This is a genomic window from Acinetobacter uliginosus (assembly GCF_044130295.1).
In the GTDB taxonomy this organism is placed as follows: domain Bacteria; phylum Pseudomonadota; class Gammaproteobacteria; order Pseudomonadales; family Moraxellaceae; genus Acinetobacter.
On the sequence record NZ_JBIQOC010000042.1, the window covers coordinates 1 to 47355 of the forward strand.

A 47355-nucleotide genomic window follows, 5' to 3' on the forward strand; every position below is an offset into this window, starting at 1 on the left:
GCTTGAACCCGCCGGATTGGTTTCACGAATCCATTTATCCAATGTTGAATAACCAACACCTAATTTCTGGGCGATTGCAGCTACAGATTCGTGTGAGTTTGAAAGAGCATAATCAATTGCTTGCTGTTTAAATTCAGGACTTGAGCAGCACTGCTGCGCAAGATAGCCTGACTGAAAATTGAATCGACACAACCTTCTTACCTTAAAATATTTAAACAACTGTTTTCTGAATTGCTGTTTTTTAAGTGAAAATTACAAGTCTTCACCATGTCACTATGCTTTTATACATAACTAATCAGTAAATATGGTTAATATAAATACATGGAATGAGATAAAAAAAGGGGAAAAAACATGACACATGATTTTAATAAACCGCCTCATGTTACGAGTGAAGAAGAAAGATCTCAGAAAAAACGTTTGCCAGTGTATATCCTCCTTCTTGTGGGTGTATTCTTCATTGCCGTACTGGTTTACATGTTTGCCTATACTAAACCGTAATCATCTAATGCTCCTCCAGGACATCCTGACCCTAGTGCCCAACCTGCCACACCAAATAATACCGCCACTACCGGTACTGCAACGGCAACAGATGAAGCAGTCGCTACAGATGCCGATACTGTAACAGAACCGGGTGAAAAAAGTGCAATAGGTGAGGCTGCCGATAATGTGGGGACAGGCATTAGTAACAAAAATCAGTAGGGATTCAAATCATTCATTTAAAGCTCTAATTTGAAAGGATTGGAGCTTTTTGCAATCTAATGTGCGCTTTTGTTGTATTTATGCTGGTTTGTATTGAAGAAAAAATAATCGAATTCTAATGTGTTCTTAACGTCATCATTTTAGGTTGAGCTGAGCCAACATAACCCAGTTATTCATCTGTAGAAATTCAATAAGTAATAACAAGAGGACATGACAATATGAATGAGTATTTTTCTGGAGGCCCTAGAGGGGGTGAATTTGATGCGATGTACTATTGGAATCAGTTTCATCCTATTCTCGCTGCCATCGCCATTTTAATCATAGGTTGGATTGTTGCCCTTATTATTGCGGCAGGAATTAAAAAAGTTTTACAAAAGCTTGGAACAAATCAAAGACTTTCTGGAGCGACAGGACATCGCTCAAATGTTGAAAATATCATTTCGCGTATCATCTTCTGGATTGTAATGATCATTGCCGTCATAGGCGCGTTGAATGTGCTGAATCTCACCAGCGTGAGCGGGCCATTCAGCAATATGATCCAGCAATTCCTGTTGTTTATTCCTCAACTTTTAGCAGCTATTGCGGTCGGTTTTATTGGCTGGATTGTTGCGAATCTGGTCAAAATGGGACTGCAAAAACTGCTGGACCGAACTGAGCTGGATGAAAAGTTAAGTGCTGATGTGGGTGTCAGCCCAATTAGCCAGAACATTAGTGACATTGTTTATTGGCTGATTTTGTTATTATTCTTGCCAATTGTACTGTCTATCTTGGGCTTAACCGGATTGCTGGCTCCAGTACAGAACATGGTGAATGAAGTTGTCTCATTCTTGCCGAATATCTTTATTGCCGCTGTGATTGTATTTGTCGGTTATATTCTGGCAAAAATTGTACGCGGTATTGTCGAAGGTCTGGTAGGTAGTTTAAATCTACAGCAGCATGCCCAGAAAATCGGGATGTTTAAAAATTCCAATCTGCCCCAGGTACTCGGCTCATTTGTCTTTGCGATTATTATCATTACTGCCCTGATTATTGGCTTTGAAGCGCTGGGCGTTGAAGCGATTTCACAACCGGCCACGGCCATGTTATATGAAATCATGAACGCCATTCCACATATTATTGCAGCTGCCCTGATTCTTATTCTGGCGTATGTGGTGTCACGCTTTGTGGCTAAACTGGTGGTGGACATTGTTTCTGGAACGGGTGTGGATGAAATTCCTACCAAAATGGATGCACAACGCTTTTTAGGCACAACTAAAGTATCGTCAATTATTGGTTACCTGATTGTGTTCTTTACCATGTTGTTTGCGGTATCTGAAGCAGCAAACCGGCTTGGTTTTGAGCAGATCAGTACACTGATTTCGATGTTTATCCAGTTTGGTGCAAATATCCTGCTCGGTGCAGTGATTCTGATGATTGGCTTCTGGCTTGCCAATCTGGTCGCCCAAGTGATTGGACGAGGTGAATATGTCAGTTCACGCTGGCTGGCAAATCTGGTTCGTATATTGATTATGGGCCTGGTGATTGCAATGGGTTTGCGTGCAATGGGTATTGCCGATTCCATCGTCAATCTGGCATTTGGTTTAACCTTGGGAGCCGTCGCTGTTGCCTTCGCATTGGCTTTTGGTTTAGGTGGGCGCGATCCGGCACAACGTGTCTTGACCGACTTGATTGATAAATGCAAAAAAGAGGCGAAGCAGCCTAATCCGCATCAGGAAAGTTCAAGATCAGGTTCTGGTGCGTCGGTAGATAAATCTTCTGAACTGGAAATGGACGGGGGAGCGGCACCATCTTCCGATCTGTCCAAACCGCTTACAGAGCCCGACTTTCCAGAGGCTGATCAAAAAGAAACGCTCACTCCTGATTTATCCAACCCAACTCCTGCCTCATTAACCACTGCACCACAAGAGGCACAAAAAATTGATCCAGATCAGAGTGTTCCGGATTCTGTCCGTGTTGATCCCAAGCACCCGCCAGTAAATAATCCTTTTGGATCCACAGGGGAAAAAGAGTCTGATGTCGATCTTAATAGTGACAAAGGTCCAAATAATCCTGGCTCCAGTGATGATAAAAAATAATCGCTAGAAGCAGAAAAATCCGCTACATGTGCACAAACAAAAGAGGGCTTTGTTTGTGCACAACAGATGGGCATGCTTTTTGCTAGTCTATTATTAAGAAGCAGTCAGTAAAATGACCTGATTTTCTACTTTAAGCTTTAAATCCGTTAAAAAATGCGTTGTCATAATTTTGGATAAATGCTTCCCGCTAATTGGTAACAGGAGATCTAAATGACTAAAAAACCACCCAATAAGTTTATTGCATCCATTGTCATTGCTGGCATTACCGTAGGATTCTTTATCAGTGCCTATAAGTTTGTCCTTATCAAAACCAAGCAGGCAGGTGGACAGATGCAGCAGGCGGAGTGAGCAGCTCAATCCATAAAAAAATGAGAAATAGTTAAAAAATAATCGTTTTTAAATTTTATTTATGCTATTTATAAATTAACTATTTCATAAAATTTAAATATTTAGATTCATATTAATGAAATATGTGCCGCTCATACTGGGATGTATGAATTTAATAATAAAAGGAGAAAAGTAATGTTATTAGTTAAAGTCATAAATAAATTGGCGACTCAAATAATACTGGGAAATAAACCTGCTGATGTAACTGAAACAATTGCAAAAATGGATCTTGCCATTGCACGTATACAGCAGAATCAACAGGTTTATTTATTACGCACGGATTATCTGGAATAAGATTATCTTCATGTTAAACGTATTGTGATGCGGCATGGGCAGACGCCCATGCCCATTGAAAATTAAACCCGCCTAAATGCCCCGACACATCCAGAACTTCACCGACAAAGTACAAGCCTTTCTGTTTCTTGCTTTCCATGGTCTTTGATGATACTTCAGTAGTATCGACACCACCCAAAGTCACTTCCGCAGTCCGGTAGCCTTCAGTTCCAGACGGTTTCACTTCAAAATGCTGTAGATGTTTGGCGATCTGTTCCAGTTTATCGTCGCTCAAATTACCGATCGCTGTATCGGCAAGTTCTGCCCATATGAGATTTTGCAGTTCCAGCACCACACTTTTTGGCAGATGCTCAGTTAACAAGGTACGTAGCAGCACTTTAGGCTGGCTGGATTTTTTAGCTTTAAAAAATTCTACCAAGTCGAGGTAAGGCAGAAAATTGATATTAAAGCTTTGACCGACATTCCAGTAGTTGGAAAGCTGTAAGGAGCTTGGACCACTTAATCCACGATGGGTAAACAGCAAGGCTTCAGTAAAACTGTTTAAATCATTGGATAGGGTGGCATCGACCGCATTACCGCTTAAACGGGTGGTCACTTCTTTAAACTGGTCGGAAAAAGTAAAGGGTACCAAGCCTGCACGGGTCGGATACACATGATGGCCGAACTGTTTGGCAATCTCATAACCAATACCCGAGCCGCCAAGTGTAGGAACAGACAAACCACCTGTTGCCACGACTACAGATTCAGCCTGAAAATAACCTAAAGTAGTTGCAACTTGGAAACCTTGCTCATCTACAGCCGTTACCGCTTTGACTTCATAACCGGTTTTAATGTCGACCAGACCGGTTTTGTCACATTCAGTCAGCAGCATGGCCAAAATTTCTTTGGCACCGTTCAGGGTAAATAACTGACCGTGTTTGCGCTCTTCATATTCAATACCGTGTTCACACACCAGACCAATAAAGTCCCAGTTGGTATAGCGGCTTAAGGCCGAGATTACGAAGTGTGGATTATGTGAAATATAGTTTTCAGGTTCGACGTACAGATTAGTAAAATTACATTTACCGCCACCGGACATCAGAATTTTTTTACCTACCTTGTTGGCTTTTTCCAGTACCACAACTTTACGACCACGCTGGGCTGCCATATATGCCAACATCAGACCGGATGCACCTGCACCTAAAATAATGACATCATACTGATTTGTAGACATGAGCAACCCGCGGGAGATAAAAACAGGGCATTATAGACAATTTTGCGCTCAATTTCAGGATAGATCTGCATCTGGATGCCGACCTTGCAGACCGCCTGTATGAATTATCAGAATGCGGCTGCCTGCCGGAAAATGGTTTTGGGCAACTAAATCCATCAGTCCATACATCATCTTCGCAGTATAAACCTGCTCTAAAGGAATGTGGTGTTCGGCTTCAAAGCACTGCATAAACTGTAACAGCTCAGGACTGGTCTTGGCATAACCGCCACAGCAATAGGCATCGGTGATTTGCCAGTTTTTCTTTGTCGTCCATTGCTCGATATCCGACTTTAAAAAATCGCCTTTTAAGGCCGAAAAACCCAGCACACTTTGATGAGCGGCACTGGCTTCAATCAGTCCTGAAATGGTGCCGCCTGTACCGACTGCACAGCAGATCACATCATAATTCTGTCGGTCTTCAGCAGTTAAAATTTCCTTGCAGCCCTGAATGGCAAGAGAATTGGTTCCACCTTCGGGAATGATGTAATGCTCTGGATAGCTTTGTTGTAATTGTTCGAGAAATTCAGAACTGGTTTTTTCACGATATTGCTGTCGGGAGACAAAATGCAGTTGCATACCAGATTGTTGCGCTGTGGCAAGGGTAGGATTGAGCGCTTTATCTTTGAGTTCTTCACCGCGAATAATGCCTACACTGGCAAAGCCAAACAGATGTGCTGTATAAGCGGTGGCAGCAATATGATTGGAGTAGGCACCGCCAAAAGTCAGGACTTTTTTAAAGCCTTGCTGCTCTGCTTCCAGAAAATTGTATTTCAGTTTAAAAAACTTGTTGCCCGAAATTTGAGGATGAATCTGATCCAAACGCTTCACAGTCACTGTAACGGGGGCATTCAGCTGAATGTGCTGATAAGTCACTGACTGGGCAATATGGTCAAACATTTCATTATGGTCCATAAATATGAGACTGTATTGTATGTAAAATAGGAGGATCTATGGCACGCTGATTTTCATCAGGATTATCAAAGTGATATTTTAATATAAGGAGTGACCTGACAATAGTTATTGAAGATTTTTGTTCTTGCTCATATTCATAGAAGCCTTATTTGTAAATATATCTTAAATGATTGAATTAAAATCATAAAAATAATGATTGAAAAATACTCATTAGTGTTAATCTAGAAGGTATAACAATGATGAAAAAGAGGATATGTGATGAAGACGCTATCCGTGGGTTTATCTGCTTGCTTGCTACTATTGCTGACAGCATGTGATGCGAAGGATGATTATAACAAGCCAAAAACCGAAGTTCGTAGCATGATTATTGGCGGTGTACCGGTGCATGATCAAGATTATCGGCTTGCTCCGCTTGGCACACGTGAAATGCAGCCAATGGCTCAAGAGTAAACTGAGCGGAAACCGATATTTAATCTCGTGCTAAATCAAGCTTGACCTGCCAATTGGCAGGTCTGAATTTATATGTATCTAAAAAATTATTACTGAAATGATGTGCTGATTTTTTTCTATTTGAGTACTGTCATAAAAATATATGTATGCAGCTAATTTCATTGTAACTGTAACGATCTTTTACCATATAAACCTCTATTTTATATTCCCCCATATCTCTCGCTACGCAGCAGCCATACTTCTGTTCATTTTATCCATTTTCTAATAAATGAGGGATTTGATTGCCTCCTTAGGGATTTATTAGGTGATTTATTTAATTCTTGGTGAATGATGCGGTGAAATTCTGAAAAAGAGGTGAAATTCAGGGAGATATTCAGCCTTTTAAATTGTAAAATTGCCGCGGAATTAATTTCAGTAGGTGGACTTGTGGAATCATTTTGGATTTTGGGCTCAATTGCATTTGCTTTAATGTTAGGTGCAATGAGTCCTGGACCGACTTCGATTTATGTCGCTAAAAATTCAATTGCGATTTCACGTCAGCATGGTGTGTTTACCGCTTTAGGTACAGGCACAGGCGCTGCCATTTTTGGCTTGTTGGCCGTACTCGGATTACAGGCCTTTTTATTGGCGGTGCCATCTGCCTATCTGGCTTTAAAAATCTGCGGTGGCGTATATCTACTCTGGCTGGCTTTTAAAATTATTAAACATGCCAAAGAACCGATTGAATCTGAGCATAGTTCGCAAGCCCAAATGTCCTTACGCCGTGCATTTACTACAGGCCTGATTACTCAGCTTTCCAATCCGAAAATTGCAATTGTGCTGGCCAGTATTTTTACTGCACTTTTACCCAAAGAAATTCCGACTTATTATTATTTTGTGTTACCCATTTTGTGCTTTTTTATTGATGCAGGGTGGTGCTCACTGGTTGCAGTGGCCTTGTCGGCAGAAAAGCCACGTCGTGTCTATTTGAAATTTAAAGCCGCTTTTGACCGTGCCGCAGGTGGCATCATGACGCTGTTGGGATTGAAGTTAATCTTTGGGATGAAATAAATCACGGCATGGGTAAATCAATTTTGAATGATTTACTCATTTGTTATTTTATAAAAAGAGTGATTTATGCAAGAAGTGTATAAATCTATTCCCAGACTGAACGTTAAGATTAAAATAGAATGTAGAAAATAAAAGACCGACGATTCGAGTGATGATGAAATCGTCGGTCAAAAAATCTGTTGCAAGTTTTAGCTTGGGCTGCTGTTCCTCACTAAAACTTGAAACCAAGTTTATTGCTTTAGAAAAGTTCACCGAAAATATTGTGGATGCCGGTACAAATTAACGGTTCATGAACTTCATACCTTATATAACGCAGAGCTTTACAGATTGGTTGACAATAAAATGAAAAAAAACTCATTTTTTTTTATACTGATCATCTAAAAGTTGCTTATGCAGGCTCATTGTGTCATTAACCCGATATTTTTTATGGTTTTTTCTCTTCTGTTTTATTTTTACCTGTATCTGTGGTGTATTGGCTGCTTTACTGCCAACCGGCATGGGCGGAATTCTGACCATCGTGCCTTATTTAACAGCCATGATTTTAGTGCTGTATAAGTTTTTAAAACAACAACGACGAGCACCAACCGCTCAAGAACAAAAAAAAATTACTTTGGGATTTAGCCTGATTTTCTGGGGCTATAACCTGGCCTTTTTATTGCTCGGTATTGTCCTTTTTGCCAAGAATGATCCCGAAGTTTGGCAGAATTTTCTTTTATATCTCAAAAATCCGCAATTTATGAGTATGGTACTGATTATGGTCTTGCTCGTTGCCATTCCACTTTATCTTTTGACCTATTGGTTTTATGGTAAACAGGCGCAGCGCATGGCGCAAAAAATGTTTGGCTAAACGACCCTGATATAGGCTTGAGTTTTATACCGTCTTGATCTATAGATAAGAAAAACATGAGTACGTCTAAAATGCAAAAAGCATGTGTCTTGATTACCGGCGGCAGTGGTTTTATCGGCTCGCAACTGTTGCCTTATTTGCTGGCTCGTGATTATGCCGTGGTGGGGCTGACCCGCCAGAAAAATAAACGCTCAAATCATCCCGATCTGACCTGGATTCAGCATTTAGATGAACTAAAAACCGACCGCATTGATTATGTCATCAACCTGGCTGGTGAAAGTATTGGACAGGGACGCTGGACAGCGAAAAGAAAACAACAATTGATGAAGAGCCGGGTAGAAACCACGCAGCAGCTCTATCGATACCTGGAAAAAAGACAGATTTTTCCAAAGCGGATTATTTCCGGTTCTGCAGTCGGATATTACGGGATCGATCCGACTGAACAATGGTTAGAAACATGTACAGAACAGTCTGCACCACAGTCTATTTTTATGTCGGAATTGTGTCAGTTATGGGAACAGGCAGCCTTCAGTTTTACGCAGCAAAGAACCAAGATTATTCGTCTCGGTATTGTGTTTGGGAAAAATGGCGGAATTCTGCCAAGTATGTTATTCCCCATTAAACTGAATCTGGTGGGGCAGATTGGACATGGGCGGCAACCTGTAGTCTGGGTGCATGTGCAAGATGTGCTGCGTGCCATCGAATTTTTAATGCTCAATGAAACTGAAGCACAAATATTTAATCTCGTGTCACCTGAAAAAGTCTCGCAAGCGCAGTTTGTTAAAACAGCGGCACAAGTTTTAAAACGTAAACCTGTGTTCTTTTTACCGGCTTTCGTGTTGCGATGGATGCTGGGTGAGCAGTCACAACTGGTATTAAATGGTCAATATGTCGCGTCCATAGCCCTGCAAGAGGCCGGTTTTGAGTTTAAATATCCGACCTTGAATAGCGCTTTAGAAGAGATATTAGTGAACCATTAACTCTGACTCTGCTTCAGATTTGAGACGCGTAGGGCTATAAGCTGCTGGGTTTACGAGAGGAGTTTGTTCCAGCATCAGCTGTCTGAGCAATTGTGCAGAGGCGGGCCCCATACATAAGCCGTTACGGAAATGTCCAAAGTTGGCCCACAAATTCTCCATCTCGGGTATTTTGCCGACGTAAGGAATACCTGTTGGGGAGCCGGGTCTTAAACCGGCCCACTGTTTTTCGATAGGGAACGCTGCCAGTTCGGGCACCATCTCGAAACAGGCTTCTAAAATTTTCTGCTTGGTTGCTACTGTTGGGGTGGTGTCAAAACCGCAATCCGCCATGCTGGAACCACAGACCACATGACCGTCCAGACGTGGAATTAAATACATCACATCATTCATGCACATGGTCGGCAACCAGTTTGCCGGGGTTTTAAACAGCACCATCTGTCCCTGAACCGGACGAACTGGAATCTCAAGATCCAGTTGTTCAGACCAGCGCTGCGACCATGCGCCGGTGGTGATCACAAACTGATCTGCATCATACGTTTTGCCATTTTTAGCAGCTACGGACTGGACTTGGCCATTGGCGATATTGAACTGCTCAATCGGGCAGTGTTCAATAAATTCGACTTGTGGATGCTGCTTTAAATAGGCCACCATGGATTGCAGTAAGCGCGGGTTTCTGACATTGGCAATCTGGGGGAAATAAATGGCGTGTTGAAATTTGGCGTCAATAAAAGGATTTAGCTGTTCAATCTGTTCCTGTTGTAAATATTCACATTGCTGCATTGGTTCCTGAAACTGCTCGGCATAATTCAGACCGCTTTCAAAATCAGCTTCATCAAAAATCAGCATACCGCTTTCATGAATTTCAAAATCAATGCCTGAAACAGGCTTTAACTTTTTGTTCCAGTCTAAATACAATGACTTGCCATATTGCGCCAGCTGATTTACGGCTTGCGGATAGCGCCACGGATACATCGGGGAGAGAATCCCGCCACCCGCCCAGGAGGCAGCTTTTCCTGCCTGCTGCTGATCGAAAATCATCACGGAACATCCCTGTTCCACCAGCTCTAGAGCAGACAGCAGACCGCTAATGCCTGCTCCAATAATGGCAATTTTCATCGCTTAGACCACAAATCCTTATTTCATGTCTTTCAGTTTAAGAGCCGCTTCTTCGGCAAAGTAGGTCCAGATGCCATCAGCACCGGCACGGCGGCAACTCATCAGTGATTCAATAATCACACTGTCGGATAGCCAGCCATTTTGAATGGCACCCGCCAGCATGGCGTATTCACCGCTGACCTGATAAACGAAAGTCGGCACGCCAAAGGTATCTTTCACTTCACGGACGATATCCAGATAAGGCATACCCGGTTTAACAATCACCATGTCTGCACCTTCCTGAATATCCAGGGCAATTTCATGCAGGGCTTCGGCACGGTTACCGATGTCCATCTGGTAATTGTACTTGTTGCCACCTTTCAGGTTCGTCGATGAACCGACTGCATCACGGAATGGACCGTAAAAACTGGAAGCATATTTTGCTGAATAAGCCATGATATTGGTATAGATATGACCGTTGGCTTCCAGCGCATTACGAATAGCACCAATCCGACCATCCATCATGTCACTCGGCGCAACCACATCTGCACCAGCTTCGGCATGACTGAGTGCCTGCTTGATCAGGCATTCAACGGTTTCATCATTCAGTACATAGCCTGTGTCATCAATGATGCCGTCCTGACCATGCGTAGTATACGGGTCTAAAGCGCCATCCGTGATCAGCACCATTTCTGGCAATTCTTTTTTTAGCAGGCGAACGGTATTTTGGACCAGACCGTCCTCACGCCATGCAGCTTCGGCGGACAGACTTTTGTCTTCTTGTGGAGTAACAGGAAAGAGCGCTAATTTAGAAACGCCCAATTCCAGTAGACGTTCGGATTTTTTTAACAGTAGATCGGCAGACAGACGCTGTACATTCGGCATACTTGGAATGTCTTGGGTTTGGTTCTGCCCCGGAAGGACGAATACTGGGTAAATGAGATGATCGGTCGTCAGCTGGGTTTCGCGTACCATGGCACGTAATTGGTCATTTTTACGGATGCGGCGCATGCGGGTAGCGGGAAATGCTGGACGATTGAACGTATAGGTCATAACAATCTCAATGATCAGTATTAAACTTTGGCTATTGTAGCCCTAGAATATGTTTTTGGGTGATGTTTAACAGATTTTTATTCAATCAGGAAATTCGAGCGAATGGTAAACGAAACAGAAAAAAGTTGGACCGGTCATATACATTTCGGCTCGAAAGTTGATATTGATGTATTGCTGAACCAGTTATGCAAGGCTTTTAATAAATCTCCTTTTTTTCAGCACAATGGCATGAACATGCGGGTGGTAGATGGGCAGATTGAAGCCCATATCGACATGCAGCCGTATATGATTGGCAATGTGGCATTTCAGATTTTGCATGGCGGTGTTGCGGCGACCATTTTAGACAGTATTGGCGGGATTGTGGCCATGGGGGAGCTGTACAAGAAAGCCACTCCTGATGATTTGCCCGAGACGATTAAGAAGGTATCCCGTTTGGCAACAGTTGATATGCGGGTCGATTATCTTGCACCGGGTCGCGGCAATTCTTTTACTGCACGTGCCGAGACTTTGCGTTTAGGTCGGAAAGGTTGCACCATGCGCATGACCTTAGTCAATGATGAAGGCAAAGCGATTGCAACCGCCATCGCTTCTTATGCTTATTAAACTTGTTTGAAGCCAGCTAAGCAGAAGTCAGGTCAATATGTGGCATTGAATGAAAATCTGGTGCCGAATTTGTTTTGGAAACTGGTGAGTTACATTTTTATTCTCAAAATATGATTTTTTACTCTTAAAATGCATCAAAAATTTTTACAAGAATAACGTCCCATCAAGATGAGCTTACTACGATCTAGATGCCTATTGTCAAGGTGGCAGATCAGGGCTGCTTGCTGATGGGGGCTGTTGGATTTAGGAAACATGCATGACAGATGTTCAAATTACGCCGCCAGATGCTCAACAGTCTGAACAGGTGACTGACCAGCAACTCAAGGCAAAACGAAAAAAGGCTTTGGGATTTGTGGCACTGATTTTAATCCTTGCTGTGATTTTATATGCCATCTGGACATTATTTTTCAATCATTCTGTCGATACCGATAATGCCTATGTAGGTGCAGAAACGGCCTCAATCACTTCTATGGTGACTGGACAGGTTGAACAGGTATTGGTCAGTGATACTCAAACGGTCAAAAAAGGTCAGTTGCTGGTTCGTGTTGATCAGCGCGATGCAGAAATTGCTCTTGCTGCAGCCAAAGCAGAACTGGTCAAGGCACAGCGTCAATATAAACAGACGCAAGCCAATAGCAGCTCACTGAATTCACAAATTTTTGTCAGTGATGATGCCATTCATAGTGCTGAAGCCAAAGTGGCCGAGGCCAAAGCTGAAATGGATAAGGCACAAGATGACTTAAGCCGTCGTGAAAAACTCAGTGCCTCTGGCGCCATTTCTAAAGAAGAACTCAGTACGGCACAAAGCGCACTGAATACCGCCAAAGCGGTTTATGAATCGGCTCAAGCCGGTTTGGCACAAGCTAAATCCAGCCAAAAAGCGGCACAAAGCAATTTGGCGGCCAATGAAGCACTGATTCGCGGCGCCAATGAAAATAGCACGCCTGATGTTTTGGTGGCACAGGCCAAATTAAAGCAGGCTGTGTTAGATGTGGAGCGTACTGAAATCAAGGCACCATTTGATGGCGTCGTGACACGCCGTAATATTCAGGTTGGTCAGCGTGTGGCACCGGGTACTGTCTTGATGATGGTGGTGCCGACCTCACAACTGTATGTCGATGCCAATTTTAAAGAAAGTCAGCTGGAAAAAGTCCGTCCCGGTCAAAAAGCAGTCTTAACCTCTGACCTGTACGGAGATTCAGTCGAGTATCACGGCACAGTACAAGGCTTCTCTGGCGGAACCGGTTCCGCCTTTGCATTGATTCCGGCACAAAATGCGACAGGTAACTGGATTAAGGTGGTTCAGCGCTTGCCGGTTCGCATCAAGCTTGATCCCAAAGAACTGGCTGAACATCCGTTACGGGTGGGGCTGTCTATGGAAGCGAAGATCGATTTGTCTTCGAAGTAGTCATTTATGAAGAACTACGCTCCTATACCGAACTTGACTGGCGGCCGCCTGCTTCTGGCGGCATTTGTACTGGCCTTTGCCAACTTTATGGTCGTGCTGGACATGACCATTGCCAATGTTTCGGTTCCGCATATTACCGGCAGTCTTGCGGTTTCTGCATCGCAAGGCACCTGGGTGATTACTTCCTATGCCGTTGCCGAAGCCATTTGTGTGCCTTTAACCGGCTGGTTGGCGGGGCGCTTTGGCACGGTTCGGATCTTTGTCATCAGCCTGTTCGGTTTTACCCTGTTTTCTGTGTTATGCGGTTTATCCACCAGTCTGGAAATGCTGGTATTTTGCCGAATTGGACAAGGCCTGTTTGGTGGGCCGATTATGCCACTCAGCCAAACCTTGCTGATGCGTATTTTCCCACCGGAGAAACAGTCGCAGGCGATGGGCATGTGGGCCATGACTACGGTTGTGGGACCCATTTTGGGGCCAATTCTGGGCGGGACTATTAGTGATAACTGGTCATGGCACTGGATTTTCTTTATCAATATCCCGGTCGGGTTGGGCTGTGCATTTGCTGCTATGCGTTTGCTGAAATCTGCTGAAACGAAAACCAATACACTCAAAATTGATATGGGCGGATTATTGCTGCTGATTTTATGGATTGGGGCATTGCAGCTGATGCTGGATTTAGGCCATGAGTATGACTGGTTTAATCATCCCTTTATTGTTATTTTGGCCATGATTGCCTTGATCGGGCTCATCGTTTTTACCATTTGGGAACTCACTGAACGCCACCCGGTGGTGAATATCCAGATCTTTAAATATCGTGGATTTACCATTTCCGTTTTGGCTTTAGCCTTTGGTTTTGGGGCCTTTTTTGGCAGTATTGTCATGATTCCACAATGGTTACAGGTGAATCTTGGCTATACTGCCACTTGGGCAGGTTATTTGACTGCCACCATGGGTTTTGGCAGTTTGCTGATGTCGCCCATTGTGGCCAAACTGGCGACCAAATATGATCAGCGGGCTTTGGCCAGTTTTGGTTTATGTCTGCTGGGCGGGGTGACCCTGATGCGGGCCTTCTGGACTACTGAAGCCGACTTTATGGCCTTGGCATTGCCGCAAATCTTGCAAGGTTTTGCCGTACCGTTTTTCTTTATTCCACTCTCCAATATGGCTCTGGCTTCAGTATTGCCGCAAGAAATGGCTTCTGCTGCCGGTTTGATGAACTTCCTCAGAACCATGGCCGGGGCAATTGGAGCGTCGATTGCCGTTACCATTTGGGATGATCATGGCAAAGTGGCACGTAGCGAGATGGCAGGAAGCCTGCATATGGATGAAGTGCAAAATATCCTGACCCAAAGAGGAATGAGTCCAGAAAGCAGTTTGGGCTATATCTCGAGTCTGGTCGATAAAGAAGCGTCTACCTTATCTGCTAACCATGTGTTTTTAATTCTGGCGCTGGTGTTTATTTTTGCCGCACTGATTATCTGGCTATGTCCAAAACCCAAAAACGGTGTCACCGGTGGTGGACATGCACATTAATAAAAAACCGCTTTTCGAAGCGGTTTTTTATTATCTTGGATATGAAGATATTAAATATCTGATTTAGCCCGCTTTAATGCAGTTTGCCATTTGTTTAGATGAAATTGGCGCTGGTCTTGATTCATATTGGGTTCAAAAGCCCACTCCAGTTGCCATGATGCAGAAATATCTGACATGCTGGAAAATACGCCAGCTTTTAATCCGGCCATGGCTGCTGCACCCCAAGCGGTAGATTCCAGCATTTTAGGACGCAATACCGGCACATTTAACATATCTGCCTGAAACTGCATCAGCATGTCATTGCTACTTGCACCGCCATCGACGCGCAGTTCTTTTAAGGGATGGGTAATATCGGATTGCATGGCCATCAGGACATCGGAGACCTGAAAGGCTATCGATTCCAAAGCTGCACGGGCAATATGGGCTTTATTGGTCCCACGGGACATGCCGCAGAGCAGGGCTCGGGCATCACTGTCCCAATGCGGAGCACCGAGTCCGGTAAAAGCCGGCACCAAAACTACGCCGTCGGTATCTTTTACCTGACAAGCCAGCTGTTCGACTTCACGACTGTTTTGAATAATTCCTAAACCATCACGTAACCATTGCACAATGGCACCCGCCATAAATACACTGCCTTCCAGTGCATAAGTGGTTTTTTCATGACATTGCCAAGCTAAGGTGCTCAAGAGCTTGTTGTGGCTAAATTGCACCTGATGCCCCGTATTGAACAGCATGAAGCAACCCGTGCCATAGGTATTTTTTGCACTACCCACTTCAAAGCAGGACTGGCCAAACAGGGCCGATTGCTGATCGCCCAGAATCCCCATAATTGGGATATTTGCGCCCAATAAACCTGTAGCCGTGTCTGCCATATAGCTATCCGAAGCAATAATTTGCGGCAGAACTGAACGCGGGATATTAAACAGCTGTAGCAATTCTTCATCCCAGGCCTGAGTTTGCAGATTCATCAGCATAGTACGGGAGGCATTGCTGGCTTCAATGACATGTTCTGCACCTTGGGTTAAATTCCACATCAGCCAGCTATCGACTGTTCCAAAAGCCACATGTCCCTGTTGTGCCAGATCACGCAGACCTTCGATATTTTCCAGCAACCAGACCAGTTTTCCGGCACTGAAATAAGGGTCAATCAATAAACCGGTTTTCTGCTGGATTTTATTCTGTAAATTTTTTTGCAGGAGCTGATTACACCATTCAGTTGCACGGCGGTCTTGCCAGACAATTGCAGGGGCAAGCGGTTTGCCCGTGCGCTTATCCCAAACCACGGTGGTTTCACGCTGATTGGTCAGTCCAATGGCTTTGATATCTTTTGCCAGAATACGGGCCGAGGCGAGGGCCTGCTGCACAACTGCAATTTGTGTGGTCCAGATTTCCTGTGCATCCTGTTCTACCCAGCCTGAATGTGGGGTAGAGATATGTATTTCACGCTGAGCTGTTGCTTGAACTTTTCCCTGTTCATTAAAGATGATCGCACGGCTAGAGGTGGTTCCCTGATCGAGTGCAAGTAAATAGCTCATAATTTTTTCTTTTATAGGACTTGAAAAATAAAATATTAACGCAATTATTAAATTAATCGCATCTGTTTGTGTAAATGTTTAAAAAACGCACTGCGGGTTTGAACATTTATGTTATGATTGCGGTCTACTTTGGGGGTGTTTCTGGCTTCGACGCTGGTGATGAAACTCATAGATGCATGTCGAGAGCGCATTTTCTCTCGTAAATCAAATTTGCATTTTAATAGTCGCAAACGACGAATCATACGCTCTAGCTGCCTAAGGGCAGCTTGTCCGCCTCTCCGAATACTTGTGGTTAGAGAGTCCGACTGAAGCGCACGCACACAAGTCCGTATAAAGCCAAGCCTCGGGGCTTTGTACTAAACTTAGAGGATCGCGATTTGTACCCTGTTCGTCGGGTCACAAAGAGTTAAAACAATAGACGATATCTAAGCATGTAGTATTCTCGAGCGTAGTGCTGGCGGACGCGGGTTCAACTCCCGCCACCTCCACCAAATACCCAACAAAACATGGCAAAATATGCCAAGTTTTAAAAGATAAAGGCTTGATTCTAAAGGGATTGAGCCTTTTTTCTTGCCTAAACATAACCAAATATAACTAGCTACAGTGTACATACGCCGTGTACACTGTCTTGTACATTGCAAGATTTATTGAATCCGTTGGTGTACAAGCCATGAAAAGAACAGAAATTAAACGTAGACCGCTATCAGATACCGTACTGGCTAACTTAGAACCTGAATCTAAAGAGTATCGGGAGCTGGACGGTGACGGCTTATATTTTGTAAGTTTTCGGCTTTTTTTGCACTGTTTTTGACTTCATTCTGCACTAAATAATTTACAGTTATTCTGCACTAAAGCAAAATCTAACGTTCTATCCATTATTATAAATAAATATACCCATTCGGTTAATGTACAAAACTACTGAACCGATCTAATACATCCTTATATAGTTGCTCATTCAATTCCCTTGCCTGGAATGAACCAAAGAACAATGCCACTACATTACCGCGGCCAATAGTTTGGTGAGGTTTTGTATCATCTAACAAATATAAATGGCCAATTTCAAGCTGAACTGACTTATCCTGGCAGACTACCTGATCTGTTCCAGCTGTTATGCATAAAGGCATAAAGAAGATCATGCCAGTACTATCCTTATGTTCTGCAATAGGTGATTTCCAACCATAAAGCTGCACGCCATTATAAGGATGAGAAGTCCCTACAATATTCAATGGTTGGCCTAAAATCGGTTTATTCAGCACATCATGAATCTGATCGATTGATTGCATAACACGCTTGGAGATAGAAGCCAATAAAATATAACCTTCTAGGTGCTGAATCATAAACTTCCTCACACTGCACTGGATACACGGGCAAAGCCGTTAGAACCGTTTGTACCTGCAATATAGTTAGCCGGTGTAACGATATTACCAGCCTCATCTGTAGTTAGCAGCGACTGTTCACCCTTACCAGCTTGACCAATATATAAACGTGCATACTGAGTATTGGCGGTATTGTTGGTATAAATGATTGAAATTCGAGAACCTTCACCAGCACCACCACCAAAGCCTTGAGTTGCAATAAGATAACCATCCGCACCATTACCGCCAGCACCACGACCGTTAGAATCGGTTGCAGCGCCAGTATGATTAGCACTTGTTGCATTACCACCCTGACCATTGGTTCGGGTGGCAGACGTATACTCACCAGAAATGGACCATTGACCACCATCACCTGCAACACCGTTAATATATTGTCCATTACCACCGTCTACACCGCCTGCACCAGCTTTACCACCGCCAGCAGTAAAGATAATGTTAGTGCCATCAATAGATAAATATGTGGCTTCACCATCGATGCCTTTTAATACAGGTGGGTTAGAGTTCGCCACCAGATCTTCATAACGGGATGAGCCACCACCACCGCCTGCACCAATCAATAAGAAGGATTTAGATTCACCCGCTAGAATTGGGAAGACTACAGGCGTTCCTGTATATACATAATCACCATTACCTGCAGATGATGTCAGACCTTCCGTTTGCACAACTGACCAGTTGATATTGCCTGAATAGCCGATTCGGTTTGTGCCGGAACGGTTCCAGACATTCACGTCAATTTTGGCATCTTGACGTGAGATGCTCCATGCTTCATGTCCACCTTCTGGCGTGATTTGGACTGCATAGCGCGTATCCAGAAAGCTAATATTGCTACCGGCTGGTTTTTTAATTTCCCAAGTTTGACCTGGTTTAATGACACCAGCCAGAATGACTTTCGGATACAGAGAAGCGAGGCCATTGGATAAGTTAGAAATCTGTTGCTGTAATGATTCAATTGCATCATAGAGCTGGGTTTGCAGAGCATCATCTGAGGTTTCCTGTTGCTGTTTCAGCTGCTGCAGGCGATCCTCAACAGCAGCACTGAGTGCCAATAAACCTTCTTCAGTTGCAAGGAGGTCATAAAGTTGGGCATTATTATTTGGATCAAGGACTTTGCCATTACGCTCAAGCAAGTTAGCAAGTTCTTCTTGAATCACATTCAGCCAATCAGGAGTTAAATAAGTAGCATCTTGTCCAGGTAAATCTCCATTGTCATGGAAGCCTTTTTTACCTGTTCCATTTACATCTGGACGAGCGTTTACGCTATCAATTCGTTTCATGATAGTTCCTTAAGTTCTTAATGTTTTATTGAGTTCAAATTGGGAGAGCAGATCTGACAGTTTCACAAACTGTTTAGATGATTCTGTATTAAAGATACTGTTTACTACAGCCTCAAGATAAGCTTCTGCAAGTAGTGAAATAGCTTGATTGGATGATGAAGCGTTTGAAATTACTTGAGCAGCTACAACTACAAGTGGAAGTGTTCGCTCTTTGTTTTCTTCATTTTTTACAGCAGTTAAAGCTATTGAAGAAAGATAAGGAGAATCTTTTTCAACAGATGTAAAACATTGAGCAGCAGAGCCATATTCATTCACTTCAACAGCAACGTAATAACGACCATTAGCAGCAGCATAAGCTTTACAGGCTTGCGAAGCAGAATCATACTTAGTTGGATTATCTGGATAAGTCCATAACATTCCTTCTCCAGGTAATGTATATCTAATCTGATTATTAGCAGGATCAAGAACCCAATCAGTAACTCCCGTCAATTCATTAGCTGCATCAATTACAGCTTGCCATTGCTGCATATCAGCATCATGCAGCGACTGTACAATAGCGGCAGTTAAGTCCAAGTTTGCATGACTATCATAATAATCACGCTGATTGGTTTTATAAGCTGTGTAATGAGCAATACCATTTGTATTTACAGTTACACCAGAATTAAGAATCCAGTCCCCCCAAGGCATATCAACCATCCATTCAATGCGTAAATAACCTGGTAAATAGTTTTCGACAAGACAGCTCATATCCGCATTCATCGGATACTGAAGCCTTAAAAAGACCTTATAGCGTAGCTGTTCTGTATTTACTGGTGAGTTGCACGATGCTGTACATAACAAAGGCTTAAATTTCACGAGATCTATTAAAACAACGCCAAAAATAGCTAAAAGCTGCTCTAAATAAGCCCGATTTAATACATTTCGACTGGTACGCACCCAGTTTAAAATCTGTAAACGTTCTTCAAATGTCCGACTGGTATTCAGCGTACATTTCAGCGGCAAGCCATATTCTGCTTCATATTCATTAATCAGTTCAGATGGAATTCCTTCCAAAACACTTAATAGGCGTTTTGCATCTAAATCAGCTTGAGCAAACAGCTTTGCATGAGCATAGACATCTTTTGCCAAGGTTGTATTCGGTGAATTGTCATAACCACCAATAGGCAATAATTGACGCAGTACTGAAGCGTAAAGCTTGGTCGTTTGTTCTAAGGTCATGATGCTGCGCTCACTGTCACAGTGCCTGCACGCAACCAGTATGTGTGCATCCAGTTCACAATGGGTTGAACGTTAGAGTTAGGTGTCAAAACAACATCTTCAACATTCGCTAAAGCCATGATACGTGAAATAAGGACATTAGCCTGATACTCTTCAACTGGTGCAAGTTCAGCAATGTAATTGCGGATCGTGGTTTCAACATCGGTGTAATTCACCCCCGTGCCTTTTACAGTGGCTGTAATATCAATTAATTGCTGTGTCGGTGAATACGCTCGACAATCTGCCCAAAATCCAGCTTCTTCATCCAAAACGACTTGGGCTGAATCAAGCAAGGCTTGAGCTGGTAAGGTTGGCGGATTACCCACTGCAGTAATTGCGACATCCATTGAACCTAGTCCACGACGCTTTTTATAAATATAAATTTTGCCGATGCCAGGAACACTTTTCATAGCCAGTTCAAGGTCAGATTCACGGTCACGCGCCTGGCCAAGCTGTTTGCTTGCAAGCATACGAGCACGCCATGCCTCAAGCTCTTCTTGATCTGAACCACCAGCAATAGAAACTACTTCAGCAGTACCATTTAGGCCTGCAATCGGACTGACCCACATCAATGAAGTGCCAGTAAAGTTCCAAGACGCACCAATCTGATCAGCAGTTACACTGATTTCAGTTGTGATATTCGGCTGAACGACTGTTGTAGAAATGACGCTCCAAAAATGGCCTTTGCCATCTGTGAGTTTTGTCCCGGCTTCAATGGTAATTTCAACGTTAGATTTTGCTTTAACCGTACCTGACGCACGTGTACCGCCCAGACGTGGAACATTGAGTTCTTCAGCATGAATATATAGGTAAGGCTCATCTGCAGTTTGTACAAAAAGCTGACGTTGAATGTAAGTCTGGTGATGATATAGGCCTTCCACAACAGCAGCTGTACCATCAGCACGGATTGAAGCATCTGAATCAGATGTAATGCTTAGTCCGGTCTTGTTGCGGATCTCTTGAACAATAACTTGATGTAGCTTTGAAAAAGTAGGAATGAAATACATGCTTAACCTCCCACTGGTACGAAATAAGAAATTTTTTGGCTTTCACCAGTTAAGCGTGTTATATCAATAACTAAATCAACTCGGCTTCTTTCTGACTGAGATGCACTCACAACGATAGAGTCAAAGCGATCGGGAACTAAATCTTCAAGTGCTTCTTCTGCATATTGTTTAGCCAATACAACATTTCGGCTGAGGTCCTTAGATTGCTTTAAGGTATATAAACGGCTGCCTAAATATGGATTCGCCCAATACTTACCACGGTGAATGCCAAGACGTTGGCAGACACACTGCACATCATCATTGCTGAACGCAGCATCAAGACTGAGCAGCACATAATCTTTCGTTTCTAAATTGATATTCGCCATGTGATCACCTACATTTGCTGGCTTGGCTGAGGTGTATTGCCATTGGTATGGCCGTTATAAATTTCACGCATGTCCTGCATAGAACTTTTCTTATCAATGACATCTTCAGTGGCTTGAACTTTGCCATTGACGAATAAATCACCCTCAATATGCGTACCGTCTTCTTTCAACCAAACGGAATGTCCAAACTGGTCATAAACGCAGGTTTCACCTTCCTTAACATCAACAACAATTGCACCGCCTGAAGTGGCAATAACGATTGATTTGGAGGTTTTTCCCTGCAGAGGAATCACGACTACACGTGCATCTTTAGGCACAAATGAGCTAAACCCGACCTGCTGAAACAGCTCTACCTCATCCAATACTTCATCTGCAAAACCAGTAAACTGCAGCATTTTTGATCCACCACGTGCCACAATGCCCAGGAAACTCTGTCTAATTTGTCCCAGGCCTTTTTGTATTTGACGCTGAACAGCTTCAATCATTTCTTTTCTTCCTTATCTGGCTTGGCCGTTTTGGTCTTCTTGGATTTTTTCGATGTGGACTTTTGAGGGTCTTTATAAAGCAGCGGTTGTGCCCAATCGCCTTGACGGTGCAATTTAAGAGAAGTCTTTTTGCCATTGCTTCTGGACAGGGTAAGCGTTCGTCCAACTACAGCCCATTTTGCTGTAGCACGACTTAAACGGTTGGTCTCAAAATTGACATACCAACCTGTTGACCAGACTTTGCCATTAAGCGTCCAGTCTGGCACTGTTGCAAGCATGGAATAGGCTTGAAGATTATTGTCTTTTATAATTTTTTCTAACGCTGCATCAGCTTCAGTCTTAGTTTCGACATCACTTAAAGAAACGATTTTTAAACGCTTATGGTTAAGCTGTGTCTCAGCAGATCCACTTGCTAAAATATGTTGGCCTTTCGCATCCTGGCTTAAAATTTTAATGTCAGTAAATACATTAGAAACATCTTCGGTATAACGTGCATCAAGTACATTATTTGCATCGCTGTATCTGATTAATTGCAGACTGGTTTGAGCCTGATACGCATTTTTGAAAGGATCACCGATAACCAGAGTTCCATCCGGTTCAAGCCAAACATGCTGACCCGTCACTTGAGCAGCTTTTACAATGGAATCCCAAAGCGATTCGCCAGGCTCAACAGAGATTTTATTTTTTAGCCAGGCATTGTTTTGAATTTTAAAATTATTGAATAAAGGTCCCATGTCACCAGAAAGAACAAATTTATTAATGAGTTCTTCAAGATTCATTTGACGACCATTAAAGATAGGCACTGAACAATCAATCAGCTGACCTACCAGATCACGACCAGAAATTTTAAGCGCATAGCCAGAACGATCACAGCCTTCATCTATAGCATCAGCAGTACTGGTCAGAAGGAGTTCATTACCATAATAAGCTTGGACCTTGGCACCCGCTTTTACTGAGGCCGGTAGTTCTAAGTCATCATCACTGAATAGGCTAAAACTCCATTGTTCTGCCGGAGTATCTATGGCTGAATCAATAGATGCATCATCCCAGGTATTGATTTCAAAACCGCCAATGATCAAACGAATCACCTTATCCTGATTATCGAGCATAGACAGTAATCTCCATGCCAGGCTGTAACACAGCAGGGTTGACCAAATCAGGATTTAAGCGACGAATTTCATGGGCACGCTCCATATCTTCATATAAAAAATGTGCTAACCAATGTAGCGTACAAGGCACTTGAATACGTGCAGTTGTAATTGGGGGGTGAACTTCAATCAGTTCTTGAATCTGTAAATGAATCTGGTCGGCAATTTCTTTATAAACTTGAATCTGGCTAACAGCATCAATACCTAAAGAGACCTGTTCTCTTTCAATATTAATAACCTGTTGCAAGGTTTGACGGTTTTGTTGACGAATGACTGCAAGTTCAACTGGGGTAAAACTCGTTTCTTGATTTTGTGCCATTTCATTGCGAACAGTTGCAACGACGCTTTGTGAAATTGCAACGACAGATGCAACTTGTGTAGCACGCCATAATTGCTTTAATTCAACAGGTTGATTTTGAGCATCATCAGTATCAAATAGCTTATCAAATCGCTGAATACGCTTAATCACATCGCGCCATTTTGAAACGGCTGAAATGCTCATATCAAAAGTGACAAGACCAGTAATGTCATCAATTAAGCCAGTCGCCCAAGTTTCTGGAGACAAGATATTTTCTATAGCATTTTTGGCAATACCCATAACATTACGAACTGTTTGTAAGCCGGTTCGAATTTTATTAATGACATTAAAAAAGGCATTCTTATCATTCAGTTTTAACTTTTCTAACGATTTCTTAAGTGCAGCTGCAGGGTTAGCAATAATGTAAGTCGGCTGAATAAAACTTTGGGTTTTTAATGGAATAAAGCGTTTAGTTTTTTGACTTTTTGCAATAACAAAATCAATTGAAAATGAACAAGCATCATAATTATCAACATCGTGATTAACATTATGATTTGTGACTTGAGCATAGCAAATACCAAAAATTGGATGGATGAGTTCACCAGGACCATTTTCTTGTAGAGCTGCTAAAAGTGCATTTAGCCAGGTTAAATAGTCTTCACCCGCATAGATTGCCTGGATAGAGATCCGACGAGGCTCGTTACCCATATCTTCCACTGATGCAGCGTTAGAATAGGGGGCTTGATGTGTAGCAATAGTTTTAGACCAAGAATCGCTAACCGTCGTACATTCGAACTGTACTCCGCGAAAACTTGCATCATGTAAATCTGTAGCCCAACCCATAAAAAACCCCACTTATTGTGAGGTTATTTTTATCGATTCATCAGTATTTTAAGTGTGGAAACACTTCCTTATTTCCTCATCAAATAAGCGGGTGGTGCACCATGCCGTTTCTCTTCATTTGCTGAATTTGAAGACATGGATTGCATGAGTGGACTGCCTGGGAAATTAATGACAGGTTTATTCTGGCTGGTAACATTGATCAATGTTTTGATGCTGCCAATTAACTCTTTGCTGTACTGGTTATTTGTTTGTTGCTCAGCAATCATTTGATCATACTTTGCTTGTGCATCTAATGCAGCTTTAGCATTATCGTTGCCAAAAAGAGCAAGTGTTTTAGTGATGTTTTCTCCCATCCAGTCATCGAATTTTTGGCCCGTTTCAGTGGTCATATATGCACCACGAATACCTGTTCCTATGCCATAACCAACACCACCAGCAATAGCAACCTGTCCAGCAGTACTCATAGCACCTGCTGTAAGTAAACCACCACCAGCTCTTGCAGCCGATGCAGCACCGCCAATGACTTTACCTGCACCACCTTTACCACCACCTAAAACAGTACCTACAGCTCCTGCTGCTGCCACGGCAGCCAATGCAACAGAAGCCTTATATGCATTAGCAGCCAACTCCTCATGCTTTTGTGCCCAATCTGTAATATTTTCTTTTACCTTCCCAAGCGTTTCAGATACTGAATCATAAGCTTTCGATTGAGCAAATAAGCCTTCTTGATCTGCAGCTTGATCTTTAGCCCATTCAGTCTGTTTAATCATGCTTAGGTCGGAATCAACAGTACCTGCAGCATTACCAATTTCTTTTTCCAGGGCAACTGTCTTATCCTTATTATAGACAGCCGCCATTGCCGCCAATAAAGCCTGACGATCTGCCAAAAATTGTCCTAACTCGCTGCCCATGGCAATGTTGCTCATATCTTCAAGTTTGGCTTTGCGTTCTTCATCAGTTTTTGCTGCATTCGCTTCTTTTTGCAGTTTGGTATATTGAGCATTACCCTGTAATTGACGTTCAAGCAACTTTACGAAAGCTTCAACACCGTATACACCCTGTTCACGCTGCTGGGTGGAATAAGTGGCCCAATCAAATTCCTGACTAACGACTTGTCCTTTTTTATTCTTGACAGCTTTTGTCGGTAGACCATCTGTATTGCTAACCTTATCAGCCAAGGTGTCAGCCAATTCACGGCTGGATAATTTTTGAAGCAGGTTTACCACGTTATTACCAGCTTCAGAACTATCAGCAGCAGTGCTTTTTGCAGTCTGGTTTAAAGCCAACAGTTTTACTAGACCTTCATCACCTGAATACCCAAATGATTTTGCCATTGCCATTTGTCCAGGTAAAAATTTAGCCAAGTCTTTATATTCAAAACTTCCGACTTGACCTGCACGCATGGATCTATCCTGAGCAAGATCAAGATTTTTAACACCAAAATTTTGCATGGCAATGGTCATCTTTGCCGCATCAACAGTATCAGCACCTGCAGCAAAAGCCGTTTTTGAAGAAGACAAAAGGGCAGAGGAAACATTGGATTCATCATACTTGCCGGATGCAATCAGCTCATTTAATGCAGCAGCAACATCTTCTCTTTTCCCACCGCCATTGCGTACAGCATTTTTTACAAACCCCTCAAAAGTTGAGGTTTTAGCAAGACGTTGTTCTGCTGTTAATCCCTGGCCACCAGTAGCGGTTGCAGTGATATACGTCATTTGCTGTGCATAATCACGTGGTTTTTGTAACGCACTGGAAACAACAGCACCACCAGCTACAGCAGCACCGCCGAGCGCAACACCTTTTTGCCAGAATGAAACGGTTTGCTGGGCTTCTTGCTTGGTTTGCCGACTCGACTGCGCAACCTGTTTCATCCAGTTCGCCATTTGCTGAGCACTAGATTGCTGTTGTTTCAACTGTTGGCTTTGCAACTTAGTCTGAATTGATTGCTGGCGAAGCACCCCTTCAAGCATCCGGTTGGTGCGTAATAAATTTTCACCTGCGCGTGCCGTATTGACAGTGGCTTGAGTTCCAGCTTTCGCTGTTTGTACAAACTTGGCATTAGCGGAACCGATCTGTGTCCATTGCTGATTAATTTTAGTTGTCGCTTGAATTTGCTGATCGGAAATTTTTTTCATTTCCTGACCCGCATTGCCTTTAATCTGCAGCGTTAACGAGACCGTAGTATTTTTTCCGCTCATAGTTTATGCCTTTGGTTTTGAATGCTTGCGAACAGTTGAAACATAGGTGGTATTGCCAGATGATTTAGGCACGTTAGATTGTTGTGGAACAGCGTTAGATTCACGAGGTTTATTCTGATGAGTATTGTCTAGCCGCTCATCACTAAGTAGTGCCATGGCCAAATGTAGAGGCATATTTTTGGCCTCTACATAAGGTATGCCTATAACGAAAAGGGCACGAATTAACCGTGCCCTAAGTTTTAGCTCTCGGCTTGTTCCTTTGCTTCAAGCTCTTCTTTTTTTCTATTCAAATAGTCCAGGTTGGACTTAGACGAATGCCCAAGCATGTCATAAGTAATCTCATGCTCTTGGCCGTCCTTATCGACCATTTTAGTCATGGCAACCAGATCACCAATGCCAATATATTGCCCTGGCAATAGCTTCGCTTGAGCATCATAGTATTCAATTGCCGTAAGCTGTTTCATGACAATTTGCTTACTTTCAATTGTAGTTTGACCCACCAACTTTTTTAATGCGACAGGCAAGGTGCCTTCAATTTTGAGCTGATCCATTACATGCTCTCCTTAAGCATATCGAGAGCAAACATAGACAGGTTACGACGGGTTTCACCTTCAACACTGTAAGACTCGCTGACTTCACTTGTAGAACAGTCGATGTAAGTTTCACGGAATCCACCAGTAGGGGACTCAATAGAGATACGGGCATCTACGATATTGTCCCAATCCACGGTGTCTTTGCCATCAGGAATGATCACTGCAGCATTTAAAGTGTATGATTTAACGCCGCTAGTACGATACTTATTACGACGTTCACGGTTCATTGTGGGTACTGGACGACGGCCTGTTTGTTTTTGTGTTTCACATGAGGCGCAGTCATATTCTTTGCCATCCACAATCAGGACGATTGATCCAACAGCTTCTTCAGCCATTTTTAAAGCCTCTTATTAAAGATGACTTACTTTTACAGATATTTAAATATTTTTAATGAGGAAGTAATTCCATAAAATTAGGTATATTCAATACTCATATTTGATAATGATGGGGTGTAACGTGATAATGAATAGAAATTTACAACAAGAGATTCTAATTCAAGCTGCTGAAGCTTACCCACTAGCAATGAGTGATGAAAGTTTAGAAGAATTGCGACGAAACTTTGGTGATGAAAAATTAGTAAGAGAATTAAAATATTTAGAAGAAAGTAAACTTCTTCATCATGAATCTATCATTATCGGTATTGATAACAATATAAGTTTTGGAATCATAAAAATTACAAATAAAGGGCTAGATTTCATTCAAAGTGATGGGGGTATTTCCGCAATTTTGAATGTAGTAACAGTAAGATTTGAATCAGATACATTAACGGCTTTGATAGCTACAAGAATTAATGAATCTGATTTACCAGAAGATGATAGAAATAAACTTGTTGAAGCAGTAAAAGAACTTCCATCTGATGGAATAAAGCATTTAATGACTAAAGTGCTAGATAAGGGTGTTGAAAATATTCCTAATTTAGTCCGTATTATTTCAGATACTTTAAATAATATTCCATCTTAAAAAAAGCCACCGCAAAGGTGGCTTTTTACAATTTACTGCTTAGTAAACATTCAACGTTGTAGCAACAACATGCATACCCCGCACCCAGTCGGCAGGAATAGAAGCATTAACGCGGTAGCGATCCGTTAAATCTTCTTCCACTGTCAATTGGTCAGCTGTTTCCTGAACATTCTGTAGAATTTCAGCATGATCCAGCTTTAATGCTTCGGCCAGGAAGATTGAACGCAAGTTACGACGCTGGGCTGCTGTATTTTTACGACGACGCTCTTTAGAAGCAGCTGTACGCATGACTTTACGCACGTAATCAATTGTTAAAGCACCATTAATGTCCAGCATTAAATCATCAGCTAAACCGGTATCTGGATTTTTCCGATAGGTTGACACTGCACGAACAATTTCAGGTTTACCATCAGCACCAGTGGCAATCACACAAACACCTGCTTTAAAGGCGCGTTCCTGACGTTCAAAAGTGAGTTTGTAACGGTCTTCAACTGGCTCAACCCCACCCAAATTTACCCCATTGAATGGTACAGCCGGATCGTTAGAGTCAGCCAATGCAGCAGCCATTGCTCCAGCAATTTCAGCCTCTTGACCTGTGGCACCATGATAACAGGCAACAACAATTCGATAGCTTGTTTCAATTGGAGCCTGGGCAGCAAATGCGGTTGCTGCATCAATATCTGTAAAAGGAATAACCAAAATAGCCGGACGTTGTTCAATTGCATCACTGACAAAGTGTAAATGGTCAGTCCATGCCATGGTCTGATCACCTACAGTCGGTGCGCTATTTAAGGCAATAATGGTATGACCCAAAGGTGAAATGATGTCTAAGGTTTCATCTACATCAATAAATGGCACTTGAGGATCTGTATTATCCACTGCCAAAGTAATTGCATAGGCATCAACCAAACGATTCGTTTTAACAGCAGCTTTAATCATCTTGCCGACTTTACTGTTGGCAACAATCTTATCTGCTGCATCAGCTTCATCATAAATCGCAACAGGCTGAGTCATTATTTTTGCATCGTCGGTTACAAATAAAACTTTATGTTCATTTGATGGAAGACCGGCACGCTGCGTATTGATATTTACGTCAGTATAAATACCTGGTGTTTTAATACCTGCTTGAACTGGCGGCATATTTATTATTCCTTCAGATTGACTAAATCACTTTCATCAACATGCGTATCATTAGGCTGAAAGTAATAATCAAAATTAACTTTATGGATTTCAGATTCAGTTGCCGCTTCTTCACGGTCCCGACCTGAAGCAGTAATGGTGTATTGCGTCGTGAATTCTTGAGACAACACACTGATTGATTGGCTACGAGTTTTTGTATTGAAAATGGTTTTAGTTTTGCCGAGTTCTAAAGGATTCAGTCCTTTTACACCTTCAGATGACAAATTATTCCCGATCAAAAGGTTTTGAACCTGATGAAGCATGGCAAAGGTGCCAATGTCTGAACCTGCACCATGACGTCGAGCTTCTTCATTTCTAACGGATTGAGCACCCACCAGAACCACAAAAGTAATCGGATATTCAGTCTTGTTATGACTGCTTTTTTTAGGTGTTCCAGAGCCTACGAAAGCCACCCAGATAGCAGGGAAGTGATTCACGATAGTGGAGATATCGTCATCAAATTCACCGCCATAGGTTTTAATTTCTCGAATCCAATCCCATGCTCTGCTCTGAACCTGTTTTGCCAGCACATCTTTAATGGCTTGCTCAATGGTGCCTAAATCCAGATTCACCATCCACGACCTCCGAAGTCATGCCGTCCAATGTTCATCACCACGCTATTATTTGAAGTTTTTACTGGAGTGCTTTCACCAACAGGTGAACCACCTAAAGCAAGCGTTCCTTTTGAAATTTCTTTCAAGGATTTAACCGCATTTTCATAACGGGTTTTAATGGGATCATTATCTGACATTACCCCGGTGCAGGCATGGTAGCGTGCCATGTGGCACGCTAAGGACTTAAGAAATGGCGGCACAGTTTGCAACGGCAGGGAATAACGAGCAGCAATATAACCTTCGATTTCACTGTTTGCTTCATCCATCGCAGCATTCAGTTTGTCCATGTTAATTACGTCTTGATAAGGCTTTTCATTGTCCGTAAGGCCAATGAGTTCACGCTCACCAAATTTTTCCGTCATTGCTTCAAGCGTTGCAAACATGGCCGTACTCCTTATGCTTCAGTACCATCAGAGCCGTAGGCCAGCTGCCAGTGACCATACCCAGCTTCACCACGGGCTTCTGCACCAAATTTGAATTCACCTTCCATGAAGACTGCATCAGATTCAGCGGTGGTTTGCTGAACAAAATTAGGCTTTTTACGTGGTTGATAAATGAATGGCTTAAGCGGTTTAGAGGTATCTAACAAGAACCATGCATTTGGGTCTGTTAAACGGCCAGATACTTTTACTTTTGCTGTACCTTTGTAAGGGTTTGGCTTGCCATCTTCGAGTTGCGTCACCGTCATTAATGCATTGGCGATGTCTTCTAGTGCGGGTGGCACCAGTAAGATGTTTGGACGTACATTGAGTGGGCGGCCTTCTTCATCCTTTAAAGACTGCATTTGAGTACGTGCAGCACCATATGAAGCTTGAGCTTTGGCAAAAGTTTCAATTGAAAGTTTTTTAGTGCCTTTGTTGGATGCAGCTGACTTTCCGTTGGGATGGTTGGTTGCAAAGAATGCTTTACCGTCATAGCATTTTTTCGTAAAACCGCCATTAACTGCACCATAGACTAATTCGTCTGGCCACTGCTTTGCTGCATAACCTGCACCTTCAGCTTGAGCTTTATAAATGCCAAGTTGATCATCTTCAAGGTCATCACGACTTACAGCAATGGTAGTTTCGTATGGCTTATTCACAATTACATAATTATATTCAGACAGCTTCTTGACTTGCTTTTTACCAACCCATTCTTTCATGCCTGGGAAATTAGCTAACCAGGTATAGTCATTCGCTTTGGTTGTACTTGGAACTTCTGTAGCAATTTCAGGCCATTCTGCTTCACCAGCAGAGAAAGCGTTTGTGAATGCCGAGTTAAGGCTGACAAATAAGCCTGCAATTGTTGCACCATTAATTTTCATGCTACCCATACCCCTTCAGTAGTTACTTCTAAAACCACACCACATTCTGATTTTGTGTTTGTGGCTGATGTTTTGCAGACCGTTGAAGCATCATGGATATAACACTTCTTACCAATTAAGGTTTGATCTACCGCATCTGCACTTGAGTTATCCAATAAAAATGCAGCATGTGTACGCACTAAAACAGATACATCACCATCTGCACCACCAGTGTTATCAATGGTTTGGTCTGCAATTCCTAAATAAGTTAGACCCGTTGCAGTTTTACCTTCTTCAGCAAAACCGGTTGATCCTGCCACGACGATGAAACCAGCATGAACAATGGCATTGGCTTTCAACTTGACAGAAATAAGACCCAAATCACGACGTGGGGTTTGGCGGTCTGATCCGCTTAAAATACTGCTCATGCATTTGCTCCTGGTAATTCAACACCCATTAAATTAGGTTTGTTGGTAAGTGCAACACTATGCAGTCCGATAACTGCACCGGTTTTGTTGTAAAAGAGCACTGGAGAGATGTATTTGTATTCATCCGAAGCGATAAAGTTTTTCGCTTTATCGGTCCATTCAAATTGAGTACTACATATTCCGACTCCTTCCACATAGACAAAACCATTGGGTTTTAACCATCCAGCAGCAGGAGCAGGCTCACCAGTTTCAATTGCTTTTAAAGTGGCATGCTCATAATCAATGACCATGTCAATGTGTCGTTGATTCAGTACAGCGACAATTTCACGACCACGCTCCGGAGTTAAAATCCATGCCGGTGCATCAAAGGGACGACCATCAATGCCACTGAATTCACCCTCGGGTATAGGCACGCGCCCACATGGCACAGGCCTGGATAAACTCAACCGTCATATCCTTGTTATAGCCCAGGTAATAACAGTTCTGACCACCAGCACTACGATCACTGGCACATTCTAAAGCTGCATCGGCAGCTTCAGCCCAGGTCAAACCAATCCGTCGAGATTTCTCAGCCACTTTGAGCGGATTTTTATTGGCAATCCATTCCTGTTGATAAGGCAGTAGTACTGCCGGTACTGAACTATCAAAATCAGGCTGTAATAAATCTAACGGTTTGTTTTCGGTCATTTTTGCACAATACCTAAAATTTGGGCACGAATAGAAGCTGCTGTTTCAGCAGACAAGCCACCTTTTTTAACGATACTTTCAACCGCTTGAGCTGCTTTCTCGGCACGGTCACGGACGTCCAGCATCCATTTTTTCTGGTTCACAGAGGCTTTGGTAATTTCTGCAATACCTTTACCGCATTTGGCAATCAGTGCTAGACGGTCAGCCGGATCAGCATCAGGATCATTGGATTCTTGCAGTGCAATCAGCGCATTGAACAGCTCGGTCTGAATCAGTGATAGCACTGCCTGTGAACGTACATCGCCATCATCAGGTGCGGCATCTGCAATCAAAATCGCTGCTTGAGTACTGGCTTGCACGGCAGCAAGCTTCTGTTCAAGCTTTTGTCCATAACGGTGTACGCTAGACTTACTAATGCTGTAGCCACGTTCCATCAAGATTTCAGCAATCTCGACATAGCCACAAAAGCCTTTATCTTTGAACCAGGTATCCAGCCAAAACTTATCATCAGGATTGAGCTGATCAATTGCAGATTGCTTCGCCATTTATGCACCTCCCCAGTACTTCGCTGGGCGTGCAATCCCGGCAGGGCAATTCACGGTATATTCCACTACATCAATCCCGTTAGAATTAAGGACAGAGTGCCAATGTCCATCCGGTTGCCGTTCAATATCAACCAGTTCTTTATTTTCTAAATATGCCAACTGGGCATGTAATTCATTGGCTGTGGCATCTGGATAAATAGCTTGCACGACTGTTAGAACAAGTACATCCATAACCTACAAAGGCCTGAAGAACGTGACGGCCGCTATTCAACATGGAAATCAACTGGTCAATAAACCAGGACACGGTAGTTCGCCAGCCAGACCAGATCTGTTTAATTTCATCTTGAGTTTCTAAGTATTCTTTAACTATGAATTCAAGCACAGCTTCCTTCTTGGCAACCCCTTTAAGAACACCCTCATTCTCAACCGCCTGCATATATTTAGCTGTTGTTTGCAACATGTCATAGACTGCTAAAGCCGTCAGTTTTGAATTGCTATAAGTTTTTTGGGTGGCAATAATCCCAGCCTCAATCGTCTCGCTGATGTGCCCGTAATTTTTCAGAACATAGTCGGCAAGGCTGATGATGGCGCTTTTTGAAAAAATGACTTTTGACATGTTGGATTCTCTTTTTAAATCGTTGTATTGGGCTGCTGATCCAGTCATATGCATCCATCAGGGTATAGACCAGAACAGCGGAAAAATTCTTTCGCACAAATATTTTTAAGGTCATAGCTTGGTTGCTGTACTTTGATTGATATAGCGTCCGACCATGCCGCAGAAAGCAATCCAGGCAATCACATAGAAACGGATATGTTCTGGGAGTACTGCAAGCAGTTCTGGTGGAAGCGGGGTAACAGCAAAGAACATCACCAAGCCAAAACACCAGTTACTGAGCCATTTCCAGCTGTCACGCCAGTTGTGGACAATGAAGCTTTTATCCACAAAACCTAATGCAGCTAAACTTTGTTGTTCCTTCTTGAAGGTTTCAAAGTTATTTTTTGAAACTTCAAGCTGACGTTCCAATTCCAGGATTTTCTGATTTTTTTCTGTATTGCGTTTGGTTGCGTCATGCAATAAACGGTTTTTTTCGCTCAGTGTGAATGCCTGTTGATCCAGCTGACTTTCTAAACTTGAAATAGATAAACGCAGCTTTTGAATCTTTTCTGACTCATCTGCATTCACCAGGGCTTGCAGGTCTTTTTGGCCCTCTTCATAACCTTTGCGGTAATCAGTCTTGCCAAGAATTTCCAACTTAAATTTAATGCCTTCTTCAATACGCTGTTGGATCAAGGAATGCGGAATCTTTGATTTTTTATGAGTCATTTGTAGCTTCCCCAAGGTAGTTGAAAATGTGGACCATCTTTAAATGTTTTCCAGTCGCCACCCCATTCAATAGGAACGTTCAGTTCTTTTGCGGCTTGTTTAACGGCATCGGCAATTTTGTAATACAGAGGCCAACACTTTCATAACTGTTTGCTCTAAGCGGTCTGTATTGCCAACATATTTACCGCGTAGGGCCAGTGACAGACTTGGCCTGGCATATCCCAACTCTTCAGCAACTTTTTGAATGCTTCCGAGCTGTTCTATGCGCTGTTCAACCAGTACGATCCATTCCGGTTTAGCTGAAGTTCGAGACATAAGCGATTACTCCAATGAGCACCACAATGATGAACATTAAAATGCCAATCACATTGCGGCTGCGGTATTTGGTGTTATAAAGATCGCGTTCAAAGTTTTCAGCTAAAGCCTTGAACTCATTGCGTTCTGTGAATAAACGAATTCGGTCTTGCTTAACAAAAGCATGTAACTCTGGATCAATATGGGCTTGGTTATTCATCATTAATTTCCTCTTGGTTGAGCAACAGCGTCCCATGCTTCAGTTCTTCTTCGAGTTCTGGGCGTTCTGTGTACATCAAGGTATTTGTGTTTGGGTCAAAAACTTGTTTTGCACGTTGGATCTGTGGGGGAATAGGCCCCGTATTCATATGTGGCAGAAGAAGATATTTGGCTTTACGTACTGCATGGTGAGCTGCGCGTGCAACTTTCAAATACCCTGCATGGAACAAAAAACGTAAATAACTATCTGCTGTTTCTACTGAAACTGCTTGTTCGTCTGTACTCGACAAAGCTGCAAGTTCATGTGCATTGACGGGCTGCTTGGTAATACGCAAGGTATTCCACATCGCCTTATTCACAGTTGCCTTTTTACCCAGTAAATTTCCCTTTCGATCAACTGAAGGGGCGTTATAACCATAATCTTCAACCAACTGGAAAAAGATCAGATCAATTTTTTTACTCATATTTGGCAGCTTTTCACGTCTTACTTCAGCAATGATTCCTGCATTTTTTAAACCCGTGATAAAGTCACGAGCACTGTCATATTTCATTTGACCTAATTCAGCGACCTGCTGAATCGTGAATTCATTACGATGCTTACGAATGGCAGCCCAAACCCGTTGACGCGGTGATTGGTAAGGTTGTCCTGCATCCATAAGATTTTTCCCCTGTGTCAAAATTGACGAATTTGTACCAACTTGCATTTACAACAATCCTTAGAAACTACGTGGTTTAGGGCTTTCGCCAGTAACAAAGCCTTCGGGCAACAATGTTTTTAAGGTTTTTAGACTGATGTGTTTAACCCCATTTTCGAGTGCTGTTTCATTCAGCATTTCCAGATTAGTTGATACCCGACGGGTTGAACCACGTACTGAACTCAAGAGCTGTTCAAGTACAGGATCTTCAATCTCCAGTTTCGGTGCATAAATACTGCATAGCAGTTTGGTGTCAGACAGATCGGCTGGCAGGGCAGGCACCCAGTTCAAGATACGGCCGTGAAAGCGTTCCCATTTCTCCAGCTTACGCGCCAGCATTTCTTCACCAATAATCAAGAACGTCCCTTGGCTGGCTTCATAAAGGTCACGTACAATTTCAACCTTGTTACCAACAACAAGATGGTCAAATTCATCAATGATGAGAGGACGGCCAGACTTCGCCAGTTCACTACTCGCCAGTTCCATCATTTCAGACAAAGTTGCTGGATAAGGAATACTCATCTCACGCAGCAAAGCCTGTAAAAAAGCCTTTTTCGTGTAAGTGCTTTTGACTTGTACATAAAAAGCATTGGTTTTGGTTGCCACAAAATTGGCAGAGGTAGACTTGCCAAAGCCGCTTGGTCCGTAGTATGCCGAAATACCAGGCAACAGCGGATTGCGCTCCAAGGTACGTTTTACAGCGGTATAGCACTGTGAAATATTACGGATTTGAGCGATCCCCGATGGAGCATTCATCTCCATTGCATTGACATTTGAGTTCATATAAATCACCATTAAATTGTTGTTAAGTGGTTCTTAAGGTGGTGCTGTAACACCGCTTTATCCCTGACGCTGGGCTAAATAGCTTTTTAGTTCAGCGTCTTCCTCTTCAAGTTCTCCAAACTTTTTAGAGGTCTGGAAAAATTCCCAGAAAGTTTTGTCTGCTTCGTTCAACTCCTCATTACGGCTATATTTTTGGTCTAAACGAATCCATCTCTGAATTTTGCTTTCAGTCATAGATGGCATCTCATCGTTCACTGTTTTCAATGCACTGGCTTCTTTAAAATAAATCACGCCATCTTTTGGCTTAGAAACTGGTAAAGCATTCAGCTCAGCCATCAATTCAGCATGTTGGTTTTGGTTAAATGGAATAACGGTTTGATTCTCGATATGCTCAATAACCAACTGTGGATTAACTTCCTGCAAGACTTCATCCTGCTTCACAGCCAGGCGGCGTAAACGTCCGTCAGCACGACGCTGGCGAGCTTGTTCAACCTTGGTCATTGGGAAGTAACTGCGTTTATTGGCATTCCAGAATGCATAACAGATCAGTCGGCCATCTTCATCACGCACCGTAATACGGTCAGCATTGTGGATGTCATAACCAACACAAACTGTATCCCCATGGTATTCAGCAAGTTCCTGGCTAAAGTAGCGGTTCCCGAACAGTTCAATCTCACCACGACGTACCTTGCGTTCTTCATAAGGACGGAACAGATCCTCTGCGTCCCAGTCTTCAACACAGTCAATTGGCGCACCCATTTCTAACGCTTCATTCCAGGCCTCTAACGGACTCAAATGACGTTTCTTTAAAGTGACCGGGTCAGTAATACGTTTCAGACTGCTATGCGGTTTGTTGTTGTAGTTATTGACTACTTCAGCCGCATAATTCAGAAAGTCAGCCCAGCTCATTAGCCCCTTGGAAACACCAATCTGTTTGATTTCGCTACGAGTGAGCTTGAACATCTTGTTGCTGGCTTCAGCATCCATGTCTTTACCAATGTATGAAGGTAAATTTTTGGCAGCTTTTACCCACAAAGTCTGGTGACTACGTTCAATCAAACCTTTGGCCTGGGAGTTATAGGGCAGGGCATGACTCATTTCCGTATTTAAACGAGCCATCACGCCACGGCCTTTTGCTCCCATCATTTGGTTCTTATAACCAGAACCGTTGTCCACATAAAAAATGGCAGGGATACCGCATTCACAGGCACTCATACGTACCGCATCCAGTACTGCCCAACCACTTTCTGCCAGGTCAATAGACCAGCCAACCAGACGACGTGTAGCCACATCAATAATGGATGTAATTTCAGGGCGGAAAGGTTTTCCATGCATAGGATGAGCAACTTCTGCATCAAAGCAGTGACCATCAGCGGTATAGACATCTGTAGGTAAAAGCTGCTCGGTATCACGACGGATAAAAGGCTGTAAATTTTTTAACTCACGGTTGCCCATACGACCGCGCTGTGCCTCGACATTGCCCATTTTTTCTTTAATAAAACGGTATGCCTGGTTATAGGTAGGACAAGGCACATCGGCTTTTAAATAGTTTGGAAGTAATTCCAACACAGCAGCCAATGTCGGTTTTTGCGGTTGTGCCCAAAGCTTAAGTAAGTCCATTGCCCAGACTGGAATATCCGAACGACGGGCTTTAGGTGCCAACATACTAATAACATTGATTTTATGTTGTTCAGCTTCTTCTACTGATTTAACCCAGTCGAAAACACTACGACGTGAAACAGTGCGTCCTTCACCTGCTTTGGCATTAGCTTTTTGCACAGCAAGCTGCATTTCTTCAGGTAATAAAAGTGCTTCTGCATCTGCAATAAATTGCTCGATTGCCGGTGTCTTCTTAGTACCTTGTTTGATCTGCTGCTGAATGTAGCGCACGACAAATAAACGGTTTTCAGCCACTTCTCGTTGCCAGTTGAACAGCTCAGCAACGTTTTGAGTTACTGGTGCAGTAGTTTCAACCACTGCTAGTTCTTGAACAGATTCATCCTTAGCCTTTGAAATGAGAACTAAATTATGAATCTGGTTCATAAAATTACTCGGCGGTGCATACTCTTTGCGAACTCCACCTATGCCTCGGGACGAAACTTCTTTATACTCCCAACTGTTGCGTAATAAGTACTTATCTAGTCCTTTGCGAGTTTTAGGTAAGCCACTTAAATTCAGCTCAAGCAATTCAGCAACGCTGTAGTGTGTCTTCATACTTCACCTGCCGAATTGATCTTGTTGCAACGTGGGTAAATACGTTTGTTATCTTTAGTCCAACGATCTGGGAAAAGCACATGAACTGGCATTCCCAGAAAATTGGCGATAGCGATTTCTCCGCTTTTGCTTGGTTTATCCAAGGCATTGCGGACCGTTTGGGCAGGCATGCCGTATGAAGTTGCAATTGAAGTTAAGGTATGACCTTGACGCTCAATTTCAGCTTTAATTGCATGTCTGTCCCAAACTTTTTCAGTGGGCATTTGCATTGTTCCCATGAAAAACCTCCCTGCCATTTGGCATTTTTTTTACCCGTTAGATTGGGCGTTTGCCCTTTCTAACGCTAGATTAAGTTCTTAAAAGAGAACTGTCAATAGTTCCTAATTGAATTTAGGAACTATTTTTTAGTTCTTTTTTAAATGTTAATTAAAACAGTGGCTTATAAATTAAGTACACAAAAGGACAGATCAGGCATGAGTTCTCAATTCGGAAAAAATAATTCGGAACTAAATAATCCATTAAAAGAACGAATAAAATTGTTAATGACAGCTGAGGAACTTGAGAAACCTTATAGCTTTGCTACGCGTGTTGGTTTATCCAAGGGAACATTCACGGGTATATGGGTAGAAGGTCGTACTTCATTGCAGAAAAAGACCATCGATAAGATTGCTGAAGCAACTGGTGCAAACCAGATATGGCTAATGACAGGAGCAGGAGAACCCTTTCAACAAGAACGAGCTTCGCAAAAGATTGAGCAGAACTGTGCTGAGTACCTAATACAGACACAATCTGAAGATATAAAAAATAAAAAAACAGATGTTCCTTTAAGCATAGATAAGTACTTACTTACTCAATCGATTGAAACTGCAGAAAAAGCCCTAGATATTGCAAAAGGCACTATGACGCCTGAAAACAAGGCAGAATTCATTTCTACACTTTATTTTAATGACAACGTGAATAATGTAAGTGAAGAATTACTTAAAGCTTGTATTAGCTTAATTGAACAAGCCCTTAAAGAGACGCGACGAACTCTGTCGCCAGAACCAAAAAGTGAATTGATTATAGTCATTTACAACTTTTATTATGACAAGCCTTGGACAGAAGAACATCTAAAGTCCGCATTAGATCAACTTATAAGGAGTGTTTCGTAACATGCTTGAAAATAATAATGGTAGTTTGGCAAACCTGGCTAAAGCCGGATTAGAGCTACCATCAAATGCTTTAGGAATTTTCTCAAAAATCACAGAAACCCAGCCAATATCTATAGTCCTAAAGCTAGCCAATGAAGAACTATGCACTTTGCAATTTAACCTGGATAATATCAACAGCCCAGACAAGACCACTACCCACATTGTAGGGGCAACTGTTGAAGCTCTACTGAACCAAATTCCGCTCATAAAAACAGTGCAAAATAAAAACTAAAAAAACTCCACATCCAGAGAAAGCGTTAAATTCAGTGCAAAATAAAGGGCAAATCAAGTTCAACCTGGTTTGCCCTTAAAAAAATCCTCAAATGCTTATCAGCTCAAGCTTTCATCCCACATAATCCCAGGACTTCCCGAATCTTCCCGCATCTCTCCAGTGCAGAATGAATTAATAAGTCACATATTTTCGTGTAAAGCCCGATGGTAAAAAAGCATGGCTATTCAGATATAAAAAATCTGATGGTAAATGGTCATGGCTAGGCATCGGAACCTATCCTGAATTATCGGGTAAGGGTGCAAGGAAAAAAGCATCTGAGATAGTTCAAGACATTTCGCACGGCGATAATCCAATCATTACCAAGCAGGAACGTAAACGGCAAGAACTGGAACAGAACAATGCCACCTTTGAAGTATTGGCGCGTGAATGGCTGGACACAAAAGCGAATACCTGGGTGCATGACACCATGACCCGAAATAAGAGTGCATTAGAAAAACACATATTCCCAATTTTCGGCAAACGCTTGTACACCACAATCAAACCGATTGAATGGATGAATCATTTAAAAGGTATTCAACAAAAGCATGGCATCTATGAACAAGTAAATCGAGTTCGTGCCATGTGTCGCGATATATACGATTTTGCAAAGGTGACAGGCCGTATTGATTACAACCCATTAGAAGGCATCCAAAAATACCTACAGCAAGGTATTAAGCAAAATATGTCGCATGTGAGTGAACAGGAATTACCAGGACTATTAAGAGCCATCAATAATTATCCAACTATGGACGTTCGGATGGGATTGCAGCTTTTGGCTATGTTGTTCTGCCGACCTACCGAGCTAAGAGAAGCCAAGTGGCAGGAGTTCGACCTAGATCAAGGGGTGTGGAATATCCCAGCCGAGCGTATGAAGAAACGCCGCGAGCATATCGTCCCTTTGTCTACTCAAGCATTAGCAATATTAAAAGAGTTGCAGACCTACCAAACCAATTCAGATTATTTATTTCCGAGCAGATCAGATAAGAGTAAGCCAAAGTCGGACACTGTTTTTATTATGGCCTTGCGCCGTATGGGGTATGAGGGCAGACAGACACCGCATGGATTTAGGCACATTGCCAGCACCTTACTAAACAATCGTGGTTTTGATGAACGTCATATCGAGGCAGCACTGGCACACGTTAAAGACGGCGTGGCAGGTGTATATAACAAGGCTCAATATTTAGATGACAGGGCTAATATGATGCAATGGTATGCGAACCATTTAGAAGAAATTGCGGATCAGAGCATTATTCAATTTAAAAAGGCTAAGTGACAAACCTTGTCGCACTACTAGCCAATAAATGCACAAATATAGGTAAATATAGATTATATTTGTTTTGCTAGGTATAGGCAGGCCAGCCGACAAGCAAGTACCCAACTTGTTTACCTAGCTACTTTTTTGGGGATGCTGTGGGAGGCAAAATAAGAATGGCAACATTAAGAGAATTGCATCATTTAAGAGGAAACCCTGATTTTTCACACTGGAACACTGTTAAATTATTTTCGATTGCTGAGGCTAGCTTACTCACGGCAGGATTAGAGCCTTGCGAGTACAATCATCTGCATGATTACCAATTACGAGAAAAACTAATTAGTGAAAAACCTATAAATTGGCAACATTCATTAATGCTCATAAGATCAATTATCGAGGCTATATGCACTCAAGAGATAAAATCACCATATATAAAAATTGACCGCAGCGACTATAACAATCAATGGGATGAGGTTGTTGAGCAGGCAAGAGTTAGCCTAGAAGATGTTGGCTCGATTATTGCGAATGAAACAAAAATACATAGAGATGAATTGTATAAATGGCTGAAAAAGAATGGCTACCTTGAGCCGCATCTGCAAAATGCCATTATTGTTGAATCTCAACCAGTCACATACAAACAACATGAATCAGTACAACAAAACAATGTAGGTTTATTACCTGAGCCTACCTACACAACGCCAGCACTTGAAGCGATTAATGGCGTTATTCGTGAGTTTTGGATTAGTTACGACCCTGATAAAAAACAACCACCACCTAAGCAAAGTGTCGTAAAAGCATGGATTGCAGAAAATCACCCTGAACTGGATAGTGATTATATTCAAACAGCAATAGATAAAATTTGCCGTCACCCCAACGCAAGAAATGGAGGAAATAGAAAAATTAACCCATAAATAAAACCAAAGGTATTACCCCAATAAAACAATAAAAATCATAATCTTATTTTGGGGTGATGGCAGTTTTTTTATATTGCCATTACCCCTTTGATGCTTCCTAACCCCAATATTTATTTGTTTTTATGCCCTAACAATATTTAGTCATGTAGGTGCATAAATGACCATTAATCCAATCCGTGTTCAATTCAAAACAGCTTGCCAAATTCTTGATGTAAGCCGTGAATCATTGCGCCATATCGTGCGTACAGATGCCACATTTCCCCGACCTATCAAGACTGGCGACACCAAACAAGCACCAGTCTATTTTGACTATGCCGAGCTTGTAGAGTGGCATAACGGTCAAAAGCAAAGCCTTGCAGCAATGGAGGCTTAATCGTGAACCCTGAATTTCTCAAAACCCTCGACCATTACAAAGCAATGCGCGAGCAGTATGGTGAAGAACATCCCATCACCATGCAGGCTTTTATGCTTGCGTTTGAATACTCCCCACAGCACTTGAAAGATGAAGCGTACAAGATGGCAGAACAGTATCTACCGAAGCCAAGCGGATGCTTAGACAACGGCCAGCCAGTCTATAACTTGCAAGATATTGCAGACCATCACGGCATCACGTTTGAGGAAGCAGAAACAAACCTCTTAAACATGATGCAGCAGCGTGAAGAACTTGGACTTTCAACTGATGGCGTTTTGATTAATGCCACCGTGAACCCGATCCAGTGAGGCCAGCCATGAACAACACTCAAGAACAAAAGATTCTAAATCACCTCAAGCAAGGCCGAACAATCACGCCAATGGATGCGGTGAAGTATTACGACATTTATCGACTGAGCGCGGTTGTCCTAAAGTTACGCAGAGCTGGGCATCACATTATTCGGTATGACGAGCGCAATAGCTCAGGCAGAGGAACTCATGCTCGTTATGAACTTGTCCGAGAGGTGGCAGCATGAAAGATTTTGTATTGGCTTCATACCGACCAATGAGAGAAGCAGAAACCGAAGCACATTTATTCGTGAATGATGATGCGATGGTATTTGTGGAACTTGATGCGGTGGATGGTGCAGAGCTAGAGATTTTAGCAACCCATGAAAAGTTGATGAAGAACCCCGATGCGGTGGATGTTGTAATTTTTCACTATGGCAGCTTAAAGACCTTGTTCAACAAATTGACAGAGGTGGGGGCATGAGCCAAATCATAGATTTTAAATCCGAAACTCAAGCCGACAGCCAACCCATGACTGATGATGAAATGCGGTTAGCCAATATCTACGACATTGCAGTCGGCTTAATTATTGATATTGAGGAGGGGCGCATCTTCTCAATGGCAGAAATCAAAGCACAAATGATTGAAGTCCTAGAGATTATTCAAGAGGAGTTTGACGCATGAAAGAGCTATTTTTAGAAATGTTTAAAGGACTACTTCTAGGCATGTGCTTTGCTTTGTTTTGCTTTGTTATTGCAACTCTAAGCCGTTCCGCTTATGCTGTAGACCTCTCAAAATCTAACAGCGTTACCCCACAGCGTCATTGTGGTTTTATTGTGCCTAAGTTTTGCAAAGCCTCTCAAGCTGTGCAGAAAACAAGCGCAAGCGTTTCAGCTACGCCAACAAGGCTGCAATCCCTCTATGAGGGGCAGACACGACAAAATAAGGCAGCAATGCCGAATATGTCGGGCGATTCTGTTAGATCGAGAGTGATGCCCCTCGCCCTAATCTCTCAAGTTAGGTCGAATCTCTACTCAAAACTAACAGGAGGCAGTCATCATGCCTAATCAAATCAATTCTACAAATACACCTAAAAAATACGATGCAGGCGACATGCACGACATTCAGTCGTTGGCTGCATACGATATGAACTGGATGCAAAGCGCACTAAACCGAGTCCGCCGTGACTTCATCAAGTTAAGTCTGGACTTGCAGCAACAAGGCATACATTCATGTCACCTCGATGAACTAAAAACCGCACTGGAGATGTACAGCTACTTAGCGGAGGAGCGTCATAGCTTCCATGTGGAAATGTCAGAACAATATAAAAAAGAGTGGGAGAACGAAAAAGGGGGTGCAGCATGAATGCAAAACCCCAACTAAATACACTCGCACCAAGTATGAAAGAAGCAGAGCGGATGCTAGACATGCTGGATGCTGGCGGTGGTCAGTTCACCTTTCAGACATTTGATGATTGCAAGCCACCTAGATCAAACACAGCTCATATCTACAACGGTTCACTAGAGCAGCATTTTAACGCCTTACAGCGACACAATCAGAATGGATGTGGTGTATTCGTCACAGTCAATCAAACCGACCTTAGCGGACGCAAGGCAGAGAATATCAAGCGCGCTCGGGCCTTATGGGTGGATTTTGACACAGCAGACCATGAGCGTTTAGATCGGCTGATGAATATGGATGGCATTCCACCCAACTTGATTGTTGAGAGTTCCGCAGGCAAGCATCATGCCTATTGGATTATTGAGGAAGGTGGAGAGATTCCACTTAATCAATTTACTGAATTACAAAAGCGATTGATTCATTTATTTGCTGGCGATGGTGCAGATAAAGCAATTCACGATTTACCGCGAGTAATGCGCTTGGCTGGATTCTATCACCGCAAGGGCGAGCCATTCATGGCGCGTGTGGTGCATTCTGACGCGTGGTGTGATGCTGATGAATTAATTAGATGGGTGCAATCTCTACCCATGCCAGAGGTGGCAAAACCAAAGGCACAGGCAGAAAAACCACAAGCAAAACAAACACAGCAAGCACATTCTACCTTAGATTTTAAACAGGCGAAATTATTAGCGCGTGGCCGTTGGCCTGAAATATTTAATCAGCTTGGCTATACATTATCGACAACCGCACCACATGAGCATGTTGCATGTCCTATGTGTGGCGGATCGGATCGGTTTAGATTCGATAATGAGAATAACGATGGCTCTTTTATATGCTCACAGGGTACAGGCGAAGCGATTGCTGGCGATGGGTTCACCCTATTAGAGCATGGCGGAAAATCAGCAGAGGAGGCATTAGGAGCAGTCACTCATGCACTTTCTGAAATGGGCTTGCTTAGTGAGTACGACAACAGGCCACCTAAGCAAAGCTCACTTCAAATTGTGAACATGAGCAACATTCAGGCGCAGCCTATCAATTGGCTATGGTATGGCTGGTTGCCACTTGGGAAAATGACTATTTTGGCTGGTGCTGGAGGCTGTGGAAAAACAAATCTATCACTTGCATTGATTGCGACAATAACCACAGGAGGAAACTTTCCTGATGGCTCAAAGTGCGAGAATGTTGGGAAGGTATTAATTTATTCTACCGAAGACGACCCAGCAGATACCTTGCTACCGAGGCTGATGGCGAACGGTGCTGATGTAAGTAAAATTGATATTATTGCAGGGCGCATTAATGACAAGGGTGAAAATGAGCCTTTCGACCCTTCGCAAGACTTTCCAAAGATTGAGCAATATATAAAAACCAATCCTGATATTAAATTATTAATGATTGACCCGATTGTATCCGCCGTTGGTGGCGACATGAATAAGGCCAATGATGTCAGAAAATCACTACAACCATTAGTTGAACTGGCTAATGAATACAAATTTGCGGTATTGGGTATTACTCACTTCTCAAAAGGTTCAGCAGGAAGCACCCCAGCAGACCGAATCATTGGCTCACAAGCATTCACAGCATTGGCGCGAATGGCTTGGAGTGCTGCAAAACGTGAAGATGAAGGCGATTGTGTTTTAGTTCGAGCTAAGAGTAATAACTCAATCTTGGAGGGTGGAGTTCGCTATCAGATCGAATCAGAAACGGTTTTAGATGACATTGAAACCACTAAGACAGTTTGGCTGGGGACAATTGAAGGAACGGCAAAAGAATTATTAGGAGAAGCTGAGGGCTTAAACAATGATGGCGGCTCAACATTGGATATGGCAAAGGACTTTTTAGTTGAGTTGCTAAGTGATGTTGAACACATGCCAAGCAAGGAAGTTCAAAGCCAAGCTAGAGAGGCTGGATTTAGTGCTGCATCTGTCAGACGAGCGCAAGAGGCTTTAAACATAAAACCCTTTAGACCACATGGGGAAAAAGTTTGGTTTTGGGCATTACCAAAAATTCACAGATTGGACGAACCAACCCATTTTTAACCCTTACCACTCAATGAGCAACATGAGCAACATGAGCAACATGGAGCTAACCTATTGAAATATATAGTTATCCAAGTTGCTCAAATGAAAATAGCTTGAGCAACATGATGAGCAACTTGATTTACTCATTAAATCATACACTTACAGCCAACTTGCTCAACTTGCTCAACTTGCTCAAAGGTATAGACAACAAATTTAAGAGATTTAAACCAATGCCAAACGTAAACAAAGTAACAGTAATGGGCGTTTTGGGTCGTGACCCTGAAACTAAGAACTTTCCAAACGGTGGCAGCGTTACTACTTTCAGCGTGGCGACTACTGACCACTGGAAGGACAAGACCACAGGCGAACGTAAACAGGCTACAGAATGGCACAGGATTACCACCAGCAACCGTTTAGCCGAGATTGCCAGTAAGTACCTCAAGAAAGGCGGAAAGGTTTATATTGAGGGTTCATTGCGTACAAGGAAGTGGAAAGACCAAAGCTGTGCAGATAGGGAAGTGACAGAGATTAGAGCCGATGAGCTGCAATTGCTTTAATCGAAGCTCCCTAAATATGGGGAGCTTTTTTATTGGCTGAGTGGTCATTATCACCATACAGATTCAACCATCATGGAAATCGTGATAACCGAATGAGTAGCTTTAGACAGCTTTAGATCGGTGCAGTCTAATTAGACAAAACGCAATTTTGCGTTTACCTGTAAAAACAACAAATTATATTCACCTGGCATGAATGCTCAATTTTGAGCTTTGCTTTGATAACAATAAGTTGAATGCACCCTACTGGATTTCAAATCCGAAAGGGTGGCATTTGAAATGCTACCCATCTAAGGCATGATGACAATTAAAATCCATGCAAAAAAAAGCCCACTACAGGAAAGACAACGTGGGCTTATAAACAATTAGCCATGGAGTAGGCAATTGAGAAACTACAGCAGTTTCTGTTGATTATTTTGTACACTATTCAAATAATATTCAGTGGCGAAATATATCAAAAATTCAAATAATGTTAATTAAATCAAATTGTTAGATAAACTTAATTAATAGTTTACTTAAATTAAAATTTATACCAAATAGCTAAACCTAGTCATAAGTTAGTTATTTTTAGCTATACAACATACCTTTAATTTACCTTGACAGCACCCCACCAAAAAGCACCATAAAAACAATGTCAAAGCCTTACTATATAAGCATTACAGCCATTTTGTTAAAGTTGCGTTTCGTCAAGCTACGTCAAGGTAAATTAACCTGAGTTCGATGAAATCCACTTAACCTTTTAGCATATTTTGGAAAGTTGGCTTATTGGGGTTCAAACAATAAGCCACTACAGCAGCCATGATATTCAC

Annotated in this window: 58 protein-coding genes, 1 other RNA gene and 6 pseudogenes; 28 read left to right on the top strand and 37 right to left on the bottom strand. The window is 42.6% G+C overall.

What is annotated here, in order from left to right; all coding sequences use genetic code 11:
• On the bottom strand, nucleotides 1–192 hold a 192-nt coding region (locus ACE01T_RS08870; protein WP_395519115.1), incomplete at its 3' end, for a helix-turn-helix domain-containing protein.
• Nucleotides 193–351: 159 nt separating this feature from the next.
• Between ACE01T_RS08870 and ACE01T_RS08875 the strand changes: the two are divergent.
• A pseudogene (locus ACE01T_RS08875) lies at nucleotides 352–483 on the top strand (hypothetical protein); the annotation flags it as partial.
• On the opposite strand, the gene ACE01T_RS08880 reads toward ACE01T_RS08875, so the two are convergent.
• Nucleotides 483–680 (bottom strand): hypothetical protein, encoded by a 198-nt coding sequence (locus tag ACE01T_RS08880; protein ID WP_395519116.1) that lies wholly within the window; start codon nucleotides 678–680, stop codon nucleotides 483–485. The pseudogene ACE01T_RS08875 and the gene ACE01T_RS08880 overlap by 1 nt on opposite strands.
• Before the next feature lie 237 nt (nucleotides 681–917).
• Here ACE01T_RS08880 and ACE01T_RS08885 point away from each other — a divergent pair, with 237 nt between their 5' ends.
• The 3 genes from ACE01T_RS08885 (at nucleotide 918) to ACE01T_RS08895 (ending at nucleotide 3455) form a co-directional block, all read left to right on the top strand.
• Nucleotides 918–2774: a mechanosensitive ion channel gene (locus ACE01T_RS08885; protein ID WP_395519117.1), complete on the top strand. Its 1857-nt coding sequence runs from the start codon at nucleotides 918–920 to the stop codon at nucleotides 2772–2774.
• Nucleotides 2775–2984: 210 nt separating this feature from the next.
• On the top strand, nucleotides 2985–3122 hold the full coding sequence (locus tag ACE01T_RS08890; protein ID WP_180176650.1) for a hypothetical protein: 138 nt from the start codon (nucleotides 2985–2987) through the stop codon (nucleotides 3120–3122).
• Between the two features lie 174 nt (nucleotides 3123–3296).
• On the top strand, nucleotides 3297–3455 hold the full coding sequence (locus ACE01T_RS08895) for a hypothetical protein (protein ID WP_180175013.1): 159 nt from the start codon (nucleotides 3297–3299) through the stop codon (nucleotides 3453–3455).
• Nucleotides 3456–3468: 13 nt separating this feature from the next.
• Here ACE01T_RS08895 and ACE01T_RS08900 read toward each other — a convergent pair whose 3' ends face one another.
• Both ACE01T_RS08900 and ACE01T_RS08905 read right to left on the bottom strand, forming a co-directional pair.
• Nucleotides 3469–4668 (bottom strand): BaiN/RdsA family NAD(P)/FAD-dependent oxidoreductase, encoded by a 1200-nt coding sequence (locus ACE01T_RS08900; protein WP_395519118.1) that lies wholly within the window; start codon nucleotides 4666–4668, stop codon nucleotides 3469–3471.
• A 54-nt stretch (nucleotides 4669–4722) separates the two neighbouring features.
• The gene (locus ACE01T_RS08905; RefSeq protein ID WP_395519120.1) at nucleotides 4723–5604 is read right to left on the bottom strand and encodes a 1-aminocyclopropane-1-carboxylate deaminase/D-cysteine desulfhydrase; all 882 of its coding nucleotides are present in this window, start codon (nucleotides 5602–5604) and stop codon (nucleotides 4723–4725) included.
• Nucleotides 5605–5877: 273 nt separating this feature from the next.
• Between ACE01T_RS08905 and ACE01T_RS08910 the strand changes: the two genes are divergently transcribed.
• From ACE01T_RS08910 to ACE01T_RS08930, 5 genes are all read left to right on the top strand, one after another.
• A complete protein-coding gene (locus ACE01T_RS08910; RefSeq protein ID WP_395519122.1) occupies nucleotides 5878–6069 on the top strand; it encodes an NF038215 family lipoprotein in 192 nt (63 codons plus the stop codon).
• A gap of 426 nt (nucleotides 6070–6495) precedes the next feature.
• Entirely contained in the window at nucleotides 6496–7119 is a 624-nt protein-coding gene (locus tag ACE01T_RS08915; protein WP_395519124.1) for a LysE family translocator, read from the top strand.
• Between the two features lie 151 nt (nucleotides 7120–7270).
• Nucleotides 7271–7402, top strand: a complete 132-nt coding sequence (locus tag ACE01T_RS08920) for a hypothetical protein (protein WP_257221656.1) — start codon at nucleotides 7271–7273, stop codon at nucleotides 7400–7402.
• 117 nt (nucleotides 7403–7519) lie between these two features.
• Entirely contained in the window at nucleotides 7520–7966 is a 447-nt protein-coding gene (locus ACE01T_RS08925) for an ABZJ_00895 family protein (protein ID WP_180042480.1), read from the top strand.
• Between the two features lie 71 nt (nucleotides 7967–8037).
• The gene (locus tag ACE01T_RS08930; RefSeq protein WP_180042479.1) at nucleotides 8038–8946 is read left to right on the top strand and encodes a TIGR01777 family oxidoreductase; all 909 of its coding nucleotides are present in this window, start codon (nucleotides 8038–8040) and stop codon (nucleotides 8944–8946) included.
• Here ACE01T_RS08930 and thiO read toward each other — a convergent pair.
• Both thiO and hemB read right to left on the bottom strand, forming a co-directional pair.
• Entirely contained in the window at nucleotides 8932–10062 is a 1131-nt protein-coding gene (gene thiO, locus ACE01T_RS08935) for a glycine oxidase ThiO (RefSeq protein ID WP_180081264.1), read from the bottom strand. The genes ACE01T_RS08930 and thiO overlap by 15 nt on opposite strands.
• An 18-nt stretch (nucleotides 10063–10080) precedes the next feature.
• Complete coding sequence (hemB, locus tag ACE01T_RS08940) at nucleotides 10081–11094, bottom strand: porphobilinogen synthase (RefSeq protein WP_166167738.1); 1014 nt, start codon at nucleotides 11092–11094, stop codon at nucleotides 10081–10083.
• A gap of 102 nt (nucleotides 11095–11196) precedes the next feature.
• Between hemB and ACE01T_RS08945 the strand changes: the two genes are divergently transcribed.
• The 3 genes from ACE01T_RS08945 to ACE01T_RS08955 all read left to right on the top strand — a co-directional run bounded on the left by ACE01T_RS08945 (nucleotide 11197) and on the right by ACE01T_RS08955 (nucleotide 14641).
• Entirely contained in the window at nucleotides 11197–11697 is a 501-nt protein-coding gene (locus ACE01T_RS08945) for a thioesterase family protein (RefSeq protein WP_166167735.1), read from the top strand.
• 256 nt (nucleotides 11698–11953) lie between these two features.
• Nucleotides 11954–13105: an HlyD family secretion protein gene (locus ACE01T_RS08950; protein WP_200223088.1), complete on the top strand. Its 1152-nt coding sequence runs from the start codon at nucleotides 11954–11956 to the stop codon at nucleotides 13103–13105.
• Nucleotides 13106–13111: 6 nt separating this feature from the next.
• The gene (locus tag ACE01T_RS08955; RefSeq protein ID WP_395519126.1) at nucleotides 13112–14641 is read left to right on the top strand and encodes a DHA2 family efflux MFS transporter permease subunit; all 1530 of its coding nucleotides are present in this window, start codon (nucleotides 13112–13114) and stop codon (nucleotides 14639–14641) included.
• 50 nt (nucleotides 14642–14691) lie between these two features.
• Here the strand turns inward: ACE01T_RS08955 and glpK are convergent, their stop codons facing one another.
• Complete coding sequence (gene glpK, locus ACE01T_RS08960) at nucleotides 14692–16176, bottom strand: glycerol kinase GlpK (protein WP_180081258.1); 1485 nt, start codon at nucleotides 16174–16176, stop codon at nucleotides 14692–14694.
• Between the two features lie 131 nt (nucleotides 16177–16307).
• Here glpK and ssrA point away from each other — a divergent pair.
• Together ssrA and ACE01T_RS08970 are read left to right on the top strand one after the other, a co-directional pair.
• Nucleotides 16308–16667: a transfer-messenger RNA gene (gene ssrA / locus ACE01T_RS08965) on the top strand.
• Between the two features lie 179 nt (nucleotides 16668–16846).
• Nucleotides 16847–16954, top strand: a pseudogene (locus ACE01T_RS08970) (Arm DNA-binding domain-containing protein); the annotation flags it as partial.
• A gap of 124 nt (nucleotides 16955–17078) precedes the next feature.
• Here ACE01T_RS08970 and ACE01T_RS08975 read toward each other — a convergent pair.
• The 12 genes and pseudogenes from ACE01T_RS08975 to ACE01T_RS09030 form a co-directional block, all read right to left on the bottom strand.
• Nucleotides 17079–17513, bottom strand: a complete 435-nt coding sequence (locus tag ACE01T_RS08975; protein WP_395519127.1) for a hypothetical protein — start codon at nucleotides 17511–17513, stop codon at nucleotides 17079–17081.
• 8 nt (nucleotides 17514–17521) lie between these two features.
• Nucleotides 17522–18826, bottom strand: coding sequence for a hypothetical protein (locus tag ACE01T_RS08980; RefSeq protein WP_395519128.1), 1305 nt, complete (start codon nucleotides 18824–18826; stop codon nucleotides 17522–17524).
• 699 nt (nucleotides 18827–19525) lie between these two features.
• Nucleotides 19526–20044: pseudogene (locus tag ACE01T_RS08985) on the bottom strand (hypothetical protein); the annotation flags it as partial.
• A complete protein-coding gene (locus ACE01T_RS08990; RefSeq protein ID WP_395519129.1) occupies nucleotides 20041–21090 on the bottom strand; it encodes a baseplate J/gp47 family protein in 1050 nt (349 codons plus the stop codon). The gene ACE01T_RS08990 and the pseudogene ACE01T_RS08985, both read right to left, overlap by 4 nt.
• Nucleotides 21091–21092: 2 nt before the next feature.
• Entirely contained in the window at nucleotides 21093–21455 is a 363-nt protein-coding gene (locus ACE01T_RS08995) for a phage GP46 family protein (protein ID WP_395519130.1), read from the bottom strand.
• An 8-nt stretch (nucleotides 21456–21463) separates the two neighbouring features.
• On the bottom strand, nucleotides 21464–21940 hold the full coding sequence (locus tag ACE01T_RS09000) for a phage baseplate assembly protein domain-containing protein (RefSeq protein WP_395519131.1): 477 nt from the start codon (nucleotides 21938–21940) through the stop codon (nucleotides 21464–21466).
• Nucleotides 21937–23049 carry a phage baseplate assembly protein gene (locus ACE01T_RS09005; protein WP_395519132.1) on the bottom strand — a complete coding sequence of 371 codons (1113 nt, stop codon included), beginning with the start codon at nucleotides 23047–23049 and terminating at the stop codon, nucleotides 21937–21939. Before ACE01T_RS09005 ends, ACE01T_RS09000 begins: the two co-directional genes overlap by 4 nt.
• Entirely contained in the window at nucleotides 23039–24229 is a 1191-nt protein-coding gene (locus ACE01T_RS09010) for a DNA circularization N-terminal domain-containing protein (protein WP_395519133.1), read from the bottom strand. Before ACE01T_RS09010 ends, ACE01T_RS09005 begins: the two co-directional genes overlap by 11 nt.
• Nucleotides 24230–24297: 68 nt before the next feature.
• Complete coding sequence (locus tag ACE01T_RS09015; protein WP_395519134.1) at nucleotides 24298–26430, bottom strand: phage tail tape measure protein; 2133 nt, start codon at nucleotides 26428–26430, stop codon at nucleotides 24298–24300.
• 3 nt (nucleotides 26431–26433) lie between these two features.
• Nucleotides 26434–26604 carry a hypothetical protein gene (locus tag ACE01T_RS09020; protein WP_016167220.1) on the bottom strand — a complete coding sequence of 57 codons (171 nt, stop codon included), beginning with the start codon at nucleotides 26602–26604 and terminating at the stop codon, nucleotides 26434–26436.
• 65 nt (nucleotides 26605–26669) lie between these two features.
• The gene (locus ACE01T_RS09025; protein WP_016167219.1) at nucleotides 26670–26981 is read right to left on the bottom strand and encodes a hypothetical protein; all 312 of its coding nucleotides are present in this window, start codon (nucleotides 26979–26981) and stop codon (nucleotides 26670–26672) included.
• The gene (locus ACE01T_RS09030) at nucleotides 26981–27358 is read right to left on the bottom strand and encodes a hypothetical protein (RefSeq protein WP_174560817.1); all 378 of its coding nucleotides are present in this window, start codon (nucleotides 27356–27358) and stop codon (nucleotides 26981–26983) included. The genes ACE01T_RS09025 and ACE01T_RS09030 overlap by 1 nt, the downstream gene beginning before the upstream one ends.
• A gap of 127 nt (nucleotides 27359–27485) precedes the next feature.
• Between ACE01T_RS09030 and ACE01T_RS09035 the strand changes: the two genes are divergently transcribed.
• Nucleotides 27486–27983 carry a hypothetical protein gene (locus ACE01T_RS09035; RefSeq protein WP_395519135.1) on the top strand — a complete coding sequence of 166 codons (498 nt, stop codon included), beginning with the start codon at nucleotides 27486–27488 and terminating at the stop codon, nucleotides 27981–27983.
• A gap of 39 nt (nucleotides 27984–28022) precedes the next feature.
• Here ACE01T_RS09035 and ACE01T_RS09040 read toward each other — a convergent pair whose 3' ends face one another.
• From ACE01T_RS09040 to ACE01T_RS09125, 18 genes and pseudogenes are all read right to left on the bottom strand, one after another.
• A complete protein-coding gene (locus ACE01T_RS09040; protein WP_395519157.1) occupies nucleotides 28023–28832 on the bottom strand; it encodes a phage tail sheath C-terminal domain-containing protein in 810 nt (269 codons plus the stop codon).
• Nucleotides 28833–29128: 296 nt separating this feature from the next.
• Nucleotides 29129–29737, bottom strand: a complete 609-nt coding sequence (locus ACE01T_RS09045) for a phage protein Gp37 (protein ID WP_395519136.1) — start codon at nucleotides 29735–29737, stop codon at nucleotides 29129–29131.
• A complete protein-coding gene (locus tag ACE01T_RS09050; protein WP_395519137.1) occupies nucleotides 29731–30159 on the bottom strand; it encodes a gp436 family protein in 429 nt (142 codons plus the stop codon). The genes ACE01T_RS09045 and ACE01T_RS09050 overlap by 7 nt, the downstream gene beginning before the upstream one ends.
• An 11-nt stretch (nucleotides 30160–30170) precedes the next feature.
• On the bottom strand, nucleotides 30171–31079 hold the full coding sequence (locus tag ACE01T_RS09055) for a Mu-like prophage major head subunit gpT family protein (protein WP_180175053.1): 909 nt from the start codon (nucleotides 31077–31079) through the stop codon (nucleotides 30171–30173).
• Complete coding sequence (locus ACE01T_RS09060) at nucleotides 31076–31486, bottom strand: hypothetical protein (RefSeq protein ID WP_395519138.1); 411 nt, start codon at nucleotides 31484–31486, stop codon at nucleotides 31076–31078. The genes ACE01T_RS09055 and ACE01T_RS09060 overlap by 4 nt, the downstream gene beginning before the upstream one ends.
• Before the next feature lie 29 nt (nucleotides 31487–31515).
• Nucleotides 31516–31899: pseudogene (locus tag ACE01T_RS09065) on the bottom strand (phage protease); the annotation flags it as partial.
• Nucleotides 31892–32173, bottom strand: a pseudogene (locus ACE01T_RS09070) (hypothetical protein); the annotation flags it as partial. The pseudogenes ACE01T_RS09070 and ACE01T_RS09065, both read right to left, overlap by 8 nt.
• Complete coding sequence (locus ACE01T_RS09075) at nucleotides 32170–32718, bottom strand: DUF3486 family protein (protein ID WP_016167206.1); 549 nt, start codon at nucleotides 32716–32718, stop codon at nucleotides 32170–32172. The gene ACE01T_RS09075 and the pseudogene ACE01T_RS09070, both read right to left, overlap by 4 nt.
• Nucleotides 32719–32925 carry a hypothetical protein gene (locus ACE01T_RS09080; protein ID WP_395519139.1) on the bottom strand — a complete coding sequence of 69 codons (207 nt, stop codon included), beginning with the start codon at nucleotides 32923–32925 and terminating at the stop codon, nucleotides 32719–32721.
• Complete coding sequence (locus ACE01T_RS09085; RefSeq protein WP_395519140.1) at nucleotides 32891–33382, bottom strand: hypothetical protein; 492 nt, start codon at nucleotides 33380–33382, stop codon at nucleotides 32891–32893. Before ACE01T_RS09085 ends, ACE01T_RS09080 begins: the two co-directional genes overlap by 35 nt.
• A gap of 63 nt (nucleotides 33383–33445) precedes the next feature.
• Complete coding sequence (locus ACE01T_RS09090) at nucleotides 33446–34042, bottom strand: DUF7940 domain-containing protein (protein WP_395519141.1); 597 nt, start codon at nucleotides 34040–34042, stop codon at nucleotides 33446–33448.
• Entirely contained in the window at nucleotides 34039–34170 is a 132-nt protein-coding gene (locus tag ACE01T_RS09095; RefSeq protein ID WP_218954223.1) for a M15 family metallopeptidase, read from the bottom strand. The genes ACE01T_RS09090 and ACE01T_RS09095 overlap by 4 nt, the downstream gene beginning before the upstream one ends.
• Complete coding sequence (locus ACE01T_RS09100; RefSeq protein ID WP_395519142.1) at nucleotides 34142–34357, bottom strand: hypothetical protein; 216 nt, start codon at nucleotides 34355–34357, stop codon at nucleotides 34142–34144. Before ACE01T_RS09100 ends, ACE01T_RS09095 begins: the two co-directional genes overlap by 29 nt.
• Nucleotides 34338–34556 (bottom strand): hypothetical protein, encoded by a 219-nt coding sequence (locus tag ACE01T_RS09105; RefSeq protein WP_174560793.1) that lies wholly within the window; start codon nucleotides 34554–34556, stop codon nucleotides 34338–34340. Before ACE01T_RS09105 ends, ACE01T_RS09100 begins: the two co-directional genes overlap by 20 nt.
• Entirely contained in the window at nucleotides 34549–35211 is a 663-nt protein-coding gene (locus ACE01T_RS09110) for a hypothetical protein (protein WP_180174618.1), read from the bottom strand. The genes ACE01T_RS09105 and ACE01T_RS09110 overlap by 8 nt, the downstream gene beginning before the upstream one ends.
• A 60-nt stretch (nucleotides 35212–35271) precedes the next feature.
• Nucleotides 35272–36033, bottom strand: a complete 762-nt coding sequence (locus ACE01T_RS09115; RefSeq protein ID WP_395519143.1) for an AAA family ATPase — start codon at nucleotides 36031–36033, stop codon at nucleotides 35272–35274.
• A 57-nt stretch (nucleotides 36034–36090) separates the two neighbouring features.
• Nucleotides 36091–38247, bottom strand: a complete 2157-nt coding sequence (locus tag ACE01T_RS09120; protein ID WP_395519144.1) for a Mu transposase C-terminal domain-containing protein — start codon at nucleotides 38245–38247, stop codon at nucleotides 36091–36093.
• Nucleotides 38244–38525 (bottom strand): helix-turn-helix domain-containing protein, encoded by a 282-nt coding sequence (locus ACE01T_RS09125; protein ID WP_395519145.1) that lies wholly within the window; start codon nucleotides 38523–38525, stop codon nucleotides 38244–38246. The genes ACE01T_RS09120 and ACE01T_RS09125 overlap by 4 nt, the downstream gene beginning before the upstream one ends.
• Nucleotides 38526–38720: 195 nt before the next feature.
• Between ACE01T_RS09125 and ACE01T_RS09130 the strand changes: the two genes are divergently transcribed.
• The 13 genes and pseudogenes from ACE01T_RS09130 (at nucleotide 38721) to ssb (ending at nucleotide 46549) form a co-directional block, all read left to right on the top strand.
• A complete protein-coding gene (locus tag ACE01T_RS09130; protein WP_395519146.1) occupies nucleotides 38721–39398 on the top strand; it encodes a helix-turn-helix domain-containing protein in 678 nt (225 codons plus the stop codon).
• Between the two features lies 1 nt (nucleotide 39399).
• A complete protein-coding gene (locus tag ACE01T_RS09135) occupies nucleotides 39400–39669 on the top strand; it encodes a hypothetical protein (protein WP_395519147.1) in 270 nt (89 codons plus the stop codon).
• A 184-nt stretch (nucleotides 39670–39853) separates the two neighbouring features.
• Nucleotides 39854–40981: pseudogene (locus ACE01T_RS09140) on the top strand (tyrosine-type recombinase/integrase); the annotation flags it as partial.
• Nucleotides 40982–41136: 155 nt separating this feature from the next.
• On the top strand, nucleotides 41137–41871 hold the full coding sequence (locus ACE01T_RS09145) for a hypothetical protein (RefSeq protein ID WP_395519148.1): 735 nt from the start codon (nucleotides 41137–41139) through the stop codon (nucleotides 41869–41871).
• 160 nt (nucleotides 41872–42031) lie between these two features.
• Complete coding sequence (locus ACE01T_RS09150; RefSeq protein WP_395519149.1) at nucleotides 42032–42247, top strand: transcriptional regulator; 216 nt, start codon at nucleotides 42032–42034, stop codon at nucleotides 42245–42247.
• 44 nt (nucleotides 42248–42291) lie between these two features.
• Nucleotides 42292–42594 (top strand): hypothetical protein, encoded by a 303-nt coding sequence (locus ACE01T_RS09155; RefSeq protein WP_300043306.1) that lies wholly within the window; start codon nucleotides 42292–42294, stop codon nucleotides 42592–42594.
• An 8-nt stretch (nucleotides 42595–42602) separates the two neighbouring features.
• The gene (locus ACE01T_RS09160) at nucleotides 42603–42821 is read left to right on the top strand and encodes a helix-turn-helix domain-containing protein (RefSeq protein ID WP_395519150.1); all 219 of its coding nucleotides are present in this window, start codon (nucleotides 42603–42605) and stop codon (nucleotides 42819–42821) included.
• A complete protein-coding gene (locus tag ACE01T_RS09165) occupies nucleotides 42818–43057 on the top strand; it encodes a hypothetical protein (protein WP_395519151.1) in 240 nt (79 codons plus the stop codon). Before ACE01T_RS09160 ends, ACE01T_RS09165 begins: the two co-directional genes overlap by 4 nt.
• Nucleotides 43054–43257: a hypothetical protein gene (locus ACE01T_RS09170; RefSeq protein WP_395519152.1), complete on the top strand. Its 204-nt coding sequence runs from the start codon at nucleotides 43054–43056 to the stop codon at nucleotides 43255–43257. Before ACE01T_RS09165 ends, ACE01T_RS09170 begins: the two co-directional genes overlap by 4 nt.
• Nucleotides 43254–43640, top strand: a complete 387-nt coding sequence (locus tag ACE01T_RS09175; protein WP_395519153.1) for a hypothetical protein — start codon at nucleotides 43254–43256, stop codon at nucleotides 43638–43640. Before ACE01T_RS09170 ends, ACE01T_RS09175 begins: the two co-directional genes overlap by 4 nt.
• Nucleotides 43633–43938, top strand: coding sequence for a hypothetical protein (locus tag ACE01T_RS09180; protein ID WP_395519154.1), 306 nt, complete (start codon nucleotides 43633–43635; stop codon nucleotides 43936–43938). The genes ACE01T_RS09175 and ACE01T_RS09180 overlap by 8 nt, the downstream gene beginning before the upstream one ends.
• Nucleotides 43935–46010 carry an AAA family ATPase gene (locus tag ACE01T_RS09185; protein WP_395519155.1) on the top strand — a complete coding sequence of 692 codons (2076 nt, stop codon included), beginning with the start codon at nucleotides 43935–43937 and terminating at the stop codon, nucleotides 46008–46010. The genes ACE01T_RS09180 and ACE01T_RS09185 overlap by 4 nt, the downstream gene beginning before the upstream one ends.
• 212 nt (nucleotides 46011–46222) lie before the next feature.
• On the top strand, nucleotides 46223–46549 hold the full coding sequence (ssb, locus tag ACE01T_RS09190) for a single-stranded DNA-binding protein (protein ID WP_395519156.1): 327 nt from the start codon (nucleotides 46223–46225) through the stop codon (nucleotides 46547–46549).
• The last annotated feature ends 806 nt before the right edge of the window (nucleotides 46550–47355 follow it).

Coding starts and splice junctions, on each gene's coding strand:
- ACE01T_RS08880 (WP_395519116.1), bottom strand. CDS start 680: ATGCCTGTCCCCACATTATCGGCAGCCTCACCTATTGCACTTTTTTCA.
- ACE01T_RS08885 (WP_395519117.1), top strand. CDS start 918: ATGAATGAGTATTTTTCTGGAGGCCCTAGAGGGGGTGAATTTGATGCG.
- ACE01T_RS08890 (WP_180176650.1), top strand. CDS start 2,985: ATGACTAAAAAACCACCCAATAAGTTTATTGCATCCATTGTCATTGCT.
- ACE01T_RS08895 (WP_180175013.1), top strand. CDS start 3,297: ATGTTATTAGTTAAAGTCATAAATAAATTGGCGACTCAAATAATACTG.
- ACE01T_RS08900 (WP_395519118.1), bottom strand. CDS start 4,668: ATGTCTACAAATCAGTATGATGTCATTATTTTAGGTGCAGGTGCATCC.
- ACE01T_RS08905 (WP_395519120.1), bottom strand. CDS start 5,604: ATGTTTGACCATATTGCCCAGTCAGTGACTTATCAGCACATTCAGCTG.
- ACE01T_RS08910 (WP_395519122.1), top strand. CDS start 5,878: ATGAAGACGCTATCCGTGGGTTTATCTGCTTGCTTGCTACTATTGCTG.
- ACE01T_RS08920 (WP_257221656.1), top strand. CDS start 7,271: ATGATGAAATCGTCGGTCAAAAAATCTGTTGCAAGTTTTAGCTTGGGC.
- ACE01T_RS08930 (WP_180042479.1), top strand. CDS start 8,038: ATGCAAAAAGCATGTGTCTTGATTACCGGCGGCAGTGGTTTTATCGGC.
- thiO (WP_180081264.1), bottom strand. CDS start 10,062: ATGAAAATTGCCATTATTGGAGCAGGCATTAGCGGTCTGCTGTCTGCT.
- hemB (WP_166167738.1), bottom strand. CDS start 11,094: ATGACCTATACGTTCAATCGTCCAGCATTTCCCGCTACCCGCATGCGC.
- ACE01T_RS08945 (WP_166167735.1), top strand. CDS start 11,197: ATGGTAAACGAAACAGAAAAAAGTTGGACCGGTCATATACATTTCGGC.
- ACE01T_RS08950 (WP_200223088.1), top strand. CDS start 11,954: ATGACAGATGTTCAAATTACGCCGCCAGATGCTCAACAGTCTGAACAG.
- ACE01T_RS08955 (WP_395519126.1), top strand. CDS start 13,112: ATGAAGAACTACGCTCCTATACCGAACTTGACTGGCGGCCGCCTGCTT.
- glpK (WP_180081258.1), bottom strand. CDS start 16,176: ATGAGCTATTTACTTGCACTCGATCAGGGAACCACCTCTAGCCGTGCG.
- ACE01T_RS08975 (WP_395519127.1), bottom strand. CDS start 17,513: ATGATTCAGCACCTAGAAGGTTATATTTTATTGGCTTCTATCTCCAAG.
- ACE01T_RS08980 (WP_395519128.1), bottom strand. CDS start 18,826: ATGAAACGAATTGATAGCGTAAACGCTCGTCCAGATGTAAATGGAACA.
- ACE01T_RS08990 (WP_395519129.1), bottom strand. CDS start 21,090: ATGTATTTCATTCCTACTTTTTCAAAGCTACATCAAGTTATTGTTCAA.
- ACE01T_RS08995 (WP_395519130.1), bottom strand. CDS start 21,455: ATGGCGAATATCAATTTAGAAACGAAAGATTATGTGCTGCTCAGTCTT.
- ACE01T_RS09000 (WP_395519131.1), bottom strand. CDS start 21,940: ATGATTGAAGCTGTTCAGCGTCAAATACAAAAAGGCCTGGGACAAATT.
- ACE01T_RS09005 (WP_395519132.1), bottom strand. CDS start 23,049: ATGCTCGATAATCAGGATAAGGTGATTCGTTTGATCATTGGCGGTTTT.
- ACE01T_RS09010 (WP_395519133.1), bottom strand. CDS start 24,229: ATGGGTTGGGCTACAGATTTACATGATGCAAGTTTTCGCGGAGTACAG.
- ACE01T_RS09015 (WP_395519134.1), bottom strand. CDS start 26,430: ATGAGCGGAAAAAATACTACGGTCTCGTTAACGCTGCAGATTAAAGGC.
- ACE01T_RS09020 (WP_016167220.1), bottom strand. CDS start 26,604: ATGCCTCTACATTTGGCCATGGCACTACTTAGTGATGAGCGGCTAGAC.
- ACE01T_RS09025 (WP_016167219.1), bottom strand. CDS start 26,981: ATGGATCAGCTCAAAATTGAAGGCACCTTGCCTGTCGCATTAAAAAAG.
- ACE01T_RS09030 (WP_174560817.1), bottom strand. CDS start 27,358: ATGGCTGAAGAAGCTGTTGGATCAATCGTCCTGATTGTGGATGGCAAA.
- ACE01T_RS09035 (WP_395519135.1), top strand. CDS start 27,486: ATGAATAGAAATTTACAACAAGAGATTCTAATTCAAGCTGCTGAAGCT.
- ACE01T_RS09045 (WP_395519136.1), bottom strand. CDS start 29,737: ATGGTGAATCTGGATTTAGGCACCATTGAGCAAGCCATTAAAGATGTG.
- ACE01T_RS09050 (WP_395519137.1), bottom strand. CDS start 30,159: ATGTTTGCAACGCTTGAAGCAATGACGGAAAAATTTGGTGAGCGTGAA.
- ACE01T_RS09055 (WP_180175053.1), bottom strand. CDS start 31,079: ATGAAAATTAATGGTGCAACAATTGCAGGCTTATTTGTCAGCCTTAAC.
- ACE01T_RS09060 (WP_395519138.1), bottom strand. CDS start 31,486: ATGAGCAGTATTTTAAGCGGATCAGACCGCCAAACCCCACGTCGTGAT.
- ACE01T_RS09075 (WP_016167206.1), bottom strand. CDS start 32,718: ATGGCGAAGCAATCTGCAATTGATCAGCTCAATCCTGATGATAAGTTT.
- ACE01T_RS09085 (WP_395519140.1), bottom strand. CDS start 33,382: ATGACTGGATCAGCAGCCCAATACAACGATTTAAAAAGAGAATCCAAC.
- ACE01T_RS09090 (WP_395519141.1), bottom strand. CDS start 34,042: ATGACTCATAAAAAATCAAAGATTCCGCATTCCTTGATCCAACAGCGT.
- ACE01T_RS09100 (WP_395519142.1), bottom strand. CDS start 34,357: ATGTCTCGAACTTCAGCTAAACCGGAATGGATCGTACTGGTTGAACAG.
- ACE01T_RS09105 (WP_174560793.1), bottom strand. CDS start 34,556: ATGAATAACCAAGCCCATATTGATCCAGAGTTACATGCTTTTGTTAAG.
- ACE01T_RS09110 (WP_180174618.1), bottom strand. CDS start 35,211: ATGGATGCAGGACAACCTTACCAATCACCGCGTCAACGGGTTTGGGCT.
- ACE01T_RS09115 (WP_395519143.1), bottom strand. CDS start 36,033: ATGAACTCAAATGTCAATGCAATGGAGATGAATGCTCCATCGGGGATC.
- ACE01T_RS09120 (WP_395519144.1), bottom strand. CDS start 38,247: ATGAAGACACACTACAGCGTTGCTGAATTGCTTGAGCTGAATTTAAGT.
- ACE01T_RS09125 (WP_395519145.1), bottom strand. CDS start 38,525: ATGGGAACAATGCAAATGCCCACTGAAAAAGTTTGGGACAGACATGCA.
- ACE01T_RS09130 (WP_395519146.1), top strand. CDS start 38,721: ATGAGTTCTCAATTCGGAAAAAATAATTCGGAACTAAATAATCCATTA.
- ACE01T_RS09135 (WP_395519147.1), top strand. CDS start 39,400: ATGCTTGAAAATAATAATGGTAGTTTGGCAAACCTGGCTAAAGCCGGA.
- ACE01T_RS09145 (WP_395519148.1), top strand. CDS start 41,137: ATGGCAACATTAAGAGAATTGCATCATTTAAGAGGAAACCCTGATTTT.
- ACE01T_RS09150 (WP_395519149.1), top strand. CDS start 42,032: ATGACCATTAATCCAATCCGTGTTCAATTCAAAACAGCTTGCCAAATT.
- ACE01T_RS09155 (WP_300043306.1), top strand. CDS start 42,292: ATGCGCGAGCAGTATGGTGAAGAACATCCCATCACCATGCAGGCTTTT.
- ACE01T_RS09160 (WP_395519150.1), top strand. CDS start 42,603: ATGAACAACACTCAAGAACAAAAGATTCTAAATCACCTCAAGCAAGGC.
- ACE01T_RS09165 (WP_395519151.1), top strand. CDS start 42,818: ATGAAAGATTTTGTATTGGCTTCATACCGACCAATGAGAGAAGCAGAA.
- ACE01T_RS09170 (WP_395519152.1), top strand. CDS start 43,054: ATGAGCCAAATCATAGATTTTAAATCCGAAACTCAAGCCGACAGCCAA.
- ACE01T_RS09175 (WP_395519153.1), top strand. CDS start 43,254: ATGAAAGAGCTATTTTTAGAAATGTTTAAAGGACTACTTCTAGGCATG.
- ACE01T_RS09180 (WP_395519154.1), top strand. CDS start 43,633: ATGCCTAATCAAATCAATTCTACAAATACACCTAAAAAATACGATGCA.
- ACE01T_RS09185 (WP_395519155.1), top strand. CDS start 43,935: ATGAATGCAAAACCCCAACTAAATACACTCGCACCAAGTATGAAAGAA.
- ssb (WP_395519156.1), top strand. CDS start 46,223: ATGCCAAACGTAAACAAAGTAACAGTAATGGGCGTTTTGGGTCGTGAC.